Source organism: Uliginosibacterium sp. H1 (assembly GCF_036017065.1).
In the GTDB taxonomy this organism is placed as follows: domain Bacteria; phylum Pseudomonadota; class Gammaproteobacteria; order Burkholderiales; family Rhodocyclaceae; genus Uliginosibacterium.
In genome coordinates, this window is the sequence record NZ_JAYXHR010000002.1 from 1,126,177 (window position 1) to 1,183,847 (window position 57,671).

Below are 57,671 nucleotides of genomic sequence, written 5' to 3' on the forward strand. Positions count from 1 at the left end.
CCGGACATCGGCTACGCGATCGATACTAAGCACGTGAAGACGGAAGTGCTGGTGGAGAACGGCGGAACGGTGGTGATCGGCGGCATCTTCCAGCAGGATATTCGCAACAACACTGCGAAGGTGCCACTGCTGGGCGACATTCCGGTTCTGGGTTATCTGTTCAAGGAAAACGAACGCCAGGACACGAAGACGGAACTGTTGGTATTCATCACGCCGCGCATCGTGTCGGACCAGACCTTGGTGCGCTGAGCCTGATCTGATGGCTGAGCTTGCCGGTTTCACGGCAGGCTCAGTAACATAGGCGGGTGATACAGCACGGCAACATCTATCTCATCGGCCTGATGGGGTCTGGGAAGACCACCATCGGGCGGATGCTCGCACGGCGCCTAGGGCGCCGTTTTCTTGATTCGGACCACGAGATCGAGCAGCGCACGGGCGTGAAAGTGCCGGTGATTTTCGAGCTCGAGGGCGAAGCAGGTTTTCGCCAGCGTGAAGCGCAGACGATCGCGGAGCTGACACAGGAGGCAGGCATCGTGCTGGCCACCGGTGGTGGTGCGGTCGTTACGCCCGCCAATCGGCAGGCACTTTCCGAGTCGGGTTGGGTTGTCTATCTGGACGTGCCGCCTGCGGTGTTGTTCGAGCGCACCCGACACGACGGCAACCGTCCGTTGTTGAAGGTGGCCGATCCGCTTGGGCGGCTGACCGAATTGCGCACACAGCGTGACCCCTTGTATCGCGAGATTGCCGATCTCATCGTCGACGGCGGGCGGGGCAATTCGCAGCTTGCGGTAACGAAGATCCTGAAGGAATGGGAAAAGTGGTACGCACACTCGACGTAGCGCTGGGCGACCGCGCTTATCCGATCCGTATTGGTGATGGTCTCCTGTCGAAGCCGGAACTGATCCTCCCTTACCTGAAACGGCCTCGCGTGGCGATCGTCACCAACGATGTCGTGGGGCCGCTTTACCTCGAAACGCTGTCAGCGAGCTTGCGCGACGCGGGTGTGACGGTAACGCCCATCGTCTTGCCGGATGGCGAGGCGCACAAGAACTGGGAAACGCTGAATCTCATCTTCACCGGTTTGCTGGAAGCGCGTTGCGAGCGCTCGGTCACGATGATCGCGCTGGGCGGTGGTGTCGTCGGTGACATGACCGGCTTTGCGGCGGCGGCCTACCAACGCGGCGTGCCGTTCATCCAGGTTCCGACCACGCTGTTGTCGCAGGTGGACTCTTCGGTGGGCGGCAAGACCGCCATCAATCATCCGCTCGGCAAGAACATGATCGGCGCGTTCTACCAGCCGCGCCTGGTGCTGGCTGACGTCGGGACCTTGCGGACGCTGCCGATCGAGGAGCTGCGCGCAGGCCTTGCTGAGGTCATCAAGCACGCGCTCATCCGTGACGCTGCACGCGTCGACTGGCTGGAGCTACACATGGACGCGCTGCTCGACCGTGATGTCGAACTCCTCGCCGAAGCGGTGGAGTGGAATTGCCGCATCAAGGCGACGGTGGTGGCGGCTGACGAGACGGAGCAGGGGGAGCGGGCCCACCTCAATCTTGGCCACACCTTCGGCCACGCCATCGAGACCGGCATGGGCTACGGCGAGTGGTTGCACGGCGAGGCCGTCGCGGCCGGTACGGTGATGGCCGCCGACCTGTCGGCGCGGCTCGGCATGTTGACCGGAGCGGACGTGCAGCGTGTGCGTCGCCTGTTCGAGCGTGCCGGCCTGCCGGTGGTGGGGCCGAACCTCGGCGGCCCCGGGCGCTATCTCGAACTGATGCGTCACGACAAGAAGGTGGAGGATGGCAAGCTGCGCCTGATCCTCCTGGAAAAGATCGGCCGTGCGGTGATTCATGACAGCGCTTCGGTCGCTGCCATCGAAGCCAGCATCCGCGCCTGCAGCGAGGCCTGAGATGCAGACACTCGCGCACTACGCGGTATCGGGGGGCAATTCGCGTGGCCGTGCGGTGAGCGAGGCAGCGCCTTCGGCGCGCAGCGAATTCCAGCGCGACCGAGACCGCATCATTCACTCCACGGCCTTCCGCAGGCTGGAGTACAAGACGCAGGTTTTCGTGAATCACGAGGGCGACCTGTTCCGTACGCGCCTTACGCACAGCATCGAGGTGGCGCAGATCGCGCGCTCGCTGGCGCGTGCCCTGCAGCTCAACGAAGACCTGGTAGAAGCCGTAGCCCTGGCGCACGACCTCGGCCATACGCCCTTCGGCCACGCGGGGCAGGATGCGCTCAATGAATGCATGCGCGAGTCCGGCGGGTTCGAGCACAACCTGCAGTCGCTGCGCACCGTCGACTTGCTGGAGGAGCACTACGCCGGTTTCGATGGCCTCAACCTCACCTTCGAGACCCGCGAAGGCATCCTCAAGCATTGTTCGCTGCCGAACGCGCGTCTACTGGGTGAGCTTGGCCAGCGCTTTCTCGACAAGACGCAGCCGTCCCTGGAAGCGCAGCTCACCAATCTGGCCGACGAGATTGCCTACAACAATCACGACGTGGATGACGGTCTGCGTGCCGGCCTCATCACGCTGGACCAGTTGCGTGGCATCGACTGCTTTGCGCGTCACAGCTCGGAGGTCGAGGCCTTGCATCCCGGCCTCAACGAGCGCCGCCTGATCCACGAGACGGTACGGCGCATGATCAACGCGCTGGCCATCGATCTCATCGAGACCACCCGTGCAAACATCGCTGCCCATGCGGTCGAGACGCTGGAGGATGTGCGCCGTGCGCCGCCACTGGTGGCCTTCTCCGACGCGATGCGCCAGGAGCAGCGCCAGCTCAAGCAGTTTCTGCGCGAAAACCTCTACTGGCACTACCGCGTGTTGCGCGAGATGGCCAAGGCCAAGCGCATCATCAGCGAACTGTTCGGCGTCTTCATGGATGATGCGCGCCTGCTGCCGCCGCAGTACCAGAGCCGCGCGCGCGAGGACAAACCGCGCGCCATCGCGGACTACATCGCGGGCATGACCGACCGCTACGCGATGAAGGAACACCAGCGCCTGTTCGCTATCGGCGCCAGCTGAGGCCGTCGTGGCGCGCCTGCCCCGCCTGTTCGTGCCCGGCATGCCGCAGTTGTTGCTGCAGCGGGGCAACGACCGCCTGCGGCTGTTCGACGACGAAGCCGACCACGAGCGCTACCTTTCCGATCTGCGCGAAGCCGCGCGCGAAAGCTCGGTATCCCTCCACGCGTATGTGCTGATGCCGGACCACGTGCATCTGCTGGTGACGGCCGCGGACGAAGGCGGCAGCGGCGCGATGATGCAGCGTCTCGGCCGCCGCTACGTGCGCTACTTCAACGATCGCCATCGGCGCAGCGGAACCCTGTGGGAAGGGCGTTACCGGTCTACCGTCGTCGAGCCCACCGCCTGGCTGCTGGCCTGCTACCGCTACCTGGAGCTGAACCCCGTGCGTGCCGGGCTGGTGTCCGACCCGGTGCACTACGGCTGGTCCAGTTGTGGTCATCACCTCGGCGTCGGGCAGGATCCGCTGATTGCCGACCACCCTTTGTACTGGTCGCTGGGCAATACGCCCTTCGAACGGCAGGCGACTTATCGCCGCATGCTGGATGCGGGTTCTCCCCGCCAGGAACTCGAGGCGATCCGCTACGCTGCGCACCGTGGCTGGATGCTGGGCGAGCCCCCCGCCTCGCGCTCTGGCACGCCACCCCCGAACCGGCGAAGTCAGCCCTTGCCCAAGGGCAGGCCGCGACGGACGGAAGACGTCGGCAACGGCAGCTAGCGACAACGCAAAACCCGCCTCCAGGCATTCCCAGCCGAAGGCGCAACGGGTGGCATTCGGGCACAGCCTCGGCAAATCAGGACCCTACGCATCAAACTGCACCAATTTAACTCTGTCCCCATATTTTGCTGCATTGAAACGGTGCGCCATAAGTAATTTACTCTGACCCCGTTTTATTGTGCTTGTAGCGGGTTTTCCACGGGCCTATAGTTCAAGCCCTGATGGTGGCGTGGTTATTGGGTCACAGGCTCGTCCTGATCTGACCCGTCTCGACGGGCCGTTCGGAACCCTCGCTTCGCCGCCCTGCGTTCCGTTCGTGTCCCCTGCCGCGCCAGAGTTTGGCCCTTATCCGGCCTCAACGGAGCCGCCGACATGCAAGAGCGCGACATGCAAGATCGAATCGAACGCCAGGGACCTGTAGCCCAGGGCCTCTACGACCCCGCCAACGAACACGATGCCTGCGGCGTCGGCTTCGTCGCCCACATCAAGGGCAAGAAGAGCCACGACATCGTTCAGGGCGGCCTGAAGATCCTGGAGAACATCGACCACCGTGGCGCCGTGGGTGCCGACCCGCTGATGGGTGACGGTGCCGGCATCCTGATCCAGATCCCTGACCAGTTCTACCGCGAAGAACTCGCCAAGCAAGGCGTCAAGCTGCCGCCGCAGGGCGAGTATGGCGTCGGCATGATCTTCCTGCCGAAGGAGCACGCCTCCCGCCTGGCCTGCGAACAGGAGCTGGAGCGTGCCGTGCGCGCCGAAGGCCAGGTCGTACTGGGCTGGCGCGATGTGCCGGTCGACGCGGACATGCCGATGTCGCCGCGCGTGCGCGCCAAGGAGCCGGTGATCCGCCAGATATTCATCGGTCGCGGCCCGGACGTGATGGTTACCGAGGCGCTGGAGCGCAAGCTGTATGTCATCCGCAAGATGGCCAGCCACGCCATCCAGCAACTCAAGCTGAAGCACGGCAAGGAGTACTACGTGCCGTCGATGTCGGCGCGCACCGTCATCTACAAGGGCCTGCTGCTCGCCAACCAGGTGGGTGTGTACTACAAGGACCTCGCCGACGCCCGCTGCGTGTCCGCGCTCGCCCTGGTGCACCAGCGCTTCTCGACCAACACCTTCCCCGAATGGCCGCTGGCCCACCCGTACCGCATGGTCGCCCACAACGGCGAAATCAACACGGTGAAGGGCAACTACAACTGGCTGCGCGCCCGCGAAGGCGTCATGAAGTCCGCCGTGCTGGGTGAGGATCTCAAGAAGCTGTTCCCCATCGCCTACGCCGGCCAGTCCGACACGGCCACCTTCGACAACTGCATCGAGTTGCTGGTGATGGCCGGCTACCCGTTGTCGCAGGCCGCGATGATGATGATCCCGGAGGCCTGGGAGCAGCACGAGCTGATGGACGAGAACCGTCGCGCGTTCTACGAGTACCACGCCGCGATGATGGAGCCGTGGGACGGCCCCGCCGCCATCGCCTTCACCGACGGTCGCCAGATCGGCGCCACGCTGGACCGCAACGGCCTGCGTCCGGCGCGCTACCTGGTGACCGATGACGACATCGTCATCATGGCCTCCGAGTCCGGCGTGCTGCCGGTGCCGGAGAGCAAGATCGTCAAGAAGTGGCGCCTGCAGCCGGGCAAGATGTTCCTCATCGACATGGAAGCCGGCCGCATCATCGACGACAAGGAAGTGAAGGACGCGCTCGCCAACGCCAAGCCCTACCGCGAGTGGATCAGCCGCATCCAGGTGAAGCTGGACGAGGTGGACGGTCCCGAGCCGCAGGTGGCGCTCAAGGCGCCGCTGCTCGACCTGCAGCAGGCCTTCGGCTACACGCAGGAAGACACCAAGTTCCTGATGGCCCCGATGGCCACCGGTGCAGAAGAGGCTATCGGCTCCATGGGCAACGACTCGCCGCTGGCGGTCATGTCCAACAAGAACAAGTCGCTGTACAACTACTTCAAGCAGTTGTTTGCGCAGGTGACCAACCCGCCGATCGATCCGATCCGCGAAGCGCTGGTGATGTCTACCGTGTCCTTCATCGGCCCCAAGCCGAACCTGCTGGACCTGAACAACATCAACCCGCCGATGCGCCTCGAAGTGTCCCAGCCGGTGCTGGACTTCAAGGACATGGCGAAGATCCGCCACATCGATTCGTACACCGACAACAAGTTCAAGTCCTTCGAACTGGACATCTGCTACCCGGTCGCCTGGGGCAAGGACGGCGTCGAGGCACGCATCGCCGCGCTGTGCGCGCAGGCCGAGGACGCCGTGCGCTCCGGCTACAACATCCTCATCGTGTCGGACCGCCAGATCAGTGCCGACAACGTCGCCATCCCGGCGCTGCTGGCCACCTCGGCGGTGCACCAGCACCTGGTGAGCAAGGGCCTGCGTACCTCCACCGGCCTGGTGGTGGAAACCGGTTCGGCGCGCGAAGTGCACCACTTCGCCCTGCTCGCCGGCTACGGCGCCGAGGCAGTGCACCCCTACCTCGCCATGGAGACGCTGCGTGATCTCGCCAAGGGCATGCCGGCCGACCTCGGCGCAGACAAGGCGATCAAGAACTTCATCAAGGCGGTGAACAAGGGCCTGAACAAGGTCATGTCCAAGATGGGCATCTCGACCTACATGTCCTACTGCGGCGCGCAGATCTTCGAAGCCATCGGCCTCAACCGCGACCTCATCGACAAGTACTTCGCCGGCACGCCGTCCAACGTGCAGGGCATCGGCATCTTCGAGGTGGCCGAGGAAGCCCTGCGCCTGCACGCCGACGCCTTCGGTGCCGACCCGGTGCTGTCCAACGCGCTGGATGCCGGTGGCGAGTATGCCTTCCGCATCCGCGGCGAAGAGCACATGTGGACGCCGGATGCGATCGCCAAGCTTCAGCACTCGACGCGCGCCGGTTCGTTCCAGACCTACAAGGAGTACGCCCAGATCATCAACGATCAGAGCGTGCGCCACATGACGCTGCGCGGCCTGTTCGAATTCAAGTTCGACCCGGCCGCCGCCGTGCCGCTGGACGAAGTGGAATCCGCCAAGGAGATCGTCAAACGCTTCGCCACCGGTGCCATGTCGCTGGGCTCGATCTCGACAGAGGCGCACGCCACGCTGGCCATCGCCATGAACCGTATCGGCGGCAAGTCGAACACCGGTGAAGGCGGCGAGGACCCAGCGCGCTACAAGAACGAGATGAAGGGCATCTTCATCAAGAAGGGCGAGACCCTGGCCGGCATCATCGGCAAGGACCGCATCGAGCGCGACGTGGTGCTGCAGGAAGGTGACTCCCTGCGTTCGAAGATCAAGCAGGTGGCATCCGGCCGCTTCGGTGTGACCACCGAGTACCTGACCTCCGCCGACCAGATCCAGATCAAGATGGCGCAGGGTGCCAAGCCCGGCGAAGGCGGCCAGCTGCCCGGCGGCAAGGTGTCCGAGTACATCGGCGCGCTGCGCTTCTCGGTGCCAGGTGTGGGCTTGATCTCGCCGCCGCCGCACCACGACATCTACTCGATCGAGGATCTGGCGCAGCTGATCCATGACCTGAAGAACGTCAATCCGAAGGCCGACATTTCGGTGAAGCTGGTGTCCGAAGTGGGCGTCGGCACCGTGGCCGCGGGCGTCGCCAAGTGCAAGGCCGATCACGTGGTGATCGCCGGTCACGACGGTGGTACCGGCGCTTCGCCGCTGTCCTCCATCAAGCACGCCGGTTCGCCGTGGGAGCTGGGTCTCGCCGAGACGCAGCAGACCCTGATGATCAACGGTCTGCGCGACCGCATCGTGGTGCAGGCCGACGGCCAGATGAAGACCGGCCGTGACGTCGTCATCGCCGCGCTGCTGGGCGCCGACGAGATGGGCTTCGCCACCGCGCCGCTGGTGGTCGAAGGTTGCATCATGATGCGCAAGTGCCACCTCAACACCTGCCCGGTGGGCGTGGCCACGCAGGACCCGGTGCTGCGCCAGCGCTTCCAGGGCCAGCCGGAACACGTGGTGAACTTCTTCTTCTTCATCGCCGAGGAAGTGCGCGAGATCATGGCGCAACTGGGCGTGCGCAAGTTCGAGGACCTCATCGGTCGCGCCGAACTGCTGGACAAGAAGAAGGCCGTCGCCCACTGGAAGGCGCAAGGCCTGGACTTCAGCAAGATCTTCTACGTGCCGCAGGTCGACTCGCCGATGCGCGTCACCGCTACGCAGGATCACGGCCTCGACAAGGCGCTGGATCACCAGCTGATCGCCAAGTCGAAGTCGGCGCTGGAAAAGGGCGAGCGCGTCTCTTTCATCCAGCCGGTGAAGAACATCAACCGCACCGTCGGCGCCATGCTGTCGGGCGAGGTCGCCAAGAAGTACGGCTTCGCCGGCCTGCCCGACGACACCATCCACGTGCAGCTCACCGGCACCGCCGGCCAGAGCTTCGGCGCCTTCCTGGCGCACGGCATCACGCTGGACCTGGTGGGCGAGGGCAACGACTACGTCGGCAAGGGCCTGTCCGGTGGCCGCATCATCGTGCGCTGCCCGAACGACTTCCGCGGCTTCGGCCCGGAGCACATCATCGCCGGCAACACCGTGCTGTTCGGTGCCATCGCCGGTGAGGCCTACCTCAACGGCGTGGGCGGCGAGCGCTTCTGCGTGCGCAACTCCGGCGCCACTGCGGTGGTGGAAGGCACGGGCGACCACGGTTGCGAGTACATGACCGGTGGCACCGTCATCGTGCTGGGTGACACCGGCCGCAACTTCGCCGCCGGCATGTCGGGTGGCGTGGCCTTCGTGTATGACCCGGACGGCCTGTTCGCGAAGAAGTGCAACACCTCGATGGTGGATCTGGAGCCGGTGCTCACGACCGCCGAGCAGACCGAGAAGGTCGATCGCGACATCTGGCATGCGGTGAGCCGTGGCGGCAAGGGTGAAACCGATGAAGCGGTGCTCAAGCGCTTCATCGAGAACCACTTCCGCTACACCGGCAGCCTGCGCGCCAAGGCGCTGCTGGAGAAGTGGGACGTGTCCCGCCGCGCCTTCGTGAAGGTCATGCCGAAGGAATACCGCCGTGCGCTGAAGGAACTGGCCGTCGCTGCACGCGCCAAGTCCGAAACCGCCACCGCCTGATTGCCGTCGCGAACGAAACTGATTGAGGAAAGATTGAAATGGGAAAGGTAACCGGCTTTCTTGAGTTCGAACGCCAGGACGAGCAGTACGAAGAACCGACGGCACGCAAGAAGCACTACAAGGAGTTCGTGCTGACGCTGACCGACGAGGCGGCGAAGCTGCAGGGCGCACGCTGCATGGACTGCGGCATCCCGTTCTGCAACAACGGCTGCCCGGTGAACAACATCATTCCGGACTGGAACGATCTCGTTTACAAGCAGAACTGGCAGGAGGCGATTGCCGTCCTGCACTCCACCAACAACTTCCCGGAGTTCACCGGCCGCATCTGCCCGGCACCCTGCGAGGCCGCCTGCACGCTGGGCATCAACGCCGAGCCGGTGGGCATCAAGTCGATCGAGCACGCCATCATCGACAAGGCCTGGGCCAATGGCTGGGTGCTGCCGCAGGCACCTGCCAAGAAGACCGGCAAGAAGATCGCCGTCGTCGGTTCCGGCCCCGCCGGCATGGCTGCTGCCCAGCAACTGGCGCGCGTCGGCCATGACGTGACGGTGTTCGAGAAGCGCGACCGCATCGGCGGCCTGCTGCGTTACGGCATCCCCGACTTCAAGATGGAGAAGTCGCACATCGATCGCCGCGTGCAGCAGATGGAAGCCGAAGGCATCACCTTCAAGACCAGCACCTACATCGGTGATGCGGACCTGCCCAAGGGCGTCGGCAACGATGCCAAGAGCAAGATCAGCCCCAAGCAGCTGATGAAGGACTTCGACGCCGTGCTGATCACCGGCGGCAGCGAAGTGCCGCGCGACCTGCCGATTCCCGGCCGCGAACTGGAAGGCGTGCACTTCGCGATGGAGTTCCTGCCGCAGCAGAACAAGGTGAACGCGGGTGATAAGGTGCCGGACCAGATCAAGGCCACCGGCAAGCACGTCATCGTCATCGGCGGTGGCGACACCGGCTCCGACTGCGTGGGCACGTCCAACCGCCACGGTGCGACCAGCGTCACCCAGTTCGAACTGATGCCGCAGCCGCCGGAGAAGGAAAACAAGTCGCTGGTGTGGCCGTACTGGCCGACCAAGCTGCGCACATCCTCGTCGCACGAGGAAGGCTGCGACCGCGACTGGTCGATCACCACCAAGGAATTCCGCGGCGAGAACGGCAAGGTCAAGTCGCTGGTGACCGCCCGCGTCGAGTGGAAGCGCGACGAGAAGACCGGCCAGATGAAGATGAGCGAAGTGCCCGGCTCCGAGAAGGAGCTGCCGGCCGACCTCGTGTTCTTCGCGATGGGCTTCACCAACCCGGTGGCCAGCCTGCTGGACGGCTTCGGCGTGGAGAAGGATGCGCGTGGCAACGCCAAGGCCACCACCGACGGCCCCGGTTGCTATGCCACCAACGTGCCGAAGGTGTTCGCCGCCGGTGACACGCGTCGTGGCCAGTCGCTGGTGGTGTGGGCGATCCGCGAGGGCCGTCAGGCCGCTCGTGAGGTCGACGCCTTCCTGATGGGATCCAGCGTCCTTCCCCGTTAAGTTGCACGCGGATCGCCCACCCAGGTGGGCGAGTGTGGGGCACGCGGGCCGACCGGCCCGCTTGGGCGAGGGCCGTCAGGCCGCTCGTGAGGTCGACGCCTTCTTGATGGGATCGAGCGTCCTTCCCTGTTAAGTCGCACGCGGATCGCCCACCCAGGTGGGCGAGTGTGGGGCACGCGGGCCGACCGGCCCGCTTGGGCGAAGGCCGTCAGGCTGCGCGCGAGGTCGATGCTTTCCTGATGGGCAGCAGCGTCCTGCCGCGTTGATGCGCAGCTGAGGCACTGCGATGTTGCATGGAGGGGCGCCGCAAGGCGCCTTTTCATTTCTGCGCGCGCCCTGAGTAGCGAGAGCGGTTGCGGAGCATTCACCGTTGACCGGAGGACGGCGCGGAAGACTGCGCAGCCTTTGCGGTTGCAGCGACCAAGGCTGGCAGGTCGCGCGCTTCGTCCCCACTGAGCGCCAGCAGTGGCAATGCGTCCGCCGCGATGCCCAGTGCCGTCGTCTCGGCACGAAGGCTCGCCATGTCGGTGCTGGCGTCATGCAGCAGCACCGTGCGTGGCAGCGCGGCGTACTCCGCCAGCGCCGCCAGTTCGAACACGCAGCCGCGGTTCTGCGGGCCGAAGCCGCGCAGGTCCATCAGCACCACCGCGCTGGTGGCGACCAGCCGTTGCAGCGTGTAGCGCCAGGTGTCATCGAAGCAGAAGAACTCCTCCGCGCGGAAGCGTACGTCCGCGTCGCGGCGTGGCGGGGCGTCGCCCAGGCGGCGGTCCACGACGTCCGGCCCGGTCACGAAACTGTCCGCAAGACGGCCGCGCAGGAAGGCCATCAGTTCGTCAGGCTCGACGCTCTCGGTGGCGAGGTCGTAGCCGGCGATCATGCGGATCGGCCCCACATGGCGCCAGTGCCGGCTCAGGGCGTGGAACAGCGCGGGAGCGTTCCCCTTGCGGGCGAACACGCGCAGCAGCAGCAATGCGTGCGCCGGGCCGGTGTCGTCGTGCAGCAGCAGCGCATTCACCAGTCGCGACAGCAGCAGCCAGACCGGGAAGGCGAGCAGTCCCAGCACGAACCAGCCGCCGCCGGCGAACAGCAGGTTCACGCTGTAGCTCAGCGTGAACACCAGCCACAATGCCGCCAGCATCAGGCCCTGGTCGCCGATGCGGCGTGCCGCGTAGCCCCGCGCGATGGCATGCAGCAGCCACACGCCGACGGCTGCCGCCAGTGCGGCACCCGTCAGGGCCATGACGGCGAGCCCGCCCAGCGCACCCAGGCCCAGTGTGAACAGCAGGCCGCCGATAGCGTGCAACCAGGCTTCGTTGACGGCGAGGACGGCGAGCAGCGCGACCGCACCACTCACCGTCAGCAGGCACACCAGCAGCACCGGTGGCCCCACGCTGCGCACGCGGCGGGTCAGGAAGGCGGCGAGGTAGAGCGTGGGCAGCAGGTTCACGATCAGCCACAGGCGCAGCGCGTCGACCAGTGCGGGCAGCAGTGGCTGCGTGCTCAGCAGGACACCCAGGACGAGGTACAACGCGCTGCCGCCGGCCAGCACCCGCACGCGCTGGCGCCGTGTGATGCCGGCCACCAGCAGCACCGCGAGGATGCCCGGCCACAGGTGCGTGATGCCCAGCATCAGCAGGCGCGAGGGGCTGACCGCGATGGCGTCGGCACGCAGGTACAGCCAGGCGAACCAGAGCGCCAGCACGCAGGCGACGATGGCCTGTGCGGCGGCGGCGCGCCAGGGGCGCTGCATCATCGCCGGGAGCAGTGGCGGGGCAGAAGGCGCTGCCGCGGGGGAGCTGCCTGCGCCTGCGGGCGCTGCGGCAGGGCTGGCTGGCTGCAGTGGTGCCGTGCTGCGCATCGCCGCCTCGACCGCGCGTACGTAGCGCCACAGCAGCAGGCGCGCCAGCGGGTAGGCCAGCACGGCGGCGAAAACCAGGGTGAAGACGATCTGGCCCGGCAGGGTCTGGGTTTCGCTCATGCCATGCCCTTGTGTGGGGGAATGGTGGCTACTGTAGTGCGGCGGCTGTCACAAGGGGTGGTGCGTGCCCACGGGGACGGGCGTTGCAGCCAGGCGCGGTGGTCGCACTAGCGCCAGGCGGCGTGGAAGTGATGCACCGGGCCGTGGCCACTGCCGACCTGCAACTGGTCGGCGTTGCGCAAGGCGCCCTGCAGGTAGTCGCGTGCGCTGCGCACGGCGGACTCCACCGGCAGCACGTCGCCGGCCCGCTGCGGCAGCAGGGCGGCGATGGCGGCCGACAGCGTGCAGCCGGTGCCGTGGGTGTTCTTCGTGTCGATGCGCGGGCCGGCCAGCTCGATCATGCGGTCGCCGTCGAACAGCAGGTCGATGACCTCGCTGCCCGGCAGGTGGCCGCCCTTCAGCAGCACCCAGTGGCCGTCGCGCGTCGGCATCAGCGCGCGCAGGCGTTCGGCGACGCGGAACATCTCGCGCAGGGTCTCGGGCGGGCGCTCGTTCAGCAGCACGCCGGCCTCGGGCAGGTTGGGGGTGATCAGCAGGGCGCGCGGGATCAGCGCTTCCTTCAGCATCGCCACCGCGCTCTTCGCCAGCAGGTGGTCGCCGCTCTTGGCGACCATCACCGGGTCCAGCACGATGTTCTGCGCGCCGAAGTGGATCAGCCGGTCGGCCACCGTGGCCACCACCTCGGCGCTGGCCAGCATGCCGATCTTGGTGGCGTCGATGCGCACGTCGGCGAACAGCGTGTCGATCTGCAGGCGTAGGAAGTCCAGCGGCGGGGTGTGCACGCCGGTGACGGCCTGGGTGTTCTGCGCGGTGAGCGCGGCCACCACGCCGCAGCCGTAGGCGCCCAGCGCGGAAAAGGCCTTGAGGTCGGCGTAGATGCCGGCGCCGCCGCTGGGGTCGATGCCGGCGATGCTCAGGACGTTGGGGATGCTACGGGCCGTGCTCATGCCGCCGGGCCTCCGCTGGCGACGGCGGGACGCAACTGCCGCCACATGCGGGTGCCGGCCCAGCCCGCGGCATAGCCGAGCAGGCCGGCCACCGGCGCCAGTACCAGTACGCCGATGATCAGTTCGATGCCGACGTCGCCGAGGCGGGACAGCAGCCCCTGGGCGACCTCGCTGGTTTCCTCGGCGAGTTGTTCGGCCTCCGCCACCACCTTGCCGGGCAGCCAGGACGTGATGGCCTGGCCGAGCCGCCACGCGCCGTAATACACGGGGGCGGTGGTGAAGGGATTGGTCACGAAGGTGCCGCCGGCCGCGGCCAGCAGGTTGCCGCGCAGGAAGACCGCGCCCACCACGGCGAACAGGGTCTGCGCGAACGGGATGAGGATGCCGAAGAAGAAGCCCACGCCGAGGCCGGTGCCGATGGCGTGCGGCGTGGCGCGCCACAGGTTGCGGTCGAGCAGGCGGCGGGCATGGGGCCGCAGGGGGCGGGAACGCAGCAGGCGCAGCGGGGAAATCCTGAACATGGATGTGGGCAAACCTGTGGGCAAGCCTGTGGGAAAGGCGGAAGCAGACCCGGATGATGCCAGTCCGCGCCGCTCTGCGGGGCGACGGTGTCCGCACCGCGCCGGAACCCCGCCGGGCGGCTGGACGTTGCGTTTATCGATAATCGCAATTCCGGCAATTGACGCACTGCAACAATCGGGTGTAAAGGTTAACCCCGATGCGGACGGCACGGTTGTGCGACGGTCCGCGGTCAGGAGCAGCAGCATGGGTGCATCGGATGGAAGGCTGCCGGCGGTCGTGCCGGCAGGCGGGCGCAGTGACCTGAAGATCGCCTTCGCGCTGGGCGGGCTGGGGGGCGGCAACGCCTTCGGCGCCGGTTTCCTGTCGGCGGCCCAGCAGTTGCGCATACGGCCGGCGGCCATTTCCTGCACCTCCGGCATGATCGTGTGGACCGCCCACTATCTCGACGGGCTGGACCTGCGCCACAAGCTGCGCGACCACCTCGCCGAGATGCCCAAGGCGCCCGAGCATGCCCCCTTCGGCAACCAGTGGATGCTCGCCAAGGGCCTGCCCGGCGTGTTTCGCCCCGCGATGCAGGAGTACTGGGAGCGCTGGTCCTTCCTGTCGCCGTTCTCCGAGCCCAAGCAATGGGCCGACCGCCTGCTGCCGGCGCAGACCCATGTGCCGACCCGCGAGCCGGCCTACTTCGAGCAGATCGCGGCGACGCTGGCCGAAACCGACATTGCGGTGATGTTCAACGCCTTCTGCCCACCCACCGGCCAGGAAGTGCTGTTCATCAACGAGGCGGCGCGCGAGCAACTGGGCGTGGGCTGGCAGACCCAGACGCCGACCCGGCTGTACATGCCGATCTCCGCCGAGGGCGTCGAGGCCGCGCTGCACCTGTACAGCTACGGCTACGAGCGCACCTACTTCGACCTCAACCTGATCGACGGCGCCTACCACCGCCAGTTCATCCTCAACGAACTGTGCGACCTGCGCGTGCCGCACAAGCCGGACGTGATGTGGATCGTGCGGCCGCAGAACTCGCGCTGGATCGGCGAGATGCCGGCCAACTACTTCGAGCAGCGCGACATGGAGACCGAGATCGGCATGAACAGCTCGTACAGCATGCAGCTGTCACGCATCGAGCTGATCAACCGCATGGTGCGCAGTGGCCACCTGTCGCCGGACAGCGGCTACCGGCACATCCAGGTGGAGCTGCTGCAGTTTGTCGGCAAGCGGGACTACTTCGATTACTTCATCGAGACCGAGCACGTCTTCAACACGGCCTACCACCGCGCGCTGGATGCGCTGGCCACACGGCTGGGCTGGACCGCCTGAGCCCGGTCGATGCCGGTCGTACCGCCTCAGTGCGTCGGCCGCACGCGGTGGAAGGTGAGCGGGGACTCCACCGTGCTGGGCGGCGGGCTGTTGAAGATGTGCTTCTTCATCTTGCTGACCACATGCATCTCGCAGGGCTTGCAGTCGAAGCGCAACGTCATGCGCTCGTTGCCGTTGATCAGCGTCATCGGCTCGGCCCGCACCTGGCCCTGAACGCCCTGCACCCCCTTGGCCTGCTTGGGACACAGGTTGAAGCTGAAGCGCAGGCAGTGCTTGGTGACCATCACCGACACCTCGCCGTCTTCCTCGTGCGCCTCGTAGGCCGCGTCGATCAGGCCGACGCCATGCTTCGTGTAGAAGGCGCGGGCGGCATCGTTGTAGACGTTGGCGAGATAGCTCAGCGACGTTTCCGGATAGGCCACCGGCGGCTGGACGGCCGGCGTGCGCGTCCATCGCGGCAGGCGCGCCAGGCGCTCCGCTTCCAGCGCTGCGACGCCATCGCGCCTCAGGGTGTTCACCGCCGAGGCCGGCAGGAAGAGGGGCTGTGAAGGCTGTGCCCACACCACATCGATCTCCCGTGCGCTGAAGATCGTCGTACCCAGCTTCGCCAGGTTGTCGCGCAGGCCGCTCTCCGCGCGTTCAGCCTGCTGGGCAGGCTGCTTGTCGTGATCGATCGCCACGTAGGCGCAGGCCCCGGTCTCGTCGGTCAGCGTCAGCGAAAAGCCGTCGCTGGTCTCGGCGAACAGCAGGTCCACCGCGATGCGGCGCTCGGAGGACTTCTTCAGCAGCGCCTGTTCCCAGGCATGGTCGCGGTTGCGAGAGATGGCGGTGCCGACGCGCAGGCCGGCCAGTTCCTTCATCGCCTGGTTGGGCTCGACACGCCAGACGCCCAGTTCGATGCGATTGCCGGCGTGGTCCTCGTCCTGTCGCGTGCCGAGCTTCTTCACCACGTTGGCCTGCATGCCGCGCACCTCGCGCTTGTTCATGTAGGTCAGGCCATCGCTGTTGGCCAGCGGCTCGATGGCAGCCAGCTCGAACCAGTCGGGGCCGATCTTCGTCACCGTGCCCAGCGGCAGGCCGACGTGGGTCGGTGCGTCGAAGGCGCCGATGTCGATCTTGCGGCCGGTGACGAAGTAATCGGTGGCGCTGCGGTTGAAGGTCTTGTCGGTCTCCGGCGTGAAGCCGAAGACGCTCGCCCCGTGCGAGGACTTCGCCAGTTCGGGGCGTTCGTTGAGGATCTCGTCGAGCAGCAGGCGGTAATGAGCGGTGATGTTCTTCACGTAGCTCATGTCCTTGTAGCGGCCCTCGATCTTGAAGCTGCGGATGCCGGCATCCACCAGCGCGCGCAGGTTGGCGCTCTGGTCGTTGTCCTTCATCGACAGCAGGTGCTTGTCATAGGCGACGACACGCCCCTGGGCATCTTCCAGCGTGTAGGGCAGGCGGCAGTCCTGCGAGCAGCTGCCGCGGTTGGCACTGCGGCCGGAGTGGGCGTGGCTGATGTAGCAGTTGCCCGAGAAGGCCACGCACAGGGCGCCGTGGATGAAGAACTCCAGCGCGATGGCCGGATCGATGGCGTCGTGGATCGCGCGGATCTTGTCCAGCGTGAGCTCGCGCGCCAGCACGATCTGCGAGAAGCCCACCTGGCTGAGGAACTTCGCCTTCTCCACGGTGCGGATGTCGCATTGCGTGGAGGCATGCAGCTGGATCGGCGGCAGGTCCATCTCCAGCAGCGCCATGTCCTGCACGATCAGCGCGTCCACGCCGGCGTCGTAGTACTCCCGCACCAGGCGGCGCGCGGCGTCCAGCTCGCTGTCATGCAGGATGGTGTTGAGCGTCACCATGATGCGGCTGCCGTAGCGGTGGGCGAACTCCACCAGCCCGGCGATCTCGCTCACCGTGTTCTCGGCGTTGGTGCGCGCGCCGAAGGCGGGGCCGCCGATGTAGACCGCGTCCGCACCGTGCAGCACGGCTTCGCGGCCGATCTCGGCGCTGCGGGCGGGGGACAGGAGTTCGAGTTGGTGGGCGGCAAGACTCATGGGGAAACTCTGGGAAAAACTCAGGTAAATCAGGGATGAAGCGCCGCGGAGTGTACCGCCAACCGGGGTCCGCCGCCCGCTGTCATTTACCTGTCAGGAAAGCCAACACCAGACTAAAGGGCAAAGGCCGTCTGCCGGCCGACAAGCGTGACTTGTTGCGGGTATCCCGCAAGCATCCGCTCTCTATGATGACCGCGCGGTTCTGACTGGCAGAACCGGCATGGAAGACCCCCTGAAGGGAAAACTCATGTCCGCTTCCTGTCACCGCGGCAGTACTCGTCGGACCCTACCCCGGAAACAACATATAAGGACTAACTCATGAAACGACAGATCAAGGCACTTGCCCTGACCCTGGCCGCCGCCTTCGGCACCAGCGTCGCCCAGGCTGGCAATCCCGCACCGGTCACGGTGCGCGTGGTGACGCCCTTCGCGACCGGCCACATCCTTGCCGACACCGCCCTGCAGTTCAAGCAGGAGCTGGAGAAGCGCGCCAAGCACATCACCGTGACGGTGCAGACCGGTGTGCTCAACGAGCAGACCATCAACCCGGCGATGCAGAGCTGCAACCCGGCCGAGCGCGTCGGCGACATCATGCTCACCGGCGGCCAGCCGATCCAGGATTACGCGCCGGAGTACTTCTTCTTCAACGGCCCCTACGTGATCCGCGACTTCCACCACCTGCAGGAAGTGTGGGAAGGCAAGCTGGGCGACAAGCTGGTGAAGATCCTGGAAACCAACGGCAAGTACGTGGCCTTCGACCCGGTGTATCGCGGCTTCCGCCAGTTCACCTCCAACAAGCCGATCAACACCCCGGCTGACTTCGCCGGCCTGAAGCTGCGCCTGCCGCCGACGCCGGACTGGATCGCCGTGTGGTCTTCGCTGGGCGTGGCCCCGGTGCAGGTGCCGCTGACCGGCATCTACGCCGCGCTGCAGAACGGTACGGCCGAAGCCTCCGAAGGTGACCTGACCCAGATCCAGTCGCTGAAGCTCTACGAAGTGCAGAGCCACCTGACCCTGACCAACCACCTGGTCGGTTTCGGCATGCAGATGGCCAACGCCTGTTTCTTCCGCAACGAACTGTCGAAGAGCGATCAGAGCAAGGTCCGCGCAGCACTGAAGAAGGCCGCGCAGTGGGGCACCCGCACCATCCAGCAACGCGAGTCGACCCTCCTGTCGCAGCTCCAGGCTGCCGGCATGACGGTGGTGACGCCGGACGCCGCGGCCATCCGTACCGCTGCCGAGCCGGCCATCAACAACCTGTTCGCCACCAAGTGGACGGTGACGACCTGGAAGAAGGTGCTGGACGAGTAAGCACCGGCAGGTATCGCAGTGGTTCCGCGATGAAGAAGGCCGGCGATTGCGCCGGCCTTTTTTCGTGCACGTGCGCCGGTGCTCCGGCCTTCTCGGGATTCAGGCCCTGTCGGCCCGGGCCGGCACGGTGGTGAACACGGTGAGCCAGGCCAGCGCCAGGAAGGGCCACAGGCGCGCCACCCACTCGGTGAGGCCGAGGAAGTTCAGCGAGTGGCCCGACAGCATGGCCTGCGAGATGTGCAGCACGAAGGGGTTCTGCGGCGCCATGTTCACCAGCGCGGTGGCGGACAGCAGCGCCATGCAGGCCAGCGGGAACTGCAGCCAGGACGGCAGGCGCAGCGCCGCCGCCAGCAGCAGCGCGCCGACCAGCAGGCCTTGCTGCGCACCCGGGCTGGCCCAGCGCAAGGGGTCGTTCGGCGCCACGAACAGGGTGGTGGCCAGGGTGGCCACCAGCAGGCCCGCCAGCAGCAGGAACAGCAGCGAGGCCACGCCCAGGCCACGCTGGCAGCGGCGTGCGATCAGCCCGACGGCCAGCAGGTTGGAGGCCACCACGGCGGTTTCCAGCGCGATGTAGCGTCGTGCCGAGAAGCTCATCGGCCCCGGAAGCTCGAACAGGGCACGCAGGTCGCCGCTGGAGAACAGCATGCCGCCGGGCCACAGCTGGGCCAGCCACCAGAGCCCGAGCAGCAGCAGGCCCAGTTCGCCGGCATGGCCGGGCAGCACCCGCCGCACCCGCCAGCGGTGCAGCGCGCCGCGGCGGTCGAACACGGTGTGCCAGTGCGTGCCCGCCAGTGCGCCGATGAAACCGCCCAGGCTGTTCATCGCCAGGTCCAGGTTCGAAGAAATGCGGCCGGGCAGGTAGTTCTGCAGGGTTTCGACGGTCAGGCTCAGCAGCACGCACAGCAGGCTGACCGCAAGCACCGTCCAGCCCGCCTTCAGCGACGTGCGCAGCGCCGCCGCCGCCGTGAAGCCCAGCGGCAGGAAGCCCAGCACGTTGAACACCAGGTCGCGCTTCGTGAAGTACGGCGGCACCTGCGCCATGAGGAAATCGAACGGCCCCACGCCGCTGTTGCGCCAGCCGCTGAGCGGGTGCAGGCAGGCGTAGGCCGTCAGCAGCGCATAGGCCAGCGCCAGCACTTGCGGCAGGCGCTGCGGGGCGTGGCGTTCGCTCATGCCCGCCCCGGCGCGGTAGGACTCAATGGTGGTGGGCGTGCGGATGGACACCGGAATGGCCGGGCGAGTGGCGAATCCATTGCGGCAGCAGCGAGCCCAGCACCATGCCGATGGCGCTGATGGCCAGGCCGATCAGTTGCGGCGGCACCGGGCTTTCCTCGCCGATCAGGAGCTCGATGAGGATCCACGACAGCAGGCCGCCGAAGATCGCCGCCAGCGCGCCCTGGTTGGTGGCGCGCTTCCACAGGATGCCGCACACCAGCGGGATGAAGGCGCCGGCCAGGGTCACCTTGTAGGCGTTCTCCACCATCTCGAAGATGGACGCCTCGGTGCTCAGCGACACCACCAGCACCATGCCGGCGAAGCCCGCCAGGCTGGCGCGCATCACCCACAGGAAATTGCGGTCGCTGATGTTGGGCACGAAGCCCTTCACCACGTTCTCGGCGAAGGTCACCGACGGCGCCAGCAGCGTGGCCGACGAGCAGCTCATGATGGCGGAGAGCACCGCGCCGAAGAACAGCACCTGCGCGAACAGCGGGGTGTGCTGCAGCACCAGGGTGGGCAGCACCAGTTGCGAGTCTTCCGCCAGCAGCTTGTCGAACAGCACCGGGTCGATCAGCGTGGCCGAGTAGGCGATGAACATCGGCACGAAGGTGAAGCAGAAGTAGATGGAAGCGCCGAGCACCGAGCCCCACAGCGCGACCTTCTGGCTCTTGGCGGAGGTCACGCGCTGGAACACGTCCTGCTGCGGGATCGAACCCAGCATCATGGTGACCCAGGCGCCGAAGAAGGCGACCCAGGTCCACACGTCGCCCTTGGGGAAGAACTGCAGCTTGCCCGCGGCGGCGGCGTGGTCGATGACGTTCATCGTGCCGCCGGTCTTGCCGCTCATGATGTAGGCGATGAACATCAGGCCACCCATGGACACCGCCATCTGCACGAAGTCGAGGATGGCCACCGAGAACATGCCGCCGAAGATGGTGTAGGTCAGCACGATGGCGGTGCCGAGGATCATGCCGGTCTCCTGCGACACGGCGCCGTTGCTCACCACGTAGAAGATCAGGCCTAGTGCCTTGATCTGCGCCGCCACCCAGCCGAGGTAGGACACCACGATGCAGATGGTGGTGAGCACCTCCACCGTGCGGCTGTAGCGCATGCGGTAGAAGTCGCCCAGCGTGATGATGTTCAGCATGTAGAGGTAACGCGAGAACAGCACGCCGGCGATGATCAGGCACATCGACGAGCCGAAGGGGTCCGCCACCACGCCGCCCAGGCCCTCCTGCACGAAGGTCGCCGACACGCCGAACACGGCTTCCGCGCCGAACCAGGTGGCGAACACGGTGGCCATCACCACCGGCCAGGGCAGGCTGCGGCCGGCCACGGCGAAGTCCTTGGTGTTGTGTACCCGGGTGGCGGCAAACAGGCCGATGCCGACCGAAACCAGCAGATACGCGACGACGAACCAGATGAGCATGATCGAGTTCCGTTAAGGGAGAGCAGAGTTGTTGAACGGGAAGCGACGGCCGGCGCTGACCGCGGGTGGGGGCATGTGTAGTTAAGCCCGCGCGATTATATGTCGGCCCCCCGCAGTGGCGGGCGCTGGCCATGCGCCGGGCGTGATGCCTTGCCTGTGCCCGGCACGAGGCTTAAACCCATGAGAAGCAAGGAAAAAGCTGGCGTGGCGCTGGGCTATGTCCGGCGCAGGCGCTAAAATGCCGGCCTCCCCCCGCTTCCACTGCGCCGCGCCTCGACGCGCGGCTTCGTCGTCATGCTTATCGCCAACAACATCACCATGCAGTTCGGGGCCAAGCCCCTGTTCGAAAACGTCTCGATCAAGTTCGGCGACGGCAACCGCTACGGCCTGATCGGTGCCAACGGCGCCGGCAAGTCCACCTTCATGAAGATCCTCGCCGGCGTGCTGGAGCCCAGTGCCGGCAACGTCGCGCTGGATTCCGGCGAGCGCATGGCCTTCCTGCGCCAGGACCAGTTCGGATTTGAAGACCAGCGCGTCATCGACGTGGTGATGCAGGGCCATGCCGAGATGTGGGCGGCGATGAAAGAGAAGGACGCCATCTACGCCAACCCGGAGGCGACCGAAGAGGACTACATGCACGCCGCCGAGCTGGAGGGCAAGTTCGCCGAGTACGACGGCTACACCGCCGAGTCGCGCGCGGGCGAGCTGCTGCTGGGCGTGGGCATTCCCACCGAACAGCACACCGGGCCGATGAGCGAAGTCGCGCCGGGCTGGAAGCTGCGCGTGCTGCTGTGCCAGGCGCTGTTCTCCAACCCGGACATCCTGCTGCTGGACGAACCGACCAACAACCTCGACATCAACACCATCCGCTGGCTGGAGAACGTGGTGAACGGGCGTGACAGCACGATGATCATCATCAGCCACGACCGCCACTTCCTGAACCAGGTGTGCACCCACATGGCCGACCTGGACTACGGCCGCATCCAGATCTGGCCCGGTAACTGGGACGACTACATGGAAGCCGCCCAGCAGGCCCGCGAACAGCAGTCCCGCGACAACGCGCGCGCCAAGGAAAAGGTCGCCGAGCTGCAGGAGTTCGTGCGCCGCTTCTCGGCCAACAAGTCCAAGGCCCGCCAGGCCACCAGCCGCGCCAAGCAGATCGAGAAGATCAAGATCGAGGAATTCAAGCCGTCCTCGCGCCAGTACCCGTGGATCCGCTTCGACTACGACGAGAAGGAGAAGCTGCACCGCCAGGCCGTGGAGATCGAGAACCTCAGCTTCGGCTACGACGACAGCCGCACCATCATCAACAAGCTGACGCTGAGCATCGATGCGGGCGACCGCGTGGCCATCATCGGCGAGAACGGCGCCGGCAAGACCACCCTGCTGAAACTGCTGGTCGGCGAACTGCAGCCGCAGAAGGGCAGCATCAAGTGGGCGGAGAAGGCCAAGCTCGGCTACTACGCGCAGGACCACGCCGAAGACTTTGCCAGCGGCGAGAACCTCACCGACTGGATCAGCGGCTACGTGCGCGAAGGTGGCTACGAAGGCGACGACGCGGTGACGCTGATCCGCGGCACCCTGGGCCGCCTGCTGTTCAAGGGCGACGACGTGAAGAAGTCGGTCAAGGTCATTTCCGGCGGCGAACAGGGCCGCATGCTGTTCGGCAAGCTGATGCTCCAGCGCAAGAACGTGCTGCTGATGGATGAGCCGACCAACCACATGGACATGGAGTCCATCGAGTCGTTGAACGCCGGCGTGGCCGAATTCAACGGCACGCTGTTCTTCGTGTCGCACGACCGCGAGTTCGTGTCCTCGGTGGCGACCCGCATCCTCGAGATCAAGCCTGATGGCCAGATCGTCGACTACCGCGGTAGTTACGAGGAGTACCTGGCGAGCCAGGGCATCGAGTAAGAAGCCGCAACACAATGATTCTGGCGTCGTTATGCCGCCTTGCCGTACTGAAGTACTGTCTGCGGCGGCACGCCTAGCCAGAACCGCTTCGCTTCATCGTGTTGCGGCTTCCGGCGGTCGATTGATGACGCTGATGTAGCCGCTTCTGGCGCTGGCACAGTGCTCAAATGCGTCCGGCATGGCGGGCCCGGATCGCACGGACTATGTTGAGAGTCCCGACGCCGAGGAGCCCCGCCATGAAGCAGACCACCCCCTCCCTCCTGCTCGCTGCCGCGCTGCTCCTGCCGCTGCCCGTGCTGGGCATCGGCAGCGACGATCCGCCGCCCAATGCGGCGAACGCCGCCCGCGAGGACTTCACGCGCGGCCGCGCTGCCATCGACAAGGAAGACTGGCCCGGCGCGATCAACGCCTTCGGTCGCGTGGTGCGCGCCGAGCCGCGCAATGCGGACGCCTGGAACTGGATCGGCTACGCCAGCCGTCGCTCCGGCAAGCTGGACGACGCCTTCAAGGCCTATGACAAGGCGTTGGCGGCGGACCCGGGCCATCGCGGCGCCCACGAGTACGTGGGCGAGGCCTGGCTGATGGCCAGCAAGCCCGACAAGGCGGAAGAACACCTCGCGGCGCTTGCCCGCCTGTGCAATGCGCAGTGCAAGGAGTACGAGGCGCTCAAGCAGGCGCTCGGCAACTACCTGGCGGGCCGCAAGCCCTCGGCGATGAGCAACTGGTAGCCGGGCGCGCAGCGCGGCTACCGCAGTCGCCGCAGCGGACCTACTTCTTCTTCACTGGCCGCTGCCAGCCTTCCAGCGAGCTCTGCTTCACGCGCGAGATGGTCAGGGTGTTGGCCGGCACGTCGCGGGTCAGCGTGGTGCCGGCGCCGATGGTGGCGCCCTTGCCGACGCGCACCGGCGCTACCAGCTGCGTGTCGGAGCCGATGAAGGCGTCGTCCTCGATGGTGGTGCGGTGCTTGTTGGCGCCGTCGTAGTTGCAGGTGATCACGCCGGCACCGATGTTCACGCCGCTGCCCACGTCGGCATCGCCCACGTAGGCAAGGTGGTTGGCCTTGGAGTGGGCGGCCACGGTGCTGTTCTTCACTTCCACGAAGTTGCCGATATGCACGTCCTCGGCCAGCACGGTGCCGGGGCGCAGGCGGGCGTAGGGGCCCAGCACGCTGTCGGCACCGACGATGGCGTCCTCCAGGTGGCAGAAGGGTTTCACCTCCACGCCGGTACCGATCTTCACGTTCTTCAGCACGCAGTGGGCGCCGATGCGCGCGTTGTCGCCGATTTCCACGCGACCCTCGAACACGCAGCCGACGTCGATCTCCACGTCGCGGCCACACACCAGTTCGCCGCGCTGGTCGAAGCGCGCCGGGTCGATCAGGGTGACGCCGGCCTCCAGTTGCGCATCGGCGAGGTTGCGCTGATGCACGCGCTCCAGCTCCGCCAGGTGCGCCTTGTTGTTCACGCCGAAGGTTTCCCAGTCATCGGCCGGTTGCGCGGCGATGACTTCCACGTCGTCCGCCACCGCGGCGGCGATCACATCGGTCAGGTAGTACTCGCCCTGGGCATTGTTGTTCTTGAGCGCGGCCAGCCAGCCCCGCAGGCGGGCCACCGGCGCGCACAGGATGCCGGTGTTCACTTCCTGCACGCGGCGCTCTTCCGGCGTGGCGTCCTTTTCTTCCACGATGCGCAGCACGGCACCGGCCTCGTTGCGGATGATGCGGCCGTAGCCGGCAGGGTTCGCCATGTTCACCGTCAGCAGCGCGACACGGCGCCCGCCTTCGGTCGCGGCGACCAGCGCACTCAGCGTGGCGGCGCGGGTCAGCGGCACGTCGCCGTAGAGGATCAGCGCCAGGCCGTCGTCGCCCACTTCCGGCATGGCCTGCTGGACGGCATGGCCGGTGCCCAGTTGCTGGGCCTGTTCCGCCCAGGACAGGTCGGCGTCGCCGGCGAAGGCGGCGCGCACCAGCTCGCCGCCGTGGCCGAACACCACGCAGAGCTTGCGCGGCTGCAGGCTGCGCGCGGTGTCCAGCACGTGACGCAGCATCGGCTGGCCGGCAATCGGCTGCAGCACCTTGGGCAGTTGCGAACGCATGCGCTTGCCCTGGCCGGCGGCCAGTACGATGACATTGAGGGCGGGAGAGGCGGACATGGGGATCTCGGCGTCGGAAGTTGGGGCAGAGCCAGGGCTTGACGGCTGGGGCCGTGCCCGGAGCCGCGCATTCTAGCCCGCATGCGTGACACAGGCAGCCTGCCCCGAAGGCGGGTGCATTTGACGCTGGTCACAAAGGTGTTGCGGTGCAATAGTTAGGATGTGCCCATAACAAGGACAAGCCCATGACTGACCCGAGCGCGGAACTGGATCGCCTGGAGAACCGTACCTTCGACGAGATCGCGGTCGGCGAGGGCGCCACGTTGGTACGCACCCTGAAGCGTCAGGACATCGAGCTGTTCGCGCTCGTGTCGGGTGACACCAATCCGTCACACATCGACGACAACTACGCGCGCAGCAGCGCGGTGGGCGAGGTGGTGGCCCACGGCATGCTGTCCGGCGCGATGATCTCCGCCCTGCTGGGCACGCAGTTTCCCGGCCCTGGCACGCTGTACGTCAGCCAGGCGCTGAATTTCCACCTGCCGGTGCGGGTGGGCGACACGCTGACCGTGCGCCTCGTCTGCCTGGAGAAGCGCGCCGAGCGCAAGCACCTGCTGATCGGCTGCGAGGTGAGCAACCAGGAAGGTGCCGTCGTGGTCGATGGCCAGGCCGTGGTCGCCGCGCCGACCGAGAAGCTCAGCATCGCCCGTTCCTCCCTGCCGGAAGTCACCATCAACGACAAGCAGCGCCGCTACGAGCAGGTGCTGTCGCTGGCCGACGGCATGGCGCCGGTGCGCACCGCGGTGGCGCACCCCTGCGACATCGAATCGCTGAAGGGTGCGCTGCTGGCACTGCAGGAAGGCCTCATCGTGCCGGTGCTGGTCGGGCCGGAGGCGAAGATCCGCGCGGTGGCCGAGCAACTGGGTGCCGACCTCAACGGCTGCACTCTGGTCGACACCGAGCACAGCGTGGCAGCGGCCGAACGCGCCGTCGAGATGGCACGCAACGGCGAAGTGCAGGCGTTGATGAAGGGCAGCCTGCACACCGACGAGCTGATGAGCGCGGTGGTCAACCGCGCCACCGGCATCCGCACCGCGCGCCGCATCAGCCACGTGTTCGTGTGCGACGTGCCGCGGTATCCGCGCCCGCTGCTGATCACGGACGCCGCGATCAACATCCAGCCGGACCTCGACGCCAAGGTGTCCATCGTCCAGAACGCGATCGATCTCGCTCATGCAATCGGCATCGAGTTGCCCAAGGTGGCGATCCTGTCGGCGGTGGAGACCGTGAACCCCAAGATTCCCTCGACGCTGGAAGCCGCCGCGCTGTGCAAGATGGCCGACCGCGGCCAGATCAAGGGTGGCGTGCTGGACGGTCCTCTGGCTTTCGACAATGCCGTGTCGCCGTTCGCCGCCCGCACCAAGGGCATCGTGTCGCCGGTCGCCGGCGTGGCCGACGTGCTGGTGGTGCCGGATCTCGAGTCCGGCAACATGCTGGCCAAGCAGCTGGAATACCTGGCCGGCGGGCTGCTCGCCGGCGTCGTACTGGGTGCCCGCGTGCCCATCGTGCTGACTTCGCGCGCCGATCGCGCCGAGACACGGTCCGCATCCTGCGCGGTGGTCAAGCGGCTGGTCGCCGCGCATGCCGGCGGCTTCAAGGCCTGAACGACACGTCCTGAAGAACGCCTTCCGAACAACATTCCCGAACAACGAACCACTCTCCTCCGGAGCTCCTCATGTCTTCCCTGCTGATCGTCAACGCTGGCTCTTCCAGCCTCAAGTTCGCCGTCTATAACCTGCCGCTGGCCGAAGGCGCGCAGGCCGTCTTCCGCGGGCAGGTGGACGGCATCGGCGCGGATGCGCGCTTCTTCGTGAAGGATGCCTCCGGCGACCGCTGCCACGACCAGGAGCTGCCGAAAGGCCCCGACCTGGAAGCCGAGCACCAGGCCGGTCTCGACGCACTGCTGGACTGGCTGGACGCACAGAAGCTGACGCTCGCCGCGGTCGGCCACCGCGTCGTCCACGGTGGCGCCAACTTCGCCGCGCCGCTGCGTATCGATGCCAGCAACATCGAAGAACTGGAGAAGCTGGTGCCGCTGGCGCCGCTGCACCAGCCGCACAACCTGCGCCCGATGCGCACGCTGATGCGTCGCCTGCCGGACGTGCCGCAGGTGGCCTGCTTCGACACCGCCTTCCACCGCACGCAGCCGGCCATCGCCGAGACCTTCGCGATTCCGCGTGCAATCACGGCCGAGGGCGTGAAGCGCTACGGCTTCCACGGCTCGTCCTATGAGTACATCGCCCGCCAGTTGCCGGGCGTGATCGGCCCGCGTGCCGACGGCGCGGTGGTGGTGGCCCACCTGGGCAACGGCGCCTCGATGTGCGCCCTGCGCGAACGCAAGGCGGTCGGTTCCAGCATGGGCTTCACCGCGGTGGATGGCCTGATGATGGGCACCCGCACCGGCCTGCTCGATCCCGGCGTCATGCTGTACCTGATGGACACGCGTGGCTGGGGCAGCAAGGAGCTGACCAACCTGATCTACAAGCAATCCGGCCTCCTCGGCGTGTCCGGCATCAGCCAGGACATGCGCACGCTGCAGGAGAGCGACGCACCGGAAGCGAAGGAAGCGATCGAGCTGTTCTGCTACCGCGCTGCGCGCGAGCTGGGTTCGCTGGCCGTCGCGGCGGGCGGCCTGGATGCCATCGTGTTCACCGGCGGCATCGGCGAGAACTCGCCGGCGGTGCGTGCCGGCATCCTCGCGCACCTCGGCTTCTTCGGCGTGTCGATGGATGCGGAGGCGAACAACACCCGCGGCCGCCTGCGCATCGACAAGTCCGACAGCCGCGTGGCGCTGGCGGTGATTCCGACCGACGAGGAATGGATGATCGCCCACCACGCGCAACGCCTGCTGGGCTGAGCAACAAGGCGCCGGCTCCCCTGGGGCCGGCGCGCCAGCTGGCCGTGGCGTGACCGGCCAGGCGGCGTATGTGGCGGGTGTTCAGCTATATTCCTGCCGCATGATTCCGCGCATCGTCCTTTTCCTGTTGCTCGCCGCCGGCTCGGCCTGGTACTTCCTCGACTGGAATCCCGCGCACACCTGGCGGCAGATCCGCGGGCAGATCGCCGCACCGGAGCCGACCCCGATGTACCGCTGGCGCGATGCCAGGGGCGGCATCGTCTATGGCAACCAGCCGCCACCGGGCGTGAAGGCGGAGCGGGCCAGCGGTGGTACGGTCAGCGTGCTGACGCCACCGGTGCCCAGACCGCTGCCGGCGGCGGCACCGGCCGCTGCGTCCGACCCGCTGGCGGGCGGCAAGACGATCCGCGACCTGGCGACTGAGCGCGCCATCGAAGGCGCGACGAAGTAGGACGCCCCTCGAAGCAGGAAGTCGCCCGCGTCAGGACGCCACCCGGCCCCTTCCCGGCTTCCCGTATTCAGGCCCGCGCCAGTTTCACCTCGAAGAAACCTTCCTCCACGCCACGCGCATTGGTCGTGAATTCCAGCCAGCGGCAGGCCTCCGCGTTGCGGTCGGTGAAGTCGCCGAGGTCACGCGCGCTGCCCTTCTCGTTCAGCCAGTAGCTCTGCGTCGTCACCGCCTTGTGGCCCGTGGCCTCGAAGCGCCAGTGGATGTGGCGGCGCCGGCTGCCGTAGTTGGCCGGCACGATGCTGTCGAAAGCGAAGCGGCCTTGCGCATCGGTGGTGCCGATGCCGCGCAGGTTGATGTCCGCCGGCCGGTAGCGGCTGACGTCGCCGTTGCCATTGGGGTGGTAGTCGCCTCCCGCATCGCAGTGCCAGATTTCCACCTTGACGCCCGCCAGCGGCGTGCTGCCGTCGGCACCCCCCAGCACCACGCCGCTGACCCGCATCGGTTTGCCGCGCGCGCCGCGCGTGTTGATGTCGGTGGCCACCGCCACGTTGCGCACGTAGAAAGGCCCCTCGGTGGCAGCGCCGGTCGGCCCGCAGTCGGTGGCGCAGTTTGTGGCCGTGCAGGCCGGCTTGCGCTGGGCCCACAGGAGGCCGACCGGGGCAGCGGCGAACATCGCCGTAGCGGCATGAAGGAAACGACGACGAACTTCGCGGCGGGACATGGCACGGCTCCGGCGAGGGTTGATGCCGGCTTGGACGCGCGGCGTGCCGGCTGGTTCGCCGCCACGCCGCGTTTCACTGCGGCCCGTTGCCCGGTTGATGCTCCGGCGCCGAGGCGTACAGGTGGGTGCGCGGGTCCATCGCCAGGCTGAGGTGGCGTTCGTACTGGCGCAGCACGTCGGCCAGCATCTCCTGCTCCGTCAGGTACTGCACGTCGTAACCCTGGCGACCGTCGGCAAAGTAGGTCTCGGGCAGGAAGGTGTGTGGCCGCGACGACGCCGGCAGGCTGGCGTCGTGCAGGGCGAAGGCCGGCACTGCGCGGGTGGCGCAGCGCACGCCGTAGACGAAGCTGCGCAAGGTGTCGTGCGGCACGTCCAGCTGTACGGCGCCGTCCGCCGTCTCGGTCACCGTGGCGGCGACGCCGCGCCGCTGCAACTCGGCGGCCACCTTGTCCAGCGCCGGACGGACGGTGCCGGCGATGAAGCGTGCCACGTCCTCGGCCTTGGGCTGGTGAAGGATCTGGTCCAGGCGACGCAGCCACATGTCGCCGCGCCAGAACTGGGTGGCGGGCGCCAGCGCCTGCGAGAAATGCAGCCTGTCGACCGACATGCCGCGCCACAGGCCGACGCACAGCAACAGCATGATGGCGCAGAAGGGCAGGGCCGCGATGAGGGTCATCGTCTGCAGGGCCTTCAGCCCGCCGGCCGCCAGCAGGGCGGCGGCCGTGATGCCCAGCACCGCTGCCCAGAACAGCCGTTGCCAGACGGGCGAGCGTTCATCGCCGCCGCTGGCGATGTTGTCCACCACCATCGAGCCGGAGTCGGCGGAGGTGATGAAGAACAGGCTGATCAGCAGCACCGCCAGCCCGGAAGTGATGCCGGACAGCGGCAGGTAGTCGAGGAACGCGAACAGCAGGCCGTCGATGTTGCCGGCGGCCGTGCCCAGCGCTCCGCCCGCGGGGCCCATGTCCAGCCAGATGGCGGTGTTGCCGAACACGGTCATCCACAGCAGGTTGAAGGCGGTGGGCACCAGCAGCACGCCGATGATGAATTCGCGCACCGTGCGCCCGCGCGAGATGCGCGCGATGAACATGCCCACGAAGGGCGACCAGGAGATCCACCAGGCCCAGTACAGCAGGGTCCAGTCGGCGAACCAGCTGGCTTCGTGCGTGGGCGCGTAGGTGAAGGTGCGGAAGGTCATCGGCACCAGGTTGAACAGGTAGTTGCCGACGTTCTCGCTGAACGCGCTGAGCAGATGCACGGTGGGGCCGGTGGCCAGCACGAAGCACATCAGCAGGATGGCCGCGCCGATGTTGATCTCGCTGAGGATGCGCACGCCGCGCGCCACGCCGGTGGCCGCCGAGATGCCGGCCAGGCTGATGACGACGGCGATCAGGCCGAGCTGGAAGGCCTGGGTGCGCGTGTTCCAGCCCAGCAGCTCCTCCAGGCCGGCCGACAGCTGCATGACGCCGAAGCCCAGGGTGGTGGCGATGCCGAAGATCGTGCAGCACAGCGCGAAGACATCCACCGTGTGGCCGATGGGGCCGTTGATGCGCTCGCGCAGCAGCGGGTACAGGCCGGAGCGTACCGTCAGCGGCAGGTTGTAGCGGAAGCCGAAGTAGGCCAGCACCAGCCCCACCACCGCGTAGATGGACCAGGCATGCAGGCCCCAGTGGAAGAAGGTGACCTCCAGCGCCTCGCGCGCGCTGGCCATGCTGCGTGCATCCGTCGTCGGCGGGGCGAGGTAGTGCAGCATCGGTTCACCGACGCCGAAGTACATCAGGCCGATGCCCATCCCGGCGGCGAACAGCATGGCCAGCCAGGCCCGCATGCCGAATTCCGGCCTGGCGTCATCGGGCCCGAGGCGGATGCGCCCGAAGCGGCTGCTGGCGATGAGCAGCAGCACGCCGATGAAGCAGGCCACCGACAGCGTGTAGAACCAGCCGAAGTGGCTGCTGATCCACGCCTGCGCCGTGCCCAGCAACTGCTCGGCGAGTCGCGGCGACCACACGCACAGGAGGCTGAGCACGCCGACGATGACGATGCCCGGCAGGAACACGGGCAGGCGGAAGGTGCAGCGTGGCGCCTCGGGGGGCTGGGACATCTGGCGTCTCCTTGATGCGTGCCGGGTCGTATTGTCGCCGGCCCGCTGCCGGCATGCCTTGATGATGGTCTATGCGCGGGTCATTGTCTGCCGGTAGCGCCCGTCGTCGATGCAGCGCAAGGGCGCGCGCAGGGCGGCGATCCGGCTCCGGATCTGCGTGGGCGTGCAGGCCAGCGGGTCGGTGTCGTCGCTGGCGCAGGCCATGAGCCAGGGGCCACCGTACAGCGGTACGTCCGTATGGATGAGGCACACGATCCTGAAGCTTGCCTGCAACCGCGCCAGCAGCGTGTCGATGCGCTGTGCGTGCGCGACCGGATGGCCGAGGTGCAGGCTGAGCAGGCCACCAGCGCGTAGCAGCCGCTTGCATGCGGCGAGGAAGTCCGCGCCGTACAACCCGCTGGCGGGGCTGTCCTCCGGGTCGGTCAGGTCGAAGACGACGAGATCGACGCTGGCGGCGGGCGCATCGACAACGTAGTCGCGGGCATCACCGATGCGCAGTTGCAGGCGTGGATCGTCGAAGGCACCGGCCGGCAGCGACGGCAGCCAGCGACGGCTCATCTCGACCACCGCTGCGTCCAGCTCGGCCACCACGACGGTCTGCAGGCCCGGGTACTTCAGCATTTCGCGGGCCGAGGCGCCGTCGCCACCGCCCAGTACCAGCGCATCGCAAGGCGCCGGGTGGGCGAGGCCGGGCATGTGGACCAGCGGTTCGTGGCAGCGGTGCTCGTCGGCGGTGGCGGCCATCGCGTGGCCGTCCAGCCGGTACAGGCGGCCATGGTCCGGGCTGTCCCAGACCTCCCACGCCTGGTGCGCGCTGCGCCCCTGGGCGACGCAGGTGCTGACGCGCAGGCGTTGCCTGACAGCGTCCCCGGGCGGTAGCTCCAGCCAGATGAAAGGCTCGTGCATGTCTGACAACTCGGGCGTGAAAGCTGCACCAAAGGGCAGGGCTCTGCGCAGGCGGAAAGGCTTACCGAAATCACTAGGGTAAGCCCGCATCGGCAGGATGAGGGCACACCCCGGAGCGAATCGTGGCGACGCATTGCAGGATAGAACTCGATGGCGACCTCACCGTGCACCGCGTGGCCGAATGGTGGCCGCGCCTGCTGGCCAGCCTTTCCCCCGGCACCGACCTGTGCGTGGGCCTGGCCGGTGCAGCGCGCATCGACAGTGCGGGCGTGCAGTTGCTGCTGATGCTGCGTCGGGAGGCGGCGGCACGCCGGATGAACCTGCAGCTCGAAGACATCCGGCCGGAGGTGCACGCCCTGCTCGAGTTCTACCGCCTGGACCCCGGCGGGCCCGTGGCGTCCCCGGAGTCCTGCGAGTGAGCGCGACCGCTGACGATTTCGACAGCAGCTTCCTGAGCGAGAGCGGTGAACAGCTCGCCCTGCTGGAGAGCCTGCTGCTGCAACTGGAGCGCAGTCCCGGCGATGCGGCGCTGGCCGACGCGCTGCTGCGCAGCGCGCATACCCTCAAGGGGAGCGCCGGCATGATGGGGCTGGCGGAGATCGAACAACTGGCCCACGCGCTGGAAAGCGTGCTGGAGCGGCTGCGCAGCGGCGCGCTGGCGGCGGTCGGTGCCCCCGTCAGTGACCTGCTGGTGGCGGTGGACCTGTTGCGCAAGCTGGTGGGCTCGTGGTCGCTCGGCGACCCGGCGGGCCTGCGCCTGTACGAGACCGAGCGCCTGCGCGTGCAGGAGGGGCTGGCGCGCCATGCCGGGCTCACCGTCGTCCGCACGGAAGTCGTGCCCACGGCAAGCGGTGCCGATGTGTGGACGCTGGAGCTGTCCTTCGAGCCGGGCGTCCTGCGGCAGGGGCTGGACCCCGCCTACTTCCTGCAGCACCTCACCCACCTGGGCCGCATCCTCGACCTGAGGGTGCACCAGGAGGATCTGCCACTGGCCGCGCAGTACCAGCCCGAGGACTGCTACCTGCGCTTCACGGTGCTGCTGGAAACCAGCGCCGACAAGGCCGACATCGAGCACGTCTTCGCCTTCGTGCGCAGCGACTGTCACCTGCGCATGCATCCGCCACCGGAGCGCCACCGGGCGCTGCTGTCGCGCATCCGTGCCTTGCCGGAAGGGCGCCAGCGGCTGGCCGAACTGCTGGTCGAGGTGGGTGCGATCACCGACGAGGAGATGCGCCGTGCGCTGGCCCTGCAGGCGTCCGGCGCCCACCCGCGCAGCATCGGCGAGGTGCTGGTGGACGCAGGCTTCGTCGATGGCGAACTGGTGGCCGCCGCTGTCGAGAAGCAGGCCGACAACCGCGCGCGCCAGGCCGGCGAGGTGGAGACCGTGCGGGTGCCGCGCGAATCGCTGGAGGAACTGCTGGCCCTGGTCTTCAATATGGCCCAGGTGGCGCGCAACGTGCAGACCCAGGCCGAGCGCGGTGGCTCGTCCCTGCATGGCGAGCTGGAGGCGATGGACATGCTGGCCGGCGAAGCGGTGGGCACTGCGCGCCGCCTGCTGATGCTGCCGGTACGCGAAGCCTTCCGCCGCTCGCACCGCGTGCTGCGCGATCTGGCGCGCGAGCTCGGCAAGGAAGTGGAACTGAGCCTGCAGGGCGAAGAACTCGAAGTGGATCGCCTGCAGGTGGAGCGCCTTGGCGAAGTGGTGCTGCACTTGCTGCGCAATGCGCTGGACCATGGCATCGAGACACCCGCCGAGCGCGAAGCGGTGGGCAAGGCACGCTGCGGGCGCATCACCGTGAGCCTGCAACGCGACGGCGACAGCCTAGCGATGACCCTGGCCGACGATGGCCGCGGCATCGACCACGAACAACTGCGCCAGCGCGCGGTGGAACGCGGACTGCTGCGTGCCGGGTCGCAACACAGCGAGGCGGAGCTGCTGGAGCTGATCTTCTCGCCGGGCTTCTCCACCGCGCGTGACATCACCCACGTGTCCGGGCGCGGCGTCGGCCTCGATGTCGTGCGCGAAACCCTGCGCGCACTGCGGGGTGACGTCACCGTATCGACCCGGCCCGGCGCCGGCACCACCTTCACCCTGCGCCTGCCCGCGTCGGCGGCGCAGCGCACCCTGCTGGCCGACGGTAGCTGGCTGGTGGTGGACCACACTCAACGCAGCATCCACTACAAGGCCGCCTGAGCATGCACACCCTGCCTCCCGGGACTTCCCGCGTCACGCGTCCGGCCATCCGCGTGCTGGTCGTCGACGATTCCGTGCTGGTCCGACAGGCTGCGCGCGAGCTGCTGGACGCGCAGCCGGACATCCGCGTCATCGACGTGGCGTTCGATCCCATCCACGCGATGGAACGCATGCAGCAGGAATGGCCGGACGTCATCGTGCTGGACCTGGAGATGCCGCGCATGGACGGCCTGAGCTTCCTGCGCAAGCTGATGGCCGAGCGACCGACGCCGGTGGTGGTGTGCTCCAGCCTGGTCGGCCATGGTGCGCAGGCCGGCATCGACGCGCTGGCCGCCGGCGCGGTGAGCCTGATCCCGAAACCCAAGATCGGTGTGCGCCAGTTCTTCGAGGATGAGTCCCTGAGCATCGTGGCCGCGGTGCGCGCCGCCGCCCAGGTCCGCATCAGCCAGGTCCGGCGCCTGCCGCCGGTGCCCGTGCCCACGCAGGCGTTGGTCAAGGAGCCGCTGCCGCGGCAGGCCACGGCAGGAGGCGACCGCGTCATTGCGCTGGGCGCGTCCACCGGGGGTACGCAGGCGCTGGAAACCCTGCTCACCGCTTTGCCCGAGCGCATGCCCGGCATCGTCATCGTGCAGCACATGCCGGACGGTTTCACGAAGATGTTCGCGCGGCGGCTCGACAGCCTGTGCAAGCTGCAGGTGCGCGAAGCCGTGCACGGTGAACGCGTGCTGCCGGGCCTCGCGCTCATCGCGCCGGCCGGTCGCCAGATGCGTCTGGTACGGGAAGGCGGCGGCTACACGGTGGATGTGGTCGACGGGCCGGTCATCAACCGTCACCGGCCCTCGGTGGATTGTCTCTTCGGCTCGGTCGCGCGGGCTGCCGGCCGCAACGCCATCGGGGCACTCATGACCGGCATGGGCGACGACGGCGCCCTGGGGCTGAAGGAGATGTTCGACGCGGGTGCGATGACCATCGCCGAAGCGGAGGAGAGCTGCGTGGTGTTCGGCATGCCGCGCGAGGCGATCCGCCGCGGCGCAGCGCGCCAGGTGGTGCCGCTACCCGGCATTGCCGGCGCCTTGCAGGAGTGGTCCCGCAACCCGGCCCTGGCCGGCGCGCAATGAACCCAATGTAAAACGCCCGGACAAGCCGGGCGTTTCTTCAGGTGCTGCCAATCACGCCAAGCGCATGCCGCGCAGGCGGGCGATGCGTTCCTCGGTCGGCGGGTGCGTCGAGAACAACCCGCGCAGGCCGCCGCCGGACAGCGGGTTCATGATCATCATCTGACCGGTTTCCGGGTGCGCCTCCGCGGTGTGCATCGGAATGCCGCGCGCGTAGTAGTCGATCTTCTGCAGCGCGTCGGCCAGCGCATGCGGGTCACCGCTGATCTCCGCACCACCACGGTCGGCCTCGAACTCGCGGGCACGCGAGATCGCCATCTGGATCAGGCTGGCCGCCAGCGGCGCGAGGATCGCCACCAGGATGCCGACGATGGGGTTCGCCGGACGGCCCTCGCTGTCGCGACCGCCGAAGAACATCGCGAAGTTGGCGAGCGCGGAGATCGCACCGGCCAGCGTGGCGGAGATCGTCGAGATCAGGATGTCGCGGTGCTTCACGTGGGCCAGCTCGTGCGCCATCACGCCGCGTAGCTCGCGCTCCGACAGCAGTTGCAGGATGCCGGTGGTGGCCGCGACGGCGGCGTTCTCCGGGTTGCGGCCGGTGGCGAATGCGTTGGGCTGGTTCTCGTTGATGAGATACACCTTGGGCATCGGCAACTGGGCACGCTGCGCCAGCTCGCGCACCATGTTGTACAGGTAGGGCGAGGTCGTCTCGTCGACCTGCTGCGCGTTGTACATGCGCAGCACCATCTTGTCGGAGAACCAGTACGAAAAGACGTTCATCGCGCCGCCGAAGACGAGCGCGAGGATCATGCCCTGCTGACCGCCCAGCGCGGCACCGATCATGCCGAACAAGGCCACGATGCCGGCCATCAGGACCGCGGTCTTGAACCAGTTGAACATCTGCTTAACCTTCCTTTCAGGAGTCGAGCGCGCTCATGCACGCCCAGCTTAGATGCGGGCGGCGCGCAAAAGATTCAAGTTGTTTTTCAGGCGCTTGGCAGCTCGAAGCGGGTGCCCGCGGCGAGCGGGAAGCCGCGCAGGAAGTCGGCCGCCGGCAGGCGCTTGCCGCCCGGTTTCTGCAACTGGGTCAGGCGCAGCGCGCCGCTGCCGCAGGCCACCACCACCCCGCTGCCGTCGGCGCGTAGCACCGTGCCCGGCTCGTCATGCAGATCCACCGCCTCGCCGGCCCACAACTTCAGTACGGTGCCAGAGATGCTGCCGCTGCAGCCGGGAAAGGGATCGAAGGCCCGCAGCTTGTTGGCCAGTCGCGGCGCTGTCAGGCGGAAATCCAGGGCGGATTCGGCCTTGCTGATCTTGGCGGCGTAGGTGACGCCAGCATCCGGCTGGGCAGTCGCCGGCAGGGCGCCGTTCCGCAACTTGTCGAGCGCATCGATGATCATGCGCGCGCCCAGCGTGGCGAGCTTGTCGTGCAGGCTGCCGCCGTTGTCGTCCGGCAGGATGGGCAGCGCTTCCTTCAGCAGCATGGCCCCGGTATCCACGCCGATGTCCATCTGCATGATGGTGATGCCGCTTTCCGCGTCGCCGGCCTCGATGGCGCGCTGGATCGGCGCCGCACCGCGCCAGCGCGGCAGCAGGGAGGCATGGATGTTGATGCAGCCCAGGCGGGGCAGCTCCAGCACGGCTTGCGGCAGCAGCAGGCCGTAGGCCGCCACGACCAGCACGTCCGGTGCGCAGGCGGCCAGGGCAGCTTGCTGTTCCGGCGTGCGCAGTTTCTCGGGCTGGTCGACCGGCAGGCCGTGTTCCAGCGCCACCCGTTTCACCGCGCTGGGCTGCAATTGCATGCCGCGGCCGGCGGGGCGGTCGGGCTGGGTCAGCACCAGTGGAACCGCGTAGCCGGCCGAGAGGATGGCGCGCAATGCCTCGGCGGCGAACTCCGGCGTGCCGGCGAAAGCGACTTTCATGGGACGGCCCTCAGGCGCTGATGCGGCTGCGCTTCTTCAGCTTGCCCTTGATGCGGTTTTGCTTCAGCGGGGACAAGTACTCGACGAACACCTTGCCATCCAGATGGTCGATCTCATGCTGGATACAGACCGCCAGCAGGCCTTCGGCTTCCAGTTCGAAGGCCTGGCCTTCGACATTCAGGGCCTTGACCGTCACGAACTCGGCGCGGGCCACCTTCTCGTAGATGCCGGGCACCGACAGGCAGCCCTCTTCGCATACCTGTTCGCCACGTTTCTCGACGATTTCCGGGTTGATGAAGGCCATCAAGCCGCTCTTGTCCTCGGAGACATCGATGACCAGCACCCGCTCATGCACATTCACCTGCGTGGCGGCCAGGCCGACGCCGGGCGCGGCATACATGGTTTCGGCCATGTCACGGACCAGTTTGCGGATGCGTTCATCCACGTTTGTCACCGGTTTGGCGACGGTATGCAGACGTTCGTCGGGATAATGCAGGATTGGCAGCAAGGCCATTGTTCAATCAACCTCTCAAATTACCGGCAACCGAGGCCGATAAGTCCCTCGGTACGCCTGTTTTTCACACTCCCCCATTCGTCAGAAAACCTTGATGGGTGAGGGAACTACGTGCAGAATCTAAAGCAAAACATGAATGTTCGCAGGGTTTTAGCGGAGTTTCTCCGTCGCCGCTGCGCATTCTTTCGACCGGGCCTGGTGGCCCGGTAAAGAAGATCGGGGCCTCGATAATGCGAATTGTAACCGCGCTGCTGCTTGCCCTTACCGCGTCGGCCGTCCACGCCGCTCCGGAAGACATTGCCGACAACGCGCCCGACAGCTACACCGTCCAGAAGGGCGACACGCTGTGGGGTATTTCCGGTCGCTTCCTCAAGCAACCCACGCGCTGGCCGGAAGTCTGGCGCATGAACCGCGACCAGATCCGCAATCCCCACCTCATCTACCCGGGGCAGGTTGTCGTGCTGGACCGTCTGGCCGGTACGTTGTCGATCGGCAGCCAGGACAGCGGGGTTGCGGGCGGCACGGTACGGCTGTCGCCGCAGGTGTATTCCACACCGGTCGACAATCCCATCGCCAGTGTGCCGATGGACGTAATCCGCCCGTTCCTCACCGAACCGCTGGTCGATGAGCAGCCGGATAGCCCCAACCTTCCCTCGGTGGTTGCCGTCCAGCAGGAGCGTATTGTTGCGAGCCTCGGCGACACCGTATTTGCACGTTACCTGCAGCCTGGGATCGACAACTGGCAGATCTATCGCCGTGCTGCGCCGATCCGCGATCCGCGGACCAACCAGATCCTCGCTTTCGAGGCTCAGTACGTGGGTGCGGCTCGCACTACTTCGTTGATCACGCCGGGGGTCTCGACTGCACTGCAGGTCATCGATTCAAGGGAAGAGGTCAATATCTCTGATCGCATGGTTCCGATGACGAAGGTCGATAGCTTCAACTACCCGCCGCATGCGCCCCCGGCTGGTATCAATGGCCACATTGCGACCATCTACGGTGGGGTTGGCGAAACGGGTCGCTACGGCGTGGTGACATTCAATATCGGCAAGCAGCAAGGCCTGGAGCCTGGGCACGTATTTGCGATCTATCGCAGCCGTGAGCCGGTGGTGTATCGCTCCGAGGGGCGTCCCGAGACACATATCATTCCGGAGGCCCGCTATGGCATCGCTTATGTATTCCGGGTGTTCAACCGGATATCGTATGCGCTGATCATGAATGCCGATGTTCCCGTTCGTCCTGGTGACGCAGTCCGCGCTCCCTGATCTACTGCCGGGGTGAGTTCCCCTCCCCCTTCTGAGCTTGAAGACTGGTTGCGCCTGGCTTTGGTGCCAGGCGTGTCTGCCGAATGCCAGCGTCGCCTTCTGGCGGCGTTCGGGCTTCCCGCGCAGGTCTTTGCGTCGGGTCGCCTGGCGCTCGCCAGCGTCGTCGGAGAAGAGATCGCTGATCTGCTTCATCGCCACGACAACCGCGCCGAGGTCGATGCTGCCCTTGCCTGGGCAGCGCAGCCGGGCAACGCTGTCCTCACGCTGATCGACCCCGACTATCCCCAGTCGTTGCTGCAAGGCGCAGATCCGCCCTGCCTTCTGTATGCCAAGGGTCGGCTTGAACTCGCGAACCGGTCTGCCGTCGCGATGGTTGGCGCGCGCAACGCGACTGCGCAGGGCGAGCGCAATGCAGAGGCCTTTGCCCATGCGCTGGCCGATGCCGGCCTGTCCGTTGTCAGCGGCCTGGCGTTGGGCATCGACGCTGCGGCGCATCGGGGTGGTTTGCAGGGGCAGGGCAGCACCATTGCAATCATCGGGACGGGGGCCGACCGTATCTATCCCGCGCGCAACCAGAAACTGGCCCGCCAGATCGCGGAAGAGGGCCTGGTGCTGAGCGAGTTTCCGCTGGGCACTCCACCGATTAACTACAACTTCCCCAAGCGCAATCGCATCATTGCTGGTTTGTCGCGCGCCACGCTGGTCGTCGAGGCTGCCATCGGCAGCGGTTCGCTGATCACTGCCAGGCTGGCCGGCGAGATGGGGCGTGAGGTGATGGCGATTCCCGGCTCCATTCATTCGCCGCTGTCCAAAGGCTGTCACCAGCTCATCAAACAGGGTGCGAAGCTGGTCGAGAGCGCACAGGACGTGCTGGAGGAACTGAACTGGGCCGCATCGCCTGCCCCGGTGCGTCAGGCAGAACTCCTGGCGCCGCACGCCGACCCGGCGGCCGCGCGCGTCTTGCAATCCATCGGCCACGACCCCATTGATCCAGACACGCTTCTGCAGCAGGCTGGCTTGACGGCCGATGCGCTCTTCGCCATCCTGACGACACTGGAGCTTGATGGTCGCGTGGCGCGTTTGCCGGGCGGTCGTTTCCAGCGAGTCGATTGAGTCGCGTGCCACCGCCGGGTGGCGCCAAGGCGCAAGGCACTGTCCGAGCGCTTCAACCGGGGCCTCTTATGATCGACATTCTGGTTTATCTGTTTGAAACCTATGGCTATGCAGATGCCTGCCCGGCCGAACCTGACCAACTCCACCGCAAGCTGACCGCCGCCGGATTCGAAGAGGGCGAGGTCGATAGCGCCATCGAATGGCTGGAAGGCCTGCGCACGACGGCGACCGTCACCGTTGCGGCACTCCCGGGCCAGCAGTCGTTCCGTATCTACAGCGACGAGGAATGTCATCGCCTGGACGCCAGCTGCCGCGGTTTCCTGCATTTCCTGGAAACGGCCGGCGTGCTGGATGCTGGTCGTCGCGAAATGATCATCGAACGCGCGCTGGCCATGCCGGGCGAGGAAATCTCGCTGGGCAGCTTCAAGGTCATCGTGTTGATGGTCATGTGGCAGCAGCAGGCCAGCATGGATACCTTGATCCTCGAAGAACTCCTCACCGACGAAGCTGACGAGTTCGACGACGAGGACAGCGAGTACCTGCTGGTTCATTGAACAGCCTTCTTGCCGGTGGTCTGCGCTTGCGCGGGCCGCGCGGCGCCTTCTATCATCGGCCCCCAACCCACGCGGGACGCCGGATGCAGCACTCTTCCCCGCTTTCCTGACCATCGGGCCGTGTCCGCCATGCCCGCTGGTCCGCTTGTAGCGCAGACATGAGCAAACAGCTGATCATTGCCGAGAAACCCTCCGTCGCCCAGGACATCGCCCGGGCCCTTGGTGGCTTTACCCGGGAGGGGGATTACTTCGAGAGCGAGGAGTACGTGCTCTCCTCGGCGATCGGCCACCTGCTCGAACTGGCGGTGCCCGACGAGTACGAAGTGAAGCGCGGCAAGTGGAGCTTCGCGCATCTGCCGGTCATCCCGCCGCGCTTCCAGCTCAACCCGGTGGAGCGGACCGCCGAGCGCCTGCGCCTGCTGACGCGCCTGATCAAGCGCAAGGACGTGACCGGGCTCGTGAATGCCTGTGACGCGGGACGCGAAGGCGAGTTGATCTTCACCTATATCGCCGAGCACTCCGGCACCGCCAAGCCCATCCGTCGCCTGTGGTTGCAGAGCATGACGACGCAGGCGATCCGCGACGGCTTCCAGGCCCTGCGCGCCGGCAGCGAGACCAGCGGCCTGCGCGAAGCGGCGATGTGCCGCGCCGAGAGCGACTGGCTGATCGGCATCAACGGCACGCGCGCCATGACTGCCTTCAATTCGAAGACCGGCGGCTTCCACCTGACAACGGTGGGGCGTGTGCAGACGCCGACGCTTGCCATCGTCATCGAACGTGAAGAGCGCATCCGCAAGTTCAAGTCGCGCGACTACTGGGAAGTCGAGGCACGCTTCGGCGTCACGGCAGGCGAGTATGTCGGCAAGTGGTTCGACGAGGGTTACAGGAAGCCGGACGACGACGAGCACGCCCGCGCCGACCGCATCTGGGACAAGGCGCGCGCCGATGCCGTCAAGGCGAAGTGCGACGGCCAGCCGGGCAAGGTCGAGGAAGAGGCCAAGCCCTCGACCCAGCTGTCGCCCCTGCTGTTCGATCTCACCAGCCTGCAGCGGGAAGCCAACGGCCGCTTCGGCTTTTCGGCACGCACCACGCTGCAGATCGCGCAGGCGCTGTACGAGAAGCACAAGGTGCTGACCTATCCGCGTACCGATGCACGCGCGCTGCCGGAGGACTACATCGGACAGGTGCCCAGCATCCTCGGTGCGCTGCCGGACCAGTACACGAATTTCTCGACCGAGATCCTCAAGCGTGGCTGGGTCAAGGCCAACAAGCGCATCTTCAACAACGCCAAGATCTCGGACCACTTCGCGATCGTGCCGACCGGTGCGCAGCCTAAGACGCTGTCCGAAGCCGAGTGGAAGATCTACGACCTCGTCACCAAGCGTTTCCTTGCCGTGTTCTATCCGGCAGCCGAGTACATGGTGACCACCCGCATCACCCGCGTGGCGGGCGAAGCCTTCAAGACCGAGGGCAAGGTGCTGGTGAATCCCGGCTGGCTGGCCATCTATGGCAAGGAAGCTGCGAGTGAAGGGGTCGAAGGGGAAGGCGCGACCGGCTCGCTGGTGGCCGTGAAGCCGGGCGAGGGGGCTGCGACCGACGAAATCGTCGTGCGCGCCATGCAGACCAAGCCGCCGGCGCGCTACAACGAAGCCACGTTGCTCTCCGCGATGGAAGGCGCCGGCAAGCTGGTGGAGGACGAGGAGCTGCGCGAAGCGATGAGCGCACGCGGTCTTGGCACGCCGGCTACGCGTGCGCAGATCATCGAGAACCTGATCGCCGAAACCTACATGCTGCGCGAGGGCCGCGAGCTGATTCCGACGGCCAAGGGTTTCTCGCTGATCACGCTCCTCAAGGGGCTGGGCGTTACCGAGCTGTCCTCGCCGGAGCTGACCGGCGAGTGGGAATACAAGCTCGCCCAGATGGAGAAGGGTGAGCTGTCGCGCGCGGATTTCATGGAGCACATCGTGTCCATGACGCGCGACATCGTGGAGCGCGCCAAGACCTACGATTCCGACACCATTCCGGGTGACTTCGGCATCCTGAAGTCGCCCTGCCCGAAGTGCGGCGGCCTGATCCGCGAGAACTACAAGAAGTTCCAGTGCAGCGACTGCGACTACGGTCTGTGGAAGATCGTCGCCGGTCGCCAGTTCGAGCCGGCCGAGATCGAGACGCTGCTGACGACGGGGCGCGTCGGCCCGCTGGCGGGTTTCCGCAACAAGATGGGGCGCGCGTTCTCCGCCGAGATCCGCCTCAACGACGACAAGCTGCCGGAGTTCGACTTCGGCCAGCCGCGGGAGGGCGAGTCGGTGGAAGCGCCGGACTTCTCCGGCCAGGAAAGTCTCGGCACTTGCCCGAAATGCGGCTCGCCGGTCTATGAGCACGGCCTGTCCTACGTCTGTGAGAAGTCGGTCGGCCCGGAGAAGAGCTGCGACTTCCGTTCCGGCAAGCTGATCCTGCAGCAGCCCATCGAGCGGGAGCAGATGCAGAAGCTGCTGACGGCGGGCAAGACCGACCTCTTGAAGGAGTTTGTCTCCGCGCGCACCCGTCGCAAGTTCTCCGCCTATCTCAAATGGGATGCGGCGGCAGGCAAGGTCGGGTTCGAGTTCGAACAGAAGGCGCCGCGTGCGACGGCCAAGAAAGCGCCGGCCAAGGCGGGCGCGAAGAGCGCCGGGGCGGACGCTGCCGAGACCGCATCGGAGGAAAAGGCCGTGGCCAAGACGACGAAGGCCGCCAAGACCAGCAAGACAACGAAGGCCAAGGCCACGAAAGCCACCACCAAGAGCGCCACGGCCAAGAGCACGGCAACGAAGCGGACCAAGGCAGACGCCTGACCCGTCCCGAAGCCCAAAACAAAAGGCGCGACCTCATGGTCGCGCCTTTTGTTTTTCCGTCGTACCGGGCTGCGCGATCAGGCGGCCTCTTCGCGCTGCTTCGCTTCCAGTTCCGCGATGCGGGCCTCCAGCTGGGACAGGCGTTCGCGGGTGCGGGCCAGTACTTCGCGCTGGACTTCGAATTCTTCGTGGGTCACCAGCTCCATCTTGGCAAAGCCGGCAGCCATCAGCGCCTTGACGTTCTTCTCTATGTCCTTGGCCGGCGTGTGCGACAGCATTTCGGACACTTTCGCGCCGATTTCGTCCAGCAGTTTCGTATTCACCATGTCGGCTGCTCCTGATGCGGGGGAATGTGATTTCACTCTAGCACAGCGGACTTTGACGGCGCCTCTGGTCGTTTCCCGTCTTGGCACTGTTTTGGTGCCGACCCACCGGAAGCGCTTCGAAGTCTTTGCACTGTTTTTGCGCAGCGTTTGACATAAGGGGCGTTGCAGCCAAGTAGCGAGCGGGCCTTCTGGCGTTGGCACGAATCCCGCTTAAACGTGCTGCCCCATCTTCCCTGTTTTACATAGGAGCAACACATGCGCAAAACCATCCTCGCTTCGCTGATCGCAACCACCCTGAGCGCCCCCGTGCTGGCCCAGGAGTCGCCGCACTCCGTGACCGGCAATGTGTCGCTGGCCTCCGAGTACATCTATCGCGGCATCGGCCAGACCAATCGCAAGCCGGCCATCCAGGGCGGCTTCGACTACGGTCACGCCAGCGGCCTGTACCTCGGCACCTGGGCGAGCAACATCAGCTGGCTGAACGACGCGAACGTTGGCGAAGGCTCGTCGATGGAATGGGACTTCTACGGCGGCTACAAGAAGGCGTTCGGCGACTGGGGTGTCGATGTCGGCTTGCTGCAGTACTACTACCCGGGCAATTTTGATGGCGTCACCAGCCCCAACACCCTGGAAGCCTACGGTGCGGTGAGCTGGAAGATGCTGACCTTCAAGCTGTCGTACGCCTTCACCGATCTGTTCGGCGCCAAGGCCCCGGACGGTGGTGACACCGACGGCAGCATCTACTACGAGCTGAACGGCAACTTCGACGTTGGCGCCGGTTTCACCCTGGCTGCCCACCTCGGCCGCCAGGAAGTCTCCGACTTCTCCGATGCTTCCTACACCGACTGGAAGCTGGGCGTCACCAAGGAGCTGGTGGGCCTGACCTGGGGCCTGTACTACGTCGGTTCCGACGCCAAGGGCAAGCCGGGCGAGTTCTACCACAACGTCTATGGCAAGAACCTGGGCGACGACCGCGCGCTGCTGACCGTCAGCAAGACGTTCTAATTACCAAACAGGCATGCCCCGTTCCGGGGCATGCCGCATCGAGGAGCGATCATGAAATTCGTGACTGCCATCATCAAGCCCTTCAAGCTGGACGAAGTGCGTGAAGCGCTGTCGGCCATTGGCGTGCAGGGCGTGACGGTGACCGAAGTGAAGGGTTTCGGCCGTCAGAAGGGCCACACCGAGCTGTACCGCGGTGCTGAATATGTCGTCGACTTCCTGCCCAAGGTGAAGATCGAGGTAGCCATCGACGATGGCCTGCTCGACCAGGTCATCGAGGCCATCGAGAAGTCGGCCAATACCGGCAAGATCGGTGACGGCAAGATCTTCGTCTTCGACCTGCAACAAGCTATCCGAATCCGTACCGGCGAAACCGGCGCGGACGCGCTCTAAGAACAAGGAGAGGGAGCAACTCATGAAAAAGCTGTTTGCCATCGTCCTGACGGCCCTGACCATGGGTCTGACGGGTGCTGCCTGGGCGCAGGACGCCTCGGCGCCGGCGGAAGCCCCTGCTGCCGCTGCACCGGCCGAAGCTGCACCGGCTGCTGCGGCGGAAGCCCCTGCCGCGGCTCCGGCCGCGACGCCCGTCCCCAACAAGGGTGACACCGCCTGGATGCTCGTCGCGGCCCTGCTGGTGACCTTCATGGTCATTCCGGGTCTGGCCCTGTTCTACGGCGGCCTCGTGCGCAGCAAGAACATGCTGTCGGTGTTGATGCAGGTCTTCGTCGTCTTCTCGCTGTGCGTGGTGTTGTGGGTCATTTATGGCTACAGCCTCGCGTTCACGGAAGGCAACGCCTTCATCGGGAGCTTCGACAAGATATTGCTCAAGGGGGTGACGACCGAATCGGCCGCGGCAACCTTCAGCAAGGGCGTCTACATCCCCGAGCTGGCCTACATCTTCTTCCAGGCCACGTTCGCCGCCATCACGCCGGCACTCATCGTCGGCGCCTTCGCCGAGCGCATGAAGTTCTCGGCCGTGCTGCTCTTCACCGTGCTGTGGTTCACCTTCGCCTACCTGCCGATGGCGCACATGGTGTGGTACTGGGCGGGTCCGGATGCCTACACCTCGGCTGAAGCAGGCGCTGCTGCGGGTTCGACCGCGGGCTTCCTGTTCCAGAAGGGCGCGCTGGACTTCGCGGGCGGCACCGTGGTGCACATCAACGCCGGTATCGCCGGTCTGGTGGGCGCGTTCGTGATCGGCAAGCGTATCGGCTACGGCCGTGAAGCCATGGCCCCGCACAGCCTGACGCTGACCATGGTCGGTGCTTCCATGCTGTGGGTGGGCTGGTTCGGCTTCAACGCCGGCTCCAACCTGGAAGCCAACGGCCTGGCTGCTCTGGCCTTCGGCAACACCATGCTGGCTACTGCCGCTGCCACGCTGTCCTGGCTGTTCGGCGAATGGCTGATCAAGGGCAAGCCCTCCATGCTGGGTGCTGCTTCGGGTGCCGTCGCCGGCCTCGTGGCGATCACCCCGGCCTGCGGCTGGGTCGGCATCGGTGGCGCGCTGGTCATCGGCCTGCTCGCCGGCATCGTCTGCCTGTGGGGCGTCAATGGCCTGAAGCGCATGCTGGGTGCGGACGACGCGCTCGACGTGTTCGGTGTCCACGGCGTGGGCGGCATCCTGGGTGCCATCCTGACCGGCGTGTTCGCCGATCCGGCACTGGGTGGCGTGGGTGTCTACGACTACGTGGCCAATGCAGTGGCCGAGTTCTCGATCAGCACGCAAGTCGTTGCGCAGATCTGGGGCGTCGTGGTCGCGCTGGTGTGGTCGGGCATCGTGTCCTTCATCGCCTTCAAGCTGGTCGACATGTTCGTCGGCCTGCGTGTGGCGGAAGACGAAGAGCGCGAAGGTCTGGACATCTCCAGCCACGGCGAGTCCGCCTACCACTACTGAGAAACAGTCTGATCAGGGCCCCGCTTCTGCGCGGGGTTTCTCCTCGGGGCGCCTCACGGCGCCCCGTTTTTTTGTGCGGGCGCCAGCAACTCGCGCAGCGGGCGCTCCGCAAGCTCCTGCATGGCGGCACCGACCGACATCTGTGGTTCGGAGGGCAGGACCTTCATGGCTTTCTCGCGCGCCGTGACGCGTTGCTGCGCCTGTGCGTAGAGCTGGCGCAGCGACAGGTCCGTATCCAAGTCGCGCAGCAGGCCGTCGATGAAGAAGGTGTTGCTGCTGTTGGTCTGGCAGCCGAAGGAAGGGCGCTCGGCGGACGCGGCGGTCAGAATGATGCGGCGTTCATGTTCGAGGGCGGGAATCAGCGAGCCGGAGAAGCATGCCGACACGATCACGATGCTGCGCACGTTGCCCAGCTTGTCGAGTTCCGTGCGCAGACGTCGTCCGCTGATGGCCGGGAAGTCATCGCCCGCGATGTCCACGGCCAGCACGTTCTTGTTACCGTGCGAGCTGATCAGGATGACCACCAGGCTGTCGGTGTCGAGCTGCCTGCCAAGGGTGGCGAAGCTGTGGCCTAACGTGCCCCCCGTTGCGAAGGGCAAGGGCAGCTCGCGGAATGCGGGCCGGTTGCTGAGATGAAGCCTGGCGGCCTGCGGAGCGAGTTCGCCAAAGCGTTGCAGGAAGAGCTCTGTATCGCCCTGGAAAGCCAGCGAATCGCTGTGCATCGCGAAGGCGGCCAGCAGGATTTTTGGCGGCGGGCTTTGTGCCAGCGTACTGGTGGCCGCGGTGAGCTGCGCGCCCAGCAGTACGTCGCTACGCTGCGCCCACTGGTCCTGTTTGGGATTGAGCGCGGCGCAGGCCGACAACCCGAGACACAGCAGGGCAACACAGGCAGTTCGCAACATGGAAGGCGCTTTCGCGGATGAAAGCGCCCGATTCTAGCTGCGCGACCGGAGCGGGCGTGGCCCCTGCCCGCTCAGCCCTATTAGCCCGGTTACGCCCCGCCTACCAACGCAGGATGATCCACTGCGGGACGGTCAGGCCCGACTCCAGGCCTTCGTGCTTCACGAACACGCCGTCACCCTTGCGATCGACGAGGTAATAGGCCGGGCCGATTCTCGGCGTCACCTTCACCATGTAGAGCTTGCCGCGGATGCGGTATTCCTCGACGCGGTCTTCGCCGCGGTCGCGGATCGTCACTTCCGGCTCCAGCGCCGGGTCGGGCTGGTAGCCGGGTGGCGGGGGCGGCGGTTCGGGAATCGGTTCCAGCTTGGTCTGTGCGTGCAGTGCCGGACTGATCGCCAGCCAGCTACCCAGCATCATGGTCGGCAGGATGGGGGTTCTCATGCTTGGCTCCTGTTTTGCACAAAATGATCGATCACGCCGGCCACGATGCCGTCGTCCCCGGGTGCGGTCAATACGATCCGACCGGCGCCCAGCCGTTCAGCGCCGGCGGCGATGCGCGCATGCGACACGAACAGCGTGCAGCCTTCCAGCAGTGCCTTGCCACCGGGCAATTCGTCCAGCCGCCGCAGTGCCTCGCTGCTCGTCACGATGATGCCGTCGAGGGCACCGGCCTTGAGTCGCGCGCCCAGCGGGGCGAGGTCGGGCGAGGCCGGCACGCGCCGGTAGCACTGGACCGCATCCACCGTCGCGCCGCGCTTACGCAGCGTGTCGGCCAGCAATTCCCGGCCGCCGTCACCACGCAGGATCAGCACCCGCCGGCCGCGCACCGCGTGTTCACTGAACGCTGGCAAGTCGAGTACCGCCTCGCTGTCGAACTGCCCTTCCGGCACCAGTACCGTGTCGAATCCGGATTCGCGCAATGCGTCGGCACTGCCCGGCCCTATCGTTGCCACCTGCAGCGCCTGCGGCCATTCGTATCGCTGCAGGACGGCCATGGCATGGCGCACCGCATTCGGGCTGACGAAGAACGCAATCTGGTAGTCAGACAGGCGCTGGCCGACTTGGTGCAACGGCGTCGTGTCAGCCAATGCCTCGATGTGGAGTAGGTGAAGGCGCCAGACGTCTGCGCCGGCAGCCGTCAGCGCTGCGGCCAGCGCCTCGGTCTGTTCGCGTGGGCGGGCGACAGCCAGGCAGCGCCCGCTCAGCGGTCCGGTCATGAGGCTTCGCGTGCGGCCGCCAGCAAGGAGGCGGCGCCCTGCGCCAGCAAGTCCTCGGCCAGGCGGCGTCCGAGGGCGGCCGCTTCGCCGGGGGCCGCGGCGCCTTCGGCGCGGATGATGCGGCTGCCATCTACGGCGGCGACGAAGGCGCGCATGTGCAGCGCTGCGTCGCGCGGCTCGCAGAAGGCGCCGATGGGCACCTCGCAGCCGCCCTGCAGGGCGTGGGTGAGGGCACGCTCGGCGGTGACGCAGGCCGCGGTCACCGGGTCGATCAGCGGCGCCACCCAGGCGGCGACCTCCGGCCGATCGGCGCGCGCCTCGATACCCAATGCCCCCTGACCGGCCGCGGGGAGGGACTGTTCGGCGGGCAGTACGCTGCGGATCCGCTCGCCCAGCCCCAGCCGTTTCAGGCCGGCGGCCGCGAGAATGATCGCGTCATACCGGCCTTCGTCCAGCTTGCGCAGGCGGGTGTCCAGGTTGCCACGCAGCGGCTCGACGCCGATGTAGGGGTAGGCGGCATGAAGCTGGGCCTCGCGGCGCAGGCTGGAGGTGCCGACCACCGCTCCCGGCGGCAGGTCGTCGAGGCTGTCGTAGCGGTTGGAGACGAAGGCATCCAGCGGCGTCTCGCGCGCACAGGTCGCCACCAGGGCGAAACCTGGCGGCAGTTCGGCCGGCACGTCCTTCATGGAATGCACCGCGATGTCGGCGCGGCCGTCCAGCAAGGCCTCTTCCAGCTCCTTCACGAACAGCCCCTTGCCGCCCACCTTCGACAGCGTGCGGTCGAGGATCTGGTCGCCGCGGGTGGTCATGCCCAGCAGGTCCACCGTGCAGCCGGGCCAGGCGGCCTCCAGCCGCGCCTTGATGTGCTCGGCCTGCCACAGGGCGAGGCGGCTCTCGCGGGTGGCAATGACGATGCGGGTCGGGGCGTCGGGCTTGGGCATGGAAGTTGCAGCGGATCTGCGGTGAAAGGCGTGGTGGCGTGAAGTTTACACGGCCGCGCGCCAGTCGCTGCCCAAGCGCCGGGCGGCGTCGGCTGCTAGAATCGCAAGCTTTTGTTTTGCGGGCAAAAGACGCCTCACGCAGGTGCGCCGCCTCGCATTTCCTGCCCTCCCTACAGGTCCCGGAGCACGATGAGCACGATCAACGAACAAGACAAGGACACCCCGCTGCGCGAAGACATCCGGCTGCTCGGCCGCATTCTTGGCGACACCGTGCGCAAGCAGGAGGGCGATGCGATCTTTGCCCTGATCGAGCGCATCCGCCAGACCGCGATCCGCTTCCACCGCGACGACGACGTGTCCGCCCGCAAGGAGCTGGAGAGCATCCTCGACAACCTGTCGCGCGAAGAGACGACGCATGTCGTGCGCGCCTTCAGCTACTTCTCGCAGCTGTCGAACATCGCCGAGGACCTGCACCATATTCGCCGCTCGCGGGCCCACCAGTGCGCCGGTTCCGCACCGCGCGAGGGCACGATGGCCCGCGCCGTCGCCCAGGCGGCCGAGTCCGGCGTCAGCGACGACAAGCTGGCCGAGTTCTTCGACGACGCGCTGGTCAGTCCGGTACTGACCGCCCACCCGACCGAAGTGCAGCGCAAGAGCATCCTCAACTGCCAGTTGCGCATCGCCGAGCTGATGGACCAGCGCGACCGCATCCAGCTCACGCCGGAAGAACTGGCCGAGAACGAGGAAGGCATCCGCCGTGCGGTGCTGGTGTTGTGGGAGACGCGCATGCTGCGCCCCACCAAGCTGTCGGTGGTGGACGAAGTGGCCAACGGCCTGACCTACTACGGCTACAGCTTCCTGCGCGAACTGCCGCGCCTGTACGGCAACATCGAGGACATGCTGGCCCGCAAGGACAAGCGCTGGGACGGCCGCGAACTGGCCTCCTTCCTGCGCATGGGCAGCTGGATCGGCGGTGACCGCGACGGCAATCCCTTCGTCACCGCCGACGTGCTGAAGAAGGCGCTGCGCATGCAGGCCGAAGTGGCCTTCGACCACTACCTGGACGAAGTGCACACCCTGTCTTCCGGCATGTCGCTGTCCAACATGCTGGTACAGGTCTCCGACGAACTGAAGGAACTGGCCGCAAGGTCCCCGGAAGTCACCCGCCACGGTGACGACGAACCGTATCGCGCGGCCTTGCGTGGCATCCACGCCCGCCTGTTCGCGACCGCTGCAGCACTGCTGGGCGAAGTCACCGGCCACGTCACCTGGGGCGTCGGCGAGCCTTATGGCAGTGCCGACGAATTCATCGCCGACCTCGACGTGATCCACCGTTCGCTGTGCGACCACTGCTCGCCGGATATCGCCCGCGGCCGCCTGCGTCGCCTGCGCCGCGCCGCCCGCGTGTTCGGCTTCCACCTGGCCGCCATCGACGTGCGCCAGAACTCCGATGTGCACGAGCGCACCGTCGCCGAGCTGCTGGAGCTGGCACGCCCCGGCACCCGGTACCTGGAACGCGACGAGGAAGGCCGCATCGCGTTGCTGACCGAAGAGCTGGCCACCTCGCGTCCGCTGTCCTCGTCCTACCTGCAGTATTCCGCCGAGAGCGAAGGCGAGATGGCGATCTTCCGCTCCATCGCCGAAGCGCACAAAGCCTACGGCGCCGCCTGCGTACCCAACGCCATCATCTCCAAGACCGATGGTGTGTCGGACATGCTGGAGCTGGCGGTGCTGCTGAAGGAAGTCGGCCTGCTGCGCCCGCACGACAAGAAGCTGGCGGTGAACATCATCCCGCTGTTCGAGACCATCGGTGACCTGCAGAATGCCGCCGGCATCATGCACCGCCTGCTGTCGATCCCGCTGTATCGCGAACTGGTGAGTTCGCGCGGCGACTCGCAGGAGTGCATGCTCGGTTACTCCGACTCCAACAAGGACGGCGGCTTCCTGACCTCCGGCTGGGAGCTGTACAAGGCCGAGATCGAACTGGTCGAGGTATTCCGCAAGCACGGCGTCAAGCTGCGCCTGTTCCATGGTCGTGGCGGCTCCGTCGGCCGCGGTGGCGGCCCGAGCTACACCGCCATCCTGGCGCAGCCGGGTGGCGCGGTGCAGGGGCAGATCCGCCTCACCGAGCAGGGCGAGGTCATCTCGTCCAAGTACTCCAACCCGGAGGTCGGCCGCCGCAACCTGGAAGTGCTGGCCGCCGCCACGCTGGAGGCCACCCTGCTGGCGCATCCGGAAGCGGCACCGCGCCCCGAGTACCTGGCGATTATGGACGAGCTGTCGGACGCGGCCTTCAAGGCCTACCGCGGCATGGTCTACGAGACCGACGGTTTCGAGAAATACTTCTGGGAGTCCACTGTCATTTCCGAGATCGCCAACCTGAACATCGGTTCGCGTCCGGCCTCGCGCAAGAAGACCACCGCCATCGAAGACCTGCGCGCGATTCCCTGGGTGTTCTCGTGGGCGCAGTGCCGCCTGATGCTGCCGGGCTGGTTCGGCTTCGGCTCGGCGATCAACGCCTACCTGGCGAAGCATGGCGACGCCGGTATGGCCAAGCTGCAGGACATGCACAAGGAGTGGTCCTTCTTCAGCACCCTGCTGTCGAACATGGACATGGTGCTGGCCAAGAGCGACATCGCCATCGCCTCGCGCTACGCCATGCTGGTGAAGGACGCCGCGCTGCGCGACGCCATCTTCCCGCGCATCAAGGCCGAGCACGAAGCCACCATCAAGGCCCTGCTGGACATCACCGGCCAGAAGGAACTGCTGGATGGCAACCCGCTGCTGAAGCGCTCGATCATCAACCGCTTCCCCTACCTCGATCCGCTCAATCACGTGCAGGTCGAGCTGCTGCACCGTCACCGCGACGGCGCGCAGGACGACAAGGTGCAGCGCGGCGTGCACCTGTCGATCAACGGCGTGGCGGCGGGCCTGCGCAACTCCGGCTGAGCATCGCGGTGCAGCGCTGCAAAAACAAAGGCGACCCGCGGGTCGCCTTTGTCTTGTGTGGCAATGATGTTCAGCCCTTCTTCTGGTCGGCCATGGCCTGTGCCTGGATGGCGGTCAGGGCGATGGTGAACACGATGTCATCCACCAGCGCGCCGCGCGACAGGTCGTTCACCGGCTTGCGCAGGCCCTGCAGCATCGGGCCGACGCTCACCACGTTGGCACTGCGCTGCACCGCCTTGTAGGTGGTGTTGCCGGTGTTGAGGTCGGGGAACACGAACACCGTGGCCTGGCCGGCGACCGGGCTGTTCGGTGCCTTCTGGCGGCCCACGTCGGCGACGGAGGCGGCGTCGTACTGCAGCGGGCCGTCGATCAGCAGGCCCGGGCGACGTTCCTGCGCCAGGCGGGTGGCTTCGCGCACCTTCTCGACTTCGGCACCGGTGCCGGAGCTACCGGTGCTGTAGCTGATCATCGCCACCTTCGGCTCGACGCCGAAGGCCAGCGCGGATTCCGCGCTCTGCACCGCGATGTCGGCCAGCTGGTCGGCATTCGGGTCCGGGTTGATCGCGCAGTCGCCATACACCAGCACCTGGTCCGGCATCAGCATGAAGAACACCGAGGACACGATGTTGGAGCCGGGCGCGGTCTTGATGAGCTGCAGGGCCGGGCGCACGGTGTTGGCGGTGGTGTGCACCGCGCCGGACACCAGGCCGTCCACGTCGTCCTGCGCCAGCATCATGGTGCCCAGCACGACGGTGTCCTGCAGTTGCTCGCGCGCCTGGCCGGGTTGCAGGCCCTTGCTCTTGCGCAGCTCGACCATCGGCTCGACGTACTTCTCGCGCGTCTCGTCCGGGTCCAGGATCTCCAGGCCGGCGGGCAGGGTGACGCCCTGTGCGGCGGCCACGGCTTCGATTGCGTCGCGCTTGCCCAGCAGCACGCAGCGGGCGATGCCTTTTTCCGTACAGATGACGGCGGCCTTCACGGTGCGCGGCTCGTCGCCTTCCGGCAGCACGATGCGCTTGCCGGCGGCGCGCGCCTTCTGGATCAGCTGGTAGCGGAACGCCGGCGGCGACATGCGGGTCGAGGTGGGCATCTGCACGCCGCTGGTGAGCGCCGAGGCGTCCAGTTGTTCGGCCACGGTGTCGAGCACGTCTTCCATGCGCTGCATGTCGTCGGCGGCCACTTGCGTGGGCACGCGCGAAATCAGGCTGGCGGTGCCGAAGCTGTCGGTGTCGGTGCGCAGGATCGGCAAGCCGCTGTGGAAGGCCTGGGAGCCGAGCTCGAACACGCGCGGATCCATGTCGCTGGAATGGGTCAGCAGCAGGCCGGCGAGCTGGATGCCGCGCGAGGCGGCCAGCGCGGTGGCGATCATGATGTCGTCACGGTCGCCGGAGCTGACGATCAGCGCGCCGGGCTTGAGACGTTCGATCACTTCCGGCGCGGAGCGGCCGGCCACCACGGTTTCCAGCACGCGGCGGGTGGCCATCTCGCCTTCGACGACGATGTCGGCGTCCAGGTGACGGGCGACGTCCAGCGTACGCGGGGCCAGCAGGGACGGGTCATGGCGGATGGCGCCCCATAGCGCCAGCTTGCCGAGCCCGGCCTTGAGCGTGGGTTCGTCGAAGTCGGTGGCGACGTGGTTCACGATGACGCCGGCCACGTGCAGGCCTGCGTTCTCGAAGCGGCTGGCGGTCTGTTTCAGTTCGGTGAAGGCATCCGGCGCCTTGGCGGTGCCGACGAGGATCACCTCGGCCTGCAGGCTGCGGGCGATGTCGATGTTCAGGCGGGCGGTCGGCGGAAAGCCGGGGTCGGTGTGCAGGCCCTCGACGATCAGCACGTCGGCGCCTTCGGAGGCCTGCATGCACAAGCTGACGATCTCTTCCATCAGCTCGTCATGCCCGCCGCCGGACACGCGGTCGGCGACGCTGGCCATCGGCAGCGCGTCACGCACCTGCAGGTTGAAGATGGAGCGCGCGAAATGCAGCGAGCGGTCGAGGGCTTCCTCGTCCTGGGCGACCGGCTTGGCGAAGCCCACGCGCAGGCCCTGGCGCTGGAACGCGCGCACGACGCCGAGCGCCACCGAGGTCAGGCCCACGTTCTGGCGGGCGGGGGAGAGATAGAAGGTCTGCATGACATCCACCTTTTTCGTATGAGGGCACGGCGCGTTTCCTCACGATGCAGGAAACGACGGGTGGATGCTATTACTTTGTGCGCCGCGGCAGGTTTCAGAATCGTGGATGTTTGATCCTGCTGCGGGTTTTCCCTCGTTGCGCTGTCGACGGACACAAAAAAAGCGGGCCGCAGCCCGCTTCCTTCATGACGCCACCGCACGCCAGCGGCGTGGCCGGCCTGCTCAACGATGTGGAACCTGCGTCACGTCGCGCACCGCGCCGGTGTCGGCGCTGGTGGTCAGCAGGGCATAGGCCTGCAGCGCGGCCGACACGTACCGTTCGCGCTTGACCGGCTTCCAGGCCTGCGGGCCGCGCGCATCCATCTTGGCGCGGCGATGGGCCATCTCCTCGTCGCTGATAGCGAGGTGGATGGTTCGGTTTGGGATGTCGATCTCGATGGCGTCGCCGTCTTCCACCAGGCCGATCTCGCCGCCCATCGCGGCTTCCGGCGAGGCATGGCCGATGGACAGGCCGGAGGTGCCGCCGGAGAAGCGGCCGTCGGTGAGCAGGGCGCACTGCTTGCCCAGGCCGCGCGACTTCAGGTAGCTCGTCGGGTACAGCATCTCCTGCATGCCGGGGCCGCCCTTGGGGCCTTCGTAGCGGATCACCACCACGTCACCGGCCTGCACCGTCTCGTTGAGGATGCCTTCCACGGCATCGTCCTGGCTCTCGAACACGCGGGCCTTCCCGGTGAACTTCCAGATCGATTCATCGACGCCGGCGGTCTTCACGATGCAACCGTTGCGCGCGATGTTGCCGTAGAGCACGGCCAGCCCGCCGTCCTGCGAGTAGGCATTTTCCTTGTCGCGGATGCAGCCCTTGCTGCGGTCCAGGTCCAGCTCGGTGTAGCGACGGTCCTGGCTGAAGGCCACTTGGGTCGGCACGCCGCCGGGGCTGGCGCGGTAGAAGTCGAACACCGCGTTGTCGTGCGCGTGGATCACGTCCCACTGCTCCAGCGCACCCTTCATGGTGTGGCTGTGCACGGTGTGGGTGTCGGTATGCAGCAGGCCGGCGCGGGCCAGTTCGCCGAGGATGCCCATCACGCCGCCGGCGCGGTGCACGTCCTCGATGTGGAACTTGTCGGTCATCGGCGCCACCTTGCACAGGCAGGGCACCTTGCGCGACACGCGGTCGATGTCGGCCATCGTGAAGTCGACGCCGGCCTCGCGCGCGGCGGCCAGCAGGTGCAGCACGGTGTTGGTGGAGCCGCCCATGGCGACGTCCAGCGCCATCGCGTTCTCGAAGGCCTTGAAGGTGGCGATGTTGCGCGGCAGTACGCTGGCGTCGTCCTGCTCGTAATAACGTTTGGCCAGGTCCACCACCAGACGGCCGGCACGCAGGAACAGCTGCTTCCGGTCGGCGTGGGTGGCGACGATGGTGCCGTTGCCGGGCAGGGACAGGCCCAGTGCCTCGGTCAGGCAGTTCATCGAGTTGGCGGTGAACATGCCGGAGCAGGAACCACAGGTCGGGCAGGCGGAGCGTTCGATCTCGGCCACGTCGGCGTCGCTCACCGACTTGTCGGCGGCCTTCACCATGGCGTCCACCAGGTCCAGCTTGATGACCTTCTCGGCGCCCGGCGTCTTGGCGATGACCTTGCCGGCCTCCATCGGGCCGCCAGACACGAAGACCACCGGGATGTTGATGCGCAGCGCGGCCATCAGCATGCCCGGGGTGATCTTGTCGCAGTTGGAGATGCACACCATGGCGTCGGCGCAGTGCGCGTTGACCATGTACTCCACGCTGTCGGCGATCAGCTCGCGCGAGGGCAGGCTGTAGAGCATGCCGCCGTGGCCCATGGCGATGCCGTCATCGACGGCGATCGTGTTGAATTCCTTGGCGACGCCACCGGCGGCTTCGATCTCGCGCGCCACCATCTGGCCCAGGTCCTTCAGGTGCACATGGCCGGGCACGAACTGGGTGAAGCTGTTCACCACCGCGATGATCGGCTTCTCGAAGTCGCCGTCCTTCATGCCGGTGGCGCGCCAGAGCGCGCGGGCGCCGGCCATGTTGCGGCCGTGGGTGGTAGTGCGTGAGCGATATTGCGGCATGACGATGACTCCAAGGCTGGGTAGTACGGCAGCAATCCTGTTGCTGCCGCGCCGGCCTGTATGGAGAGGTACTTTGGCGAAATACGTCTGGCGGCCGGGTGCAGTCCGCCATTTTACTGCAAGCCCCGGCCCCGCCGCCTACCTCCGGCGGACGGGGCCGGCCCCGTCCCGGCGGGCGCCGATCAGGCGGCGGCCCGGAGCGGGCCGGCCGGGGGCTACACGTGATGAGAAAAGGGGCCGAACCGCTCAGGAGCCCAGGCTCAGGGTGCCCTTCATGATGCTGCTGTGGCCCGGGAAGGAGCAGAAGAAGGTGTAGGCCTCGCCGGCCTTCAGCTTCGCGACATCCACCGCTACCTTGTCGCGTTCGCCGCCGCCGATCAGTTTGGTGGTGGCAATCACGCGGGCGTCGCCCGGCTTGAGAAAGCCCTTGTCGACGCCGGCAGACATGCCGTCACTGGCCACCGCCTGCACGTCGGCGGTCTTCGTCAGCAC

The 57,671-nt window shown here is 66.7% G+C and carries 46 protein-coding genes (2 of these 46 only partly in view); 25 read left to right on the forward strand and 21 right to left on the reverse strand.

Translation table 11 applies throughout. The annotated features are described in order from the left end of the window. The 7 genes from pilQ to VVD47_RS14735 form a co-directional block, all read left to right on the forward strand. Positions 1-249, forward strand: the final stretch of a protein-coding gene (pilQ, locus tag VVD47_RS14705; protein ID WP_327604238.1) for a type IV pilus secretin PilQ. It extends 1,887 nt beyond the left edge of the window; only the last 249 of its 2,136 coding nucleotides appear in the window; the start codon falls outside the window, past its left edge; the stop codon is at positions 247-249. A 56-nt stretch (positions 250-305) separates the two neighbouring features. Continuing rightward, the gene (locus VVD47_RS14710) at positions 306-839 is read left to right on the forward strand and encodes a shikimate kinase (RefSeq protein WP_327604239.1); all 534 of its coding nucleotides are present in this window, start codon (positions 306-308) and stop codon (positions 837-839) included. Beyond that, positions 809-1,909, forward strand: a complete 1,101-nt coding sequence (gene aroB, locus VVD47_RS14715; protein ID WP_327604240.1) for a 3-dehydroquinate synthase — start codon at positions 809-811, stop codon at positions 1,907-1,909. The genes VVD47_RS14710 and aroB overlap by 31 nt, the downstream gene beginning before the upstream one ends. 1 nt (position 1,910) lies before the next feature. Then, complete coding sequence (locus VVD47_RS14720) at positions 1,911-3,032, forward strand: deoxyguanosinetriphosphate triphosphohydrolase (protein ID WP_327604241.1); 1,122 nt, start codon at positions 1,911-1,913, stop codon at positions 3,030-3,032. Positions 3,033-3,039: 7 nt separating this feature from the next. After that, positions 3,040-3,747 (forward strand): transposase, encoded by a 708-nt coding sequence (locus VVD47_RS14725; protein ID WP_327604242.1) that lies wholly within the window; start codon positions 3,040-3,042, stop codon positions 3,745-3,747. Between the two features lie 387 nt (positions 3,748-4,134). After that, positions 4,135-8,838, forward strand: coding sequence for a glutamate synthase-related protein (locus VVD47_RS14730; protein WP_327604243.1), 4,704 nt, complete (start codon positions 4,135-4,137; stop codon positions 8,836-8,838). Between the two features lie 38 nt (positions 8,839-8,876). Beyond that, complete coding sequence (locus tag VVD47_RS14735; RefSeq protein WP_327604244.1) at positions 8,877-10,361, forward strand: glutamate synthase subunit beta; 1,485 nt, start codon at positions 8,877-8,879, stop codon at positions 10,359-10,361. 364 nt (positions 10,362-10,725) lie between these two features. On the opposite strand, the gene VVD47_RS14740 is transcribed toward VVD47_RS14735, so the two are convergent. The 3 genes from VVD47_RS14740 to VVD47_RS14750 form a co-directional block, all read right to left on the reverse strand. After that, positions 10,726-12,339 (reverse strand): hypothetical protein, encoded by a 1,614-nt coding sequence (locus VVD47_RS14740; protein WP_327604245.1) that lies wholly within the window; start codon positions 12,337-12,339, stop codon positions 10,726-10,728. A gap of 107 nt (positions 12,340-12,446) precedes the next feature. Then, positions 12,447-13,286 carry a bifunctional hydroxymethylpyrimidine kinase/phosphomethylpyrimidine kinase gene (gene thiD / locus VVD47_RS14745; protein WP_327604246.1) on the reverse strand — a complete coding sequence of 280 codons (840 nt, stop codon included), beginning with the start codon at positions 13,284-13,286 and terminating at the stop codon, positions 12,447-12,449. Continuing rightward, positions 13,283-13,807: a DUF2062 domain-containing protein gene (locus tag VVD47_RS14750; RefSeq protein WP_327604247.1), complete on the reverse strand. Its 525-nt coding sequence runs from the start codon at positions 13,805-13,807 to the stop codon at positions 13,283-13,285. The genes thiD and VVD47_RS14750 overlap by 4 nt, the downstream gene beginning before the upstream one ends. A 244-nt stretch (positions 13,808-14,051) precedes the next feature. On the opposite strand from VVD47_RS14750, the gene VVD47_RS14755 reads away from it, so the two are divergent. Continuing rightward, positions 14,052-15,128 (forward strand): hypothetical protein, encoded by a 1,077-nt coding sequence (locus tag VVD47_RS14755; protein ID WP_327604248.1) that lies wholly within the window; start codon positions 14,052-14,054, stop codon positions 15,126-15,128. A 26-nt stretch (positions 15,129-15,154) separates the two neighbouring features. Here the strand turns inward: VVD47_RS14755 and VVD47_RS14760 are convergent, their stop codons facing one another. Beyond that, the gene (locus VVD47_RS14760) at positions 15,155-17,164 is read right to left on the reverse strand and encodes a peptidase U32 family protein (protein ID WP_327604249.1); all 2,010 of its coding nucleotides are present in this window, start codon (positions 17,162-17,164) and stop codon (positions 15,155-15,157) included. A gap of 318 nt (positions 17,165-17,482) precedes the next feature. Here VVD47_RS14760 and VVD47_RS14765 point away from each other — a divergent pair, with 318 nt between their 5' ends. Then, positions 17,483-18,475, forward strand: coding sequence for a TRAP transporter substrate-binding protein (locus VVD47_RS14765; RefSeq protein WP_327604250.1), 993 nt, complete (start codon positions 17,483-17,485; stop codon positions 18,473-18,475). 99 nt (positions 18,476-18,574) lie between these two features. Here the strand turns inward: VVD47_RS14765 and VVD47_RS14770 are convergent, their stop codons facing one another. Both VVD47_RS14770 and VVD47_RS14775 read right to left on the reverse strand, forming a co-directional pair. Beyond that, entirely contained in the window at positions 18,575-19,699 is a 1,125-nt protein-coding gene (locus VVD47_RS14770) for a VanZ family protein (protein WP_327604251.1), read from the reverse strand. Beyond that, entirely contained in the window at positions 19,671-21,122 is a 1,452-nt protein-coding gene (locus VVD47_RS14775) for a sodium:solute symporter family protein (protein ID WP_327604252.1), read from the reverse strand. The genes VVD47_RS14770 and VVD47_RS14775 overlap by 29 nt, the downstream gene beginning before the upstream one ends. 294 nt (positions 21,123-21,416) lie before the next feature. On the opposite strand from VVD47_RS14775, the gene VVD47_RS14780 reads away from it, so the two are divergent. Together VVD47_RS14780 and VVD47_RS14785 are read left to right on the forward strand one after the other, a co-directional pair. Next, on the forward strand, positions 21,417-23,036 hold the full coding sequence (locus tag VVD47_RS14780) for an ABC-F family ATPase (protein ID WP_327604253.1): 1,620 nt from the start codon (positions 21,417-21,419) through the stop codon (positions 23,034-23,036). A gap of 236 nt (positions 23,037-23,272) precedes the next feature. After that, positions 23,273-23,764: a tetratricopeptide repeat protein gene (locus VVD47_RS14785; protein WP_327604254.1), complete on the forward strand. Its 492-nt coding sequence runs from the start codon at positions 23,273-23,275 to the stop codon at positions 23,762-23,764. Between the two features lie 40 nt (positions 23,765-23,804). On the opposite strand, the gene glmU is transcribed toward VVD47_RS14785, so the two are convergent. Beyond that, a complete protein-coding gene (gene glmU, locus VVD47_RS14790) occupies positions 23,805-25,187 on the reverse strand; it encodes a bifunctional UDP-N-acetylglucosamine diphosphorylase/glucosamine-1-phosphate N-acetyltransferase GlmU (protein WP_327604255.1) in 1,383 nt (460 codons plus the stop codon). A 185-nt stretch (positions 25,188-25,372) separates the two neighbouring features. Here glmU and VVD47_RS14795 point away from each other — a divergent pair, with 185 nt between their 5' ends. The 3 genes from VVD47_RS14795 (at position 25,373) to VVD47_RS14805 (ending at position 28,495) form a co-directional block, all read left to right on the forward strand. After that, the gene (locus VVD47_RS14795; RefSeq protein WP_327604256.1) at positions 25,373-26,791 is read left to right on the forward strand and encodes a bifunctional enoyl-CoA hydratase/phosphate acetyltransferase; all 1,419 of its coding nucleotides are present in this window, start codon (positions 25,373-25,375) and stop codon (positions 26,789-26,791) included. Between the two features lie 71 nt (positions 26,792-26,862). After that, positions 26,863-28,044, forward strand: a complete 1,182-nt coding sequence (locus tag VVD47_RS14800; protein WP_327604257.1) for an acetate/propionate family kinase — start codon at positions 26,863-26,865, stop codon at positions 28,042-28,044. A gap of 100 nt (positions 28,045-28,144) precedes the next feature. Next, positions 28,145-28,495, forward strand: a complete 351-nt coding sequence (locus tag VVD47_RS14805) for a DUF4124 domain-containing protein (RefSeq protein WP_327604258.1) — start codon at positions 28,145-28,147, stop codon at positions 28,493-28,495. Positions 28,496-28,562: 67 nt separating this feature from the next. On the opposite strand, the gene VVD47_RS14810 is transcribed toward VVD47_RS14805, so the two are convergent. The 3 genes from VVD47_RS14810 to VVD47_RS14820 form a co-directional block, all read right to left on the reverse strand. Further along, positions 28,563-29,216, reverse strand: a complete 654-nt coding sequence (locus tag VVD47_RS14810) for a dioxygenase family protein (protein WP_327604259.1) — start codon at positions 29,214-29,216, stop codon at positions 28,563-28,565. Positions 29,217-29,289: 73 nt separating this feature from the next. Beyond that, positions 29,290-31,317, reverse strand: coding sequence for a BCCT family transporter (locus VVD47_RS14815; protein WP_327604260.1), 2,028 nt, complete (start codon positions 31,315-31,317; stop codon positions 29,290-29,292). A gap of 69 nt (positions 31,318-31,386) precedes the next feature. Next, positions 31,387-32,223 (reverse strand): polyamine aminopropyltransferase, encoded by an 837-nt coding sequence (locus VVD47_RS14820; protein WP_327604261.1) that lies wholly within the window; start codon positions 32,221-32,223, stop codon positions 31,387-31,389. A 122-nt stretch (positions 32,224-32,345) separates the two neighbouring features. Between VVD47_RS14820 and VVD47_RS14825 the strand changes: the two genes are divergently transcribed. From VVD47_RS14825 to VVD47_RS14835, 3 genes are read left to right on the forward strand one after another with little or no spacing between them, the layout of a single operon-like run. After that, positions 32,346-32,642, forward strand: coding sequence for an STAS domain-containing protein (locus VVD47_RS14825; protein WP_327604262.1), 297 nt, complete (start codon positions 32,346-32,348; stop codon positions 32,640-32,642). Then, positions 32,639-34,417: a chemotaxis protein CheA gene (locus tag VVD47_RS14830; RefSeq protein ID WP_327604263.1), complete on the forward strand. Its 1,779-nt coding sequence runs from the start codon at positions 32,639-32,641 to the stop codon at positions 34,415-34,417. Before VVD47_RS14825 ends, VVD47_RS14830 begins: the two co-directional genes overlap by 4 nt. 2 nt (positions 34,418-34,419) lie before the next feature. Next, positions 34,420-35,535: a protein-glutamate methylesterase/protein-glutamine glutaminase gene (locus tag VVD47_RS14835; RefSeq protein ID WP_327604264.1), complete on the forward strand. Its 1,116-nt coding sequence runs from the start codon at positions 34,420-34,422 to the stop codon at positions 35,533-35,535. 51 nt (positions 35,536-35,586) lie between these two features. Here the strand turns inward: VVD47_RS14835 and htpX are convergent, their stop codons facing one another. The 3 genes from htpX to def all read right to left on the reverse strand — a co-directional run bounded on the left by htpX (position 35,587) and on the right by def (position 37,968). Further along, positions 35,587-36,432 (reverse strand): zinc metalloprotease HtpX, encoded by an 846-nt coding sequence (gene htpX / locus VVD47_RS14840; RefSeq protein ID WP_327604265.1) that lies wholly within the window; start codon positions 36,430-36,432, stop codon positions 35,587-35,589. A gap of 86 nt (positions 36,433-36,518) precedes the next feature. Further along, positions 36,519-37,454, reverse strand: a complete 936-nt coding sequence (fmt, locus tag VVD47_RS14845; RefSeq protein WP_327604266.1) for a methionyl-tRNA formyltransferase — start codon at positions 37,452-37,454, stop codon at positions 36,519-36,521. A 10-nt stretch (positions 37,455-37,464) separates the two neighbouring features. Continuing rightward, entirely contained in the window at positions 37,465-37,968 is a 504-nt protein-coding gene (gene def / locus VVD47_RS14850) for a peptide deformylase (RefSeq protein WP_327604267.1), read from the reverse strand. Between the two features lie 230 nt (positions 37,969-38,198). Here def and VVD47_RS14855 point away from each other — a divergent pair, with 230 nt between their 5' ends. From VVD47_RS14855 to VVD47_RS14870, 4 genes are all read left to right on the forward strand, one after another. Next, positions 38,199-39,233 carry a LysM peptidoglycan-binding domain-containing protein gene (locus tag VVD47_RS14855; RefSeq protein ID WP_327604268.1) on the forward strand — a complete coding sequence of 345 codons (1,035 nt, stop codon included), beginning with the start codon at positions 38,199-38,201 and terminating at the stop codon, positions 39,231-39,233. Between the two features lie 72 nt (positions 39,234-39,305). Further along, the gene (gene dprA / locus VVD47_RS14860; protein ID WP_327604269.1) at positions 39,306-40,346 is read left to right on the forward strand and encodes a DNA-processing protein DprA; all 1,041 of its coding nucleotides are present in this window, start codon (positions 39,306-39,308) and stop codon (positions 40,344-40,346) included. Positions 40,347-40,414: 68 nt separating this feature from the next. Next, on the forward strand, positions 40,415-40,900 hold the full coding sequence (locus VVD47_RS14865; RefSeq protein WP_327604270.1) for a DUF494 family protein: 486 nt from the start codon (positions 40,415-40,417) through the stop codon (positions 40,898-40,900). Between the two features lie 158 nt (positions 40,901-41,058). After that, on the forward strand, positions 41,059-43,731 hold the full coding sequence (locus VVD47_RS14870; RefSeq protein ID WP_327604271.1) for a DNA topoisomerase III: 2,673 nt from the start codon (positions 41,059-41,061) through the stop codon (positions 43,729-43,731). A gap of 77 nt (positions 43,732-43,808) precedes the next feature. On the opposite strand, the gene VVD47_RS14875 is transcribed toward VVD47_RS14870, so the two are convergent. Continuing rightward, positions 43,809-44,057: an accessory factor UbiK family protein gene (locus VVD47_RS14875; RefSeq protein WP_327604272.1), complete on the reverse strand. Its 249-nt coding sequence runs from the start codon at positions 44,055-44,057 to the stop codon at positions 43,809-43,811. A 255-nt stretch (positions 44,058-44,312) separates the two neighbouring features. On the opposite strand from VVD47_RS14875, the gene VVD47_RS14880 reads away from it, so the two are divergent. The 3 genes from VVD47_RS14880 to VVD47_RS14890 are packed head-to-tail and all read left to right on the forward strand — an operon-like array spanning position 44,313 to position 46,953. Continuing rightward, a complete protein-coding gene (locus VVD47_RS14880; protein WP_327604273.1) occupies positions 44,313-45,062 on the forward strand; it encodes a TorF family putative porin in 750 nt (249 codons plus the stop codon). A gap of 51 nt (positions 45,063-45,113) precedes the next feature. Continuing rightward, a complete protein-coding gene (glnK, locus tag VVD47_RS14885) occupies positions 45,114-45,452 on the forward strand; it encodes a P-II family nitrogen regulator (protein WP_327604274.1) in 339 nt (112 codons plus the stop codon). 22 nt (positions 45,453-45,474) lie between these two features. Then, on the forward strand, positions 45,475-46,953 hold the full coding sequence (locus VVD47_RS14890; RefSeq protein ID WP_327604275.1) for an ammonium transporter: 1,479 nt from the start codon (positions 45,475-45,477) through the stop codon (positions 46,951-46,953). A gap of 53 nt (positions 46,954-47,006) precedes the next feature. Here the strand turns inward: VVD47_RS14890 and VVD47_RS14895 are convergent, their stop codons facing one another. The 4 genes from VVD47_RS14895 to hemC all read right to left on the reverse strand — a co-directional run bounded on the left by VVD47_RS14895 (position 47,007) and on the right by hemC (position 50,014). After that, a complete protein-coding gene (locus VVD47_RS14895; RefSeq protein ID WP_327604276.1) occupies positions 47,007-47,855 on the reverse strand; it encodes a C13 family peptidase in 849 nt (282 codons plus the stop codon). 100 nt (positions 47,856-47,955) lie between these two features. After that, positions 47,956-48,297 carry a DUF2782 domain-containing protein gene (locus VVD47_RS14900; RefSeq protein ID WP_443080988.1) on the reverse strand — a complete coding sequence of 114 codons (342 nt, stop codon included), beginning with the start codon at positions 48,295-48,297 and terminating at the stop codon, positions 47,956-47,958. Continuing rightward, positions 48,294-49,073 carry a uroporphyrinogen-III synthase gene (locus tag VVD47_RS14905; protein ID WP_327604277.1) on the reverse strand — a complete coding sequence of 260 codons (780 nt, stop codon included), beginning with the start codon at positions 49,071-49,073 and terminating at the stop codon, positions 48,294-48,296. Before VVD47_RS14905 ends, VVD47_RS14900 begins: the two co-directional genes overlap by 4 nt. Continuing rightward, positions 49,070-50,014 carry a hydroxymethylbilane synthase gene (gene hemC, locus VVD47_RS14910; RefSeq protein WP_327604278.1) on the reverse strand — a complete coding sequence of 315 codons (945 nt, stop codon included), beginning with the start codon at positions 50,012-50,014 and terminating at the stop codon, positions 49,070-49,072. The genes VVD47_RS14905 and hemC overlap by 4 nt, the downstream gene beginning before the upstream one ends. Before the next feature lie 189 nt (positions 50,015-50,203). Here hemC and ppc point away from each other — a divergent pair, with 189 nt between their 5' ends. Then, positions 50,204-52,963: a phosphoenolpyruvate carboxylase gene (ppc, locus tag VVD47_RS14915; protein WP_327604279.1), complete on the forward strand. Its 2,760-nt coding sequence runs from the start codon at positions 50,204-50,206 to the stop codon at positions 52,961-52,963. Positions 52,964-53,033: 70 nt separating this feature from the next. Here the strand turns inward: ppc and pta are convergent, their stop codons facing one another. The 3 genes from pta to azu form a co-directional block, all read right to left on the reverse strand. Then, the gene (gene pta, locus VVD47_RS14920; protein ID WP_327604280.1) at positions 53,034-55,091 is read right to left on the reverse strand and encodes a phosphate acetyltransferase; all 2,058 of its coding nucleotides are present in this window, start codon (positions 55,089-55,091) and stop codon (positions 53,034-53,036) included. Between the two features lie 222 nt (positions 55,092-55,313). Then, a complete protein-coding gene (gene ilvD / locus VVD47_RS14925) occupies positions 55,314-57,179 on the reverse strand; it encodes a dihydroxy-acid dehydratase (protein WP_327604281.1) in 1,866 nt (621 codons plus the stop codon). Positions 57,180-57,425: 246 nt separating this feature from the next. Beyond that, positions 57,426-57,671, reverse strand: partial view of an azurin gene (gene azu / locus VVD47_RS14930; RefSeq protein WP_327604282.1) — the 3' portion only. 210 nt of this gene lie beyond the right edge of the window; 246 of the gene's 456 nt are visible here — the last part of the coding sequence; its start codon lies beyond the right edge, outside the window; the stop codon is at positions 57,426-57,428.

Coding starts and splice junctions, on each gene's coding strand:
- VVD47_RS14795 (WP_327604256.1), top strand. CDS start 25,373: ATGACTGACCCGAGCGCGGAACTGGATCGCCTGGAGAACCGTACCTTC.
- VVD47_RS14870 (WP_327604271.1), top strand. CDS start 41,059: ATGAGCAAACAGCTGATCATTGCCGAGAAACCCTCCGTCGCCCAGGAC.
- VVD47_RS14895 (WP_327604276.1), bottom strand. CDS start 47,855: ATGTTGCGAACTGCCTGTGTTGCCCTGCTGTGTCTCGGGTTGTCGGCC.
- VVD47_RS14750 (WP_327604247.1), bottom strand. CDS start 13,807: ATGTTCAGGATTTCCCCGCTGCGCCTGCTGCGTTCCCGCCCCCTGCGG.
- VVD47_RS14735 (WP_327604244.1), top strand. CDS start 8,877: ATGGGAAAGGTAACCGGCTTTCTTGAGTTCGAACGCCAGGACGAGCAG.
- htpX (WP_327604265.1), bottom strand. CDS start 36,432: ATGTTCAACTGGTTCAAGACCGCGGTCCTGATGGCCGGCATCGTGGCC.
- VVD47_RS14760 (WP_327604249.1), bottom strand. CDS start 17,164: ATGAGTCTTGCCGCCCACCAACTCGAACTCCTGTCCCCCGCCCGCAGC.
- VVD47_RS14815 (WP_327604260.1), bottom strand. CDS start 31,317: ATGTCCCAGCCCCCCGAGGCGCCACGCTGCACCTTCCGCCTGCCCGTG.
- VVD47_RS14880 (WP_327604273.1), top strand. CDS start 44,313: ATGCGCAAAACCATCCTCGCTTCGCTGATCGCAACCACCCTGAGCGCC.
- VVD47_RS14905 (WP_327604277.1), bottom strand. CDS start 49,073: ATGACCGGACCGCTGAGCGGGCGCTGCCTGGCTGTCGCCCGCCCACGC.
- pta (WP_327604280.1), bottom strand. CDS start 55,091: ATGCAGACCTTCTATCTCTCCCCCGCCCGCCAGAACGTGGGCCTGACC.
- VVD47_RS14775 (WP_327604252.1), bottom strand. CDS start 21,122: ATGCTCATCTGGTTCGTCGTCGCGTATCTGCTGGTTTCGGTCGGCATC.
- VVD47_RS14805 (WP_327604258.1), top strand. CDS start 28,145: ATGATTCCGCGCATCGTCCTTTTCCTGTTGCTCGCCGCCGGCTCGGCC.
- VVD47_RS14835 (WP_327604264.1), top strand. CDS start 34,420: ATGCACACCCTGCCTCCCGGGACTTCCCGCGTCACGCGTCCGGCCATC.
- VVD47_RS14800 (WP_327604257.1), top strand. CDS start 26,863: ATGTCTTCCCTGCTGATCGTCAACGCTGGCTCTTCCAGCCTCAAGTTC.
- VVD47_RS14780 (WP_327604253.1), top strand. CDS start 21,417: ATGCTTATCGCCAACAACATCACCATGCAGTTCGGGGCCAAGCCCCTG.
- VVD47_RS14730 (WP_327604243.1), top strand. CDS start 4,135: ATGCAAGATCGAATCGAACGCCAGGGACCTGTAGCCCAGGGCCTCTAC.
- ilvD (WP_327604281.1), bottom strand. CDS start 57,179: ATGCCGCAATATCGCTCACGCACTACCACCCACGGCCGCAACATGGCC.
- ppc (WP_327604279.1), top strand. CDS start 50,204: ATGAGCACGATCAACGAACAAGACAAGGACACCCCGCTGCGCGAAGAC.
- VVD47_RS14785 (WP_327604254.1), top strand. CDS start 23,273: ATGAAGCAGACCACCCCCTCCCTCCTGCTCGCTGCCGCGCTGCTCCTG.
- VVD47_RS14740 (WP_327604245.1), bottom strand. CDS start 12,339: ATGAGCGAAACCCAGACCCTGCCGGGCCAGATCGTCTTCACCCTGGTT.
- VVD47_RS14890 (WP_327604275.1), top strand. CDS start 45,475: ATGAAAAAGCTGTTTGCCATCGTCCTGACGGCCCTGACCATGGGTCTG.
- VVD47_RS14875 (WP_327604272.1), bottom strand. CDS start 44,057: ATGGTGAATACGAAACTGCTGGACGAAATCGGCGCGAAAGTGTCCGAA.
- VVD47_RS14810 (WP_327604259.1), bottom strand. CDS start 29,216: ATGTCCCGCCGCGAAGTTCGTCGTCGTTTCCTTCATGCCGCTACGGCG.
- hemC (WP_327604278.1), bottom strand. CDS start 50,014: ATGCCCAAGCCCGACGCCCCGACCCGCATCGTCATTGCCACCCGCGAG.
- VVD47_RS14720 (WP_327604241.1), top strand. CDS start 1,911: ATGCAGACACTCGCGCACTACGCGGTATCGGGGGGCAATTCGCGTGGC.
- thiD (WP_327604246.1), bottom strand. CDS start 13,286: ATGAGCACGGCCCGTAGCATCCCCAACGTCCTGAGCATCGCCGGCATC.
- glmU (WP_327604255.1), bottom strand. CDS start 25,187: ATGTCCGCCTCTCCCGCCCTCAATGTCATCGTACTGGCCGCCGGCCAG.
- VVD47_RS14765 (WP_327604250.1), top strand. CDS start 17,483: ATGAAACGACAGATCAAGGCACTTGCCCTGACCCTGGCCGCCGCCTTC.
- fmt (WP_327604266.1), bottom strand. CDS start 37,454: ATGAAAGTCGCTTTCGCCGGCACGCCGGAGTTCGCCGCCGAGGCATTG.
- aroB (WP_327604240.1), top strand. CDS start 809: ATGGGAAAAGTGGTACGCACACTCGACGTAGCGCTGGGCGACCGCGCT.
- glnK (WP_327604274.1), top strand. CDS start 45,114: ATGAAATTCGTGACTGCCATCATCAAGCCCTTCAAGCTGGACGAAGTG.
- VVD47_RS14855 (WP_327604268.1), top strand. CDS start 38,199: ATGCGAATTGTAACCGCGCTGCTGCTTGCCCTTACCGCGTCGGCCGTC.
- VVD47_RS14900 (WP_443080988.1), bottom strand. CDS start 48,297: ATGAGAACCCCCATCCTGCCGACCATGATGCTGGGTAGCTGGCTGGCG.
- VVD47_RS14820 (WP_327604261.1), bottom strand. CDS start 32,223: ATGCACGAGCCTTTCATCTGGCTGGAGCTACCGCCCGGGGACGCTGTC.
- def (WP_327604267.1), bottom strand. CDS start 37,968: ATGGCCTTGCTGCCAATCCTGCATTATCCCGACGAACGTCTGCATACC.
- VVD47_RS14865 (WP_327604270.1), top strand. CDS start 40,415: ATGATCGACATTCTGGTTTATCTGTTTGAAACCTATGGCTATGCAGAT.
- VVD47_RS14755 (WP_327604248.1), top strand. CDS start 14,052: ATGGGTGCATCGGATGGAAGGCTGCCGGCGGTCGTGCCGGCAGGCGGG.